The following is a 57,671-nucleotide window of genomic DNA, read 5'->3' as shown; positions in this document are numbered from 1 at the left end:
CGATCTTTTTGATCTCCCCAATATTGCCCCAGGCATGTTCGGTGCCTTCGATGTCGATTCCGCGGTGGAGTTCTATGACATCAGGCATGGCTTTGAGCTGCTTTAAGACAGAAATCGGATCGGGCTGGTTAAGAGTGTCCATGACCGCATAGATGCCTGTCTTGTGAGCTTCTTCAATGAGCTTGTCAATGGTACTGATCGGAGCAAGGGCTGAGACCACAATGGCGTCGCCTGCAGCGTCTGCAACCATCCTTGCTTCAAGGTTTCCGGTATCCAGGGTCTTTAAGTCAGCAACAATGAAGGCATCGGGCCTGACCTGCCTGATCCTGGAAATCACATCCACGCCGTAACGCTTGATAAGGGGTGTGCCTGCTTCGATAATGACGTGGTCGCTGTTCGGGATCTGGGAGATAGCCGAAAGCACGAATTCGAGGTTCGGATTGTCAAAAGCAACCTGCAGGTATGGTGGGTCCCAGAGCCTGGTGACCTTGAAGCCCATGATTGCGTGGGTGGACTTGTTGCTTTCCTCAAGAACCGTGTCGATGTCCGGGAAGCCTTCAAGAGCGCGCCTGATTGCGAGTTTTGTTGCGCCGTAGTTGTATCTGTAAATCTTATTGTAGTCCTGGGCTTCGGGGTGGATAAAGACGCTTGCTACAACGACAAGGTCCTCAACCTGGTCCTTCGGGATCACGCCTTCTTCTACGGAGTCTGCTACTGCCTTTGCAACCGCTGACTGGGCAGGGCCGAAAATTTTTGCTGCCTGGTCCAGGTTCTTTACGGTAACCTTCGGGATGATAAGGGTTGAAGGTTTAGGCGGCAGATTTGGCCTTATAACGGAAAGGAGCGGGGTGTGTCCTGCGGAAAGTTGGGTCAGGCCGTTTGCAAAAGCCTGCCCTACAGGGCCTCCCTTGTCTCCTATCATCAAATCAACATGGGCGAGCTCTGAGCCCTGCCCCATTAATGCTTCTCCTATCTGAAACATATTTGACCTCGTAAATGCGATGAAAGTAATATTAAGTGTTATTAAGTTTTTGATAATTAGCTGCTTGAAAGCGAATTTGTCTTTAATGAGGGTAGTATAACCCTTTTGCCTGCTAAACGCCAGCCTGATATAAATAATCTTGGATATCCCAAACAGTTTTTTGACAGCTCACAGGTTCTCCGCTCTTTGATTCCATAATTACGGAATTTCAAGAAACTCCCCGTTTAAAGGAGAATTTTCGGACACATATCTTTCAGGACGCAGAGTTCGCATTTTGGGGAAATCGGCCGGCAGATATTCTGCCCTAGTTTTACAAGCAAGAGATTTATATGTTTCCAGTATTTCTGCGGAAAAATTTTTATTAACTCAAGCTCCGTCTCTTCGGGAGTTTTAGTTTCAACCAGCCCGAGCCTGTTGGAAATCCTGTGAACGTGCGTGTCAACTGCAAGGGCATCTTTAAAGAAGGCATGGGCGAGTACGCAGTTGGCGGTCTTTCGGCCAACTCCCGGCAGCTTGAGGAGGGCTTCCATCTCATCCGGAACCCGGCCATCGTATTCCTCAAGCAGAATCCCGGAAATCTCTTTTATCCTCCCGGCTTTGACCCTGTAAAAACCCACATCTTTTATGAGCGCTTCAATTTCTTCAACATCAGCCTCGACCATTTCCTCAGGAGTTGAGAACCTCTCAAAAAGCTTCCTTGCTGCAGGATAGGTTACATCGTCCCGGGTCCTGTGGGACATGACAGTGGAAATCAACACAAAAAAGGGATCTCTTGAGCCATCAGTATAGCCCTCAGGGTAAAGTTCGAAAAGTCTCCGCATGAGTTCATCAAGGTCCATGTCCAGAGTTAGTAATCTCTTAATATAAAATACCAAATTAAAGCCACAACTCAAGAACCAAACAAAAAAGACCGGATAGGAAAATTTCAAAAGAAAAACAGAAAATGTTTTGAGAAAAATGAAGTGTTTTAGAAACAAAAAACGTTCGAAAAAAAATGTCTGAGGAAAAAGGACTGTTTGAGAAAAAGAAATATTAAAAAGCCAAGATCCAGATTCGAACTGGAATGGAATCGCTCTGCAGGCGATTGCGTAGCCGCTCCGCCATCTTGGCAAAGGTGGATTTTCTTAAAGCACTTTATTGGATATATACTTTTAGGTCAAATCGAATATTAAAAGAGGAAAAGCCAAGATCCGGATTCGAACCGGAATGGAATCGCTCTGCAGGCGATTGCGTAGCCGCTCCGCCATCTTGGCATTTTTGAGCACGTCTTAGTCGTGTAGATGCAATTAAAGGAATTTCTAATATATAAATATTTAGCTTGAAGCAACAGTTCCGAAAGAATTTGACAATCAAAACATAAAAAAATATAATGTGTTATCTCCCGGAAAGAGATAACCGAACCGGATAAAACCGGGTTAGAAAATAGCGCTGAAAATACTTGACACAAAAAACATTGCCGCAATTACAGTCAGCAAAATAATCACTACAAGAGGCAGGAGTACAGCTATCGCCGATTTCACCATGCTTACATCATGGACAAACATGCCGCCCACAATATAGAGATATATCTCATACAGCCCGAAGATCCAGCCTATAAAAGGAATCCAGTACACTACCATAACAGCGGTTGCATATGACATGAACCTGACAGTACCCTCGTATGTTCCGGACCCTCCAAGCACTTTATAAATAATAAAGAGTATCGCAGCTCCGATAAAGATAGAGATAATCCCTGCAATAGGTGCCACAATCGCAGTCCCGATTGCAGTGGCAAAACCAAATTCTCTGAAACCACTATACCCATACATGCCTCCCATTATTCCACGGCCAAAAAGTCCACTTAAAAGCCCGTATATGAGATAGGTGAGTGCTGCAAAAGTAAGCGGATCATTATATCCTCCGGTCGTTGGCATTTTTCTGAAAAAATCAGACGGCCTTTGTATAACTTCTTTCCAGGTTTCAATATAATCCATTATTATCCCCTTTTAAAATATGTATGAACCGTATTTAAAGAGATATGTAAGGAATAAATTGAAAGTATAAAAGTTAAAATCCGAGGTTCCGTTAAGATGGCAACCCTGTCTTACAGCAAGCGCCCGGCTTCAATTATTAAGTATGGCCGCGCCCTTCGGGACTTGGCCCAGCTGATGAATAAGAAAAAACGGCAATTCAAAAAAGTTGAGCGTGACCCCAGATTTTACGGAAATAACTAGCTAGCGATGGTCCCGTATTAATCGGTTGGTATTATCTGGATATCCTAAACTGGAATCTTTTTTTCGATTCTACTCCTCACAGGGTGGAATTTCTCTCATCTGCAACGCAAAAAAGCAACAGATGAATTCATACTTTCCCCAGGATAAACTGAGTTCGGAATTATCATCCATATCTGAAGAACACTTTTCTCCACAAGAAAACCCCATTTAAATTCGCGGATAAATATCATCACCTCCGCCAGCTTGTCTGACGGCCCTGCAACAAAAGGAAAATTAGAAAATAGGTGGAAAATTAGAAAATAGGTTCAGAAGAAAACGTATCAAAAATATCGGAAATTCGCAAAAAAACAACAGTAAAAAAACAACAGTAAAAAACAAAAATCATCAGAAAAACACCATCAAAAAGCAATTTTAAAAAGCAATTTTAAAAAGCAATTTTAAAAAGCAATTCAAAAACTCAATTCTAAAATAGTAAGTAGTATAGGGTGAATTTGGCAGCGATCCAGAGTTCCCGAAGGCTCGCACACTTCAGTACAGTAAGGAACGCGGGCAGGCTTATCTGCTGTGTTCGGGATGGGTACAGGAGTTGCCCTGCCGCTATGGCCGCCAAACTCGACCTATAAATAGGATATGGGAAAAGTCATGTATAGATGTGCTGCATACCGGATTTCGCCTGGACCTGAATTAAGTGAAAGGAACGAATGGTTAGTTAACGCGGACTGAACACCTCGTTGCCTTGGTGCTTACATCCCGTTTCTATCAAACCGGTCTTTTACCGGAATCCTTAGAGAGGTCTCTTTTTAGGTCAGAGTTCGAGCTTAGATGCATTCAGCTCTTATTCCTGAGCGCGTAGCTGCCCGGCGATGCCCTGTCGGACAACCGGTACACCAGTGGCGCCGCTGCTTGGTTCCTCTCGTACTAAAAGCAGCTTACCCGCAGACCTCTGGCACCTCTAGTAGATAGTAACCGACCTGTCTCACGACGGTCTAAACCCAGCTCACGATCTCCTTTAATAGGCGAACAACCTCACCCTTGGCCGCTGCTGCACGGCCAGGATGGAAAGAACCGACATCGAGGTAGCAAGCTGCCGGGTCGATATGTACTCTTGCCGGCAACGACTCAATTATCCCCGGGGTAACTTTTCTGTCATTTTTGGCCCCCACCAAGGAGGCTCAAAAGTTCGCTAGAGCCGACTTTCGTCTCGTCATCCACTGCTATGCTGAATAACGTCAGGCTGACTTATGCTCTTGCACTCTTCAGCGAGTTTCCGACCCGCTTGAGTCAACCATTGCGCGCCCTTGATATCTTTTCAAGGGCGTCCCGCCCCAGGCAAACTGCCCACCTATCGGGGTCCTCTTCTCAGAGTTAGGGTCGCGGTTCCAGAAGGGTAGTGTCCCAAGGACGGCTCCACGAATGCTGGCGCACCCGCTTCGATGCCTCCTACCTACACTGTACATCCAGAACCACAACCCAACGACAGGCTGCAGTAAAGCTCCACGGGGTCTTCACTTCCCCCTAGAGGTCTCTAGACTGTGCACTAGAATGTAAGCTTCACCGGACTCCAGTTAGGGACAGTAGGGCTCTCATTGATCCATTCATGCAAGTCGCCAATTAAGCGACAAGGTACTACGCTACCTTAAGAGGGTCATAGTTACCCCCGCTGTTTACAGGCCCTTCTTCCCGTTGAACCGGGGTTTCAGGTACCTGCACTGAGCAGGATTCAGAGATTGTACTAGCCCTTACGGGTTTGCAATCTCCTATGTTGGTATTAGACAGTTAGAGCCCCCTGGTCACTGCGACCTGCTGTCTTCACAGCAGGCACTCCTTATCCCGAAGTTACGGAGCTAATTTGCCGAATTCCCTTAACTGAATTACTCCGAAACGCCTTAGCCTTTTCAGCTAGGGGCACCTGTGTCAGTTCTAGGTACGGACATTTAGCTGTCCTTTTCACGGGTCCCGGGGTGCAGCCGACTTTAGCCATTACAGATTCGCCCGATTCTCGCCATTACGGCTCTCCACGGGGTTCGCTGCTTAGACGGCGCGACGACGCCGCTCGGCCTGCCCTGAGACGTCAGACTAAGCGCTAAATGGTACAGGAATATTAACCTGTTTCCCTTTCGGCGTACTCGAATTACGGTACGTCTTAGGACCGACTAACCCTCGGCTGACGAACATTGCCGAGGAAACCTGGCCCCTTCGGCGGCAGGGAGTCTCACCCTGCTATGCTGCTACTATTACCAGGATTTTCGTTTGTGAACGGTCCACAGGACTTCACAGCCCTGCTTCGGCCCGAACACAACGCCTTCCTACGAGATTACCTTGCGGTACTCCGTGGTGTCGGTGGTCGACTTGAGCCCCGTCAATTTTCGGGGCCCCAAACCTCGACTGGTGAGCTGTTACGCACTCTTTAAAGGGTAGCTGCTTCTAAGCTAACCTTCCCAGCTGTCTGGGGCTTGGGACGCCCTTTAGTATTAACACTTAGTCGACACTTGGGGACCTTAACCACGGGCTGGGTTGTCTCCCTTACGGACTACAAGCTTACCCCAGCAGTCCGGACTCCGACTTTCTAAGATGACGGGGGGTTTGGAGTTTGACAAGCGAGCGAGGGGTTTCCCCCCCGGAATCGCCAATCAGTGCTCTACTCCACCGACGATCTCCAGTCAGGTCATGCTGCGACATGTTTCGGAAGGAACCAGCGGATGCCGGGTTAGATTAGCATTTCACTACGAGACGCAGGTCACACGAATGATTTGCAGATCAATACCGTTTGCGGTCCTCCACGTAGCTTTCGCCACGCTTCAACCTGCCCACGCCTAGATCACCCGGCTTCGGGTCGTACCCTGGTGACTCCACGCACTTGTATACGTCGTGCCTCGCCCGAAGGCTGCGCACATGTTGCTTTCGCTTCGGCTGCCCAGGTAAAAGGTTAGCCATCGCCACCAAGATACACTCCCTGGCCCGTTCTTCAAAACGTAAGATACGACACTGGCAGTGACATTCGTACTAAATCCTCGCGGATGATTCCTTCATGTCAGAGATCCTTTCATGCCGTATCGTTCCATCACTATCAGGTTTCAGGCACTTTGCACCTCCCTTCTCGGGGTACTTTTCAGCGTTCGGTCACCCTACTATTTCGCTATCGGTCTCAAGGAGTATTTAGTTTTGGAGGTTGGTGCCCCCCAAATTCCCGCACGATATCCAACGCACGGTACTCAGGGACATGTTCCGGTCCATTGGCGTACATCTAAGTGACTGTCACACTCTATGGTCTGCCGTTCCAGGCAAGTTCGATTTGGCCGCCAGACGTTTGAACAGCCCTACAACACCACATGTCCCCGAAGGGATTCGGTTTGAACTGTGCCGTGTTCACTCGCCGTTACTTACGGCATCTCAATTGATTTCTTTTCCTGCTCCTACTGAGATGTTTCAATTCGGAGCGTTCCCGATCATGAATGATCACTACGGAGAGGTCCCATTCGGAAATCCCGGGTTCATTGGTTCCATGCACCTACCCCGGGCTTATCGCAGCTTGGCACGTCCTTCATCAGCTCTTGAGCCGAGCCATCCACCTGATAGCATAATTCCTAATTACCTAACCAGGTCCAGTAAGCGTCCAGTATACAGCACCTATACACGACTTCATATGCCTGCGGTTCCGCGCAGGCTATCCATCCTTCCCCGAAAAACTACTTTCCGGGTGCACTTGACGATTATAAAATTAATGGGGTGAGGATTTGTTCGGTTTATCGGCATCTGGGTGATAGTGTTTTTTCGGCTTAGGAGGTGATCCAGCCGCAGATTCCCCTACGGCTACCTTGTTACGACTTAACCCCCCTTGCAAAATTCAGGTTCGAACACGGCACTGAGTCCGTGCCCTCACCCATACCTCACTCGGGTGGTTTGACGGGCGGTGTGTGCAAGGAGCAGGGACGTATTCACCGCGCTATATTGAAACGCGATTACTACGGATTCCAGCTTCACGAGGGCGAGTTACAGCCCTCGATCCGAACTACGGATGGGTTTGTGAGATTACCAACCCCTTTCGGGGAAGGGACCCATTGTCCCATTCATTGTAGCCCGCGTGTAGCCCGGGAAATTCGGGGCATACTGACCTACCGTGGCCCGCACCTTCCTCCGATTTAACACCGGCGGTCCCCACAGAGTACCCATCGTCCCGGAGGACATGCTGGTAACAGTGGGCACGGGTCTCGCTCGTTGCCTGACTTAACAGGATGCTTCACAGTACGAACTGGCGACGGCCATGCACCTCCTCTCAGCGATTCAGGCAAGGTCTTCAGCCTGGCCTACATATTGCTGTCGTCCCCGGTGAGTTGTCCGGCGTTGAGTCCAATTAAACCGCAGGCTCCACCCGTTGTTGTGCTCCCCCGCCAATTCCTTTAAGTTTCAGCCTTGCGGCCGTACTTCCCAGGTGGCTCGCTTCACGGCTTCCCTGCGGCACCAGACACGGTCGCGCCATGCCTGACACCTAGCGAGCATCGTTTACGGCTGGGACTACCCGGGTATCTAATCCGGTTCGTGCCCCCAGCTTTCGTCCCTCACCGTCGAACCCGTTCTGGTAAGACGCCTTCGCCACAGGTGGTCCCACAGGGATTACAAGATTTCACTCCTACCCCTGTAGTACCTCTTACCTCTCCCGGTTCCAAGTCTGGCAGTATCCCCCGAAAGCCTAATAGTTGAGCTATCAGATTTCCCGGAGGACTGACCAAACCGGCTACGGACCCTTTAGACCCAATAATCACGATCACCACTCGGGCCGCCGGTGTTACCGCGGCGGCTGGCACCGGTCTTGCCCGGCCCTTGCTAACAGGTGTATTTTACACACCCGGACAGCCAGCATATGATGCTGGCACTCGGTGTCCCCTTATCACGGTTTCCCGCATTGTAAAGTTTTCGCGCCTGCTGCGCCCCGTAGGGCCTGGATTCATGTCTCAGAATCCATCTCCGGGCTCTTGCTCTCACAACCCGTACCCGTTGTCGGCTAGTAGGTACATTACACCCACTACTACCTGATAGGCCGCAGACCCATCCTTGGGCAGACGAATCCGTTTGACGCATAAAGCATTCCAGCACATATGCGTTATCCGGTATTATCCCCAGTTTCCCGGGGTTATCCCGGACCCAAGGGCAGGTTATCCACGTGTTACTGAGCAGTACGCCATGTTCACGAAGAACATATGACTCGCATGGCTTAGGCGAACACCGATAGCAGTAACCTCTGGCAGGATCAACCAGAATTGTTAATGTATCGCACACTTAAAATTAAAGGTCTTGGTCGCAGAAACTTGCACTAACAACATCAATTCAGTTAGTTCATTTCGCGATAGATATGTTTGAAAAACATCTATCACCCAGAATTAACCGAACCGACAAATCCTCGTCAGACAGGAAAGAACTCCTGACTCCATTAAAAGATGAAAGAGATTTTGTAATTAAACCCACACAACCGCATTGTGTGAGGGACAGATAGAAGGCAGTTCTTGTATATAAACCTTCTTATTGTTCCCCCTCGCTTTTGTGCCTTGTGAGAGGTATATACATCGTATTTCCCATATATATACTTGTTCCTTCAAAGAAGGTCGAAAAACTTTGAGAAATGGAGATCAAATGACCAAAAGATTTCAAAAGAGTTGTGCTTTTGAATTCCCGTCTTCGTCCATTTTTAGGATTGATTGTTTAAAAAACAACCATACCAGGCATCATAATCCGTTTTTCAGCTTCGTTTTTAGATACCTGTTCCGTTTTTTGAACTCTGTTTTTCAATTTCCGTTTTTCACCTTCGGGATGTCTTGTGACACCCGAGAAGCAACCCTAACATAGCATATCTACTATAAATAGTTTTCTATCAAAAACTTAAAAAAATAAAATTTCAGCTAAACATTTAAAAATATGCATGATGTTTATATACCAGAAGTGTACATCCATGTAGGTGATTACTATGGATGTACACACTGAAAGAAGGGATCGATTTTTACATCGAACCCATGCAGAATAAAAAAGTAACTGTTTTTGACACAACACTGCGTGACGGAGAACAAACCCCTGGAGTATCCCTGACTTCTTCCCAGAAGCTGGAAATTGCTCGTCAACTCGACAAACTCGGGGTAGACATAATAGAAGCCGGATTTCCCATATCTTCGGAAGGAGATAAAGAATCCGTAAAATCGATTTCTAATGCTGGGCTTGATACCACTGTATGTGGGCTTGCTCGTGTGCTGAAAAAAGATATCGATGCCTGTTTTGAAAGTGATGTTGGCCTTGTGCACACCTTCGTCCCGACCTCGGATGTACAGCGAATCTATACCATCAAAAAGAGCCAGGAAGAAGTCATTCAACTGGCTGTGGAAGCTGTCCAGTACATCAAAGATCACGGACTAAAGTGTATGTTTTCTGCAATGGATGCCACCAGAACTGACCCTGCATACCTCATAGAGGTTTTCAAGGCGGTCCAGGAGGCAGGATGCGACATCATTAACGTGCCGGACACTGTCGGCGTCATGGTTCCATCTGCAATGTACAGACAGATAAAAGACATTGCAGCTGAAATAACGATTCCGATAGACGTACACTGCCACAATGATTTCGGGCTTGCAGTAGCAAACAGCCTTATGGCTGTTGAAGCCGGGGCATCTCAGGTACAGGTCACTATTAACGGCATAGGAGAAAGAGCAGGAAATGCTGACCTTGCCCAGACAGTGATGAGCCTGACATCAATCTACGGTGTAAAAACCAATATCCGGACAGAATACCTCGTAGAAACCTCGAAAATGATCGAAAACTACACCGGAATCAGGCTCCCGCCAAACACGCCTGTAGTCGGGCAAAACGCCTTTTCCCACGAGTCGGGAATCCACAGTCAGGGAGTGCTTGAAAAATCCGATACCTTCGAGCCAGGTATTATGACCCCGGAAATGGTCGGGCACAGACGGCGCATTGTCCTTGGAAAACATACAGGCAAGCATGCAGTCAAACAGTCTCTTGAGTCTGCTGGCATAAAAACCAGTGAAAATCAGCTCGATGAGATTGTGCTCAGAGTTAAAGAAATCGCAAACAAAGGTAAACAGATAACAGACGCCGATCTTTATGCAGTTGCCTCTGCAGTACTCGGAAAAGCAAGTTCTGATGAAGAACTGATTAAACTCAAAGAAGTATCCGTCATGACAGGAAACATCCTCACACCTACGGCTGTGGTCAAGGCAGATATTGAAGGCAAAGAAACAATTGCAGCAAAAACCGGAGTAGGTCCTGTGGATGCTGCCCTTAAAGCCGTAAGGGATATCCTGGGCGAGAGCAATCATTTCAGGCTCCAGGAATTCAGGATTGATGCTATCACGGGAGGAGCTGACGCCCTTGCCGATGTGTACATAGGTCTTGAAAACGAAAAGGGCAGGATTGTAACAGCACGTTCCGCAAACCCGGACATAGTCATGGCTTCCGTGGAAGCCCTCATAAACGCTATGAACCTGCTGTATAAGAAAGAAAAAAGCTAAAAAGGCAAGAAAAGAGCTGAAGAACCGGAAAATAATACCGGAACCGGCACTCGAAGCCTGAAGGATAAGGCAGATACCTGTTAATTTTCGGGTTTGTATTCCTCAAGCATGTATAAAGTAAAATAAAATGAAATGGAATACAAACCCATGCCTTATCCAATCATTGATTCTCACTGTCACCTTGATTTTCCCAAATTCAACCCCGATCGAGAAGAGGCTATCCTCCGCGCCCGGAAAGCAGGAGTTGTAGGAATGATAAACTCCGGAATTTCCATTAAAGGCAATCGCATGAGTCTTGAACTTGCGGAAAAGCACAAGGACATCCATGCTGCTCTGGGCCTGAGCCCCGACATCGGGAGAGGAGGAACCGATGATGCCATCAACTCAATCCTTGCCCAGGTCGAAGTCAATGCCGAAAAGGCAGTGGCGATCGGAGAAGCCGGCCTGGACTTCCAGGACTGCAAAACAAGTGAAGAACGAGAACGGCAGACAGCTTCGTTCAAAAAAGTAATCGAACTTTCAAAAGATCTGGAAAAACCCCTTGTGGTGCATGCCCGGATGGCTGAAGCCGAGGTCCTGGAGCTTGTCAGAAATGTGGATACCGTAATCTATCATTGCTATAGCGGTTCCCCTGAGACCATGAGGGAAATCGTGGACACAGGCTACTACATTTCCCTGGCAACCCTTGTCTGTTTTTCCGAACATCACCAGGACCTTGTAGCTGAAGTGCCCCCTGAGAACCTGCTTCTTGAAACCGACAGTCCTTTCCTCTCCCCCCGCAAAGGCAGAAACGAGCCTGCATATATAGTGGATTCTATCCCGGTTGTAGCGCAACTTAAAGAAATGGAACCTGCAGAAATTGCGAGAATTGTCACTGAAAACGCACGCAGGGTTTTCGAAATATGAAGTTTTAAAATAGTTATAGAAAAAAGAAGGGAAAAAAGCAAAAAGGAAAGGAAAGGAAAAGCAGAAAAAAAGCAGAAGAGGAAGAAATATGGAAGTCCGGTACATCTGCCCCACAGCCTACGATTCCAGTGTTTACCTTGTAAACGGGAAAGTCCTGATCGATGCAGGAATGAGCAGCGACCTGATCATCAGGGAACTTGAAAAATCTATCAAGCTTACTGACCTTGAACTGATCATCCTGACCCACTGCCACTATGACCACACTGCCGCAGCTGCAGAAATTGCGGAGAAGAGTGGAGCAAAAGTTGGAATCCACAGGGCAGACCTTGAAGGCGTAAACGACGAGTACCTCAGTGTTTCCGTACTCTTCGGAGACCGCGCCCCGGCTGTCAAACCAACGGTCATCTATGAGGAAGGAGACAAAATTCCCATCGGAAACGGGGAATTTCTCGAAGTCATCCACACCCCGGGACACTCAAAAGGGAGCATCTGCCTCTATGAGCCCGTCTCAAAAAGCCTCTTTTCGGGAGACACCGTCTTTCCGGGAGGTGGTTTCGGAAGGATGGACTTTGAAGGCTCAGAACCTGAAAAAATGCTTGGTTCCGTAGAAAAACTCACAAAACTCGATGTAAAGAACCTGTACTCAGGACATGGAGCTCCTAATGACAGAGACGGGAATAAACAGATCATGGCTTCTTATACAATGCTGAAGATGATGATGGGAGTCTGAAGGCAGCAAATAAGAAAAAGAGCTTAAAAGACTGGAAGTCCGGAAACAGATTATGGTAAAAGATACAGCAGCCCCGACAGAAAATCGAAAATTTACCAGGGAAAAAAAAGAGGAAAAAACAGGTAGAGAAAAGGATAAAAAACCGGATATGGAAAGGACTGGCAGGAAAAATGGTTTTTTTGTCCCAAAAAAAGCAGAAACAGGAAAAAAAACAGAATCGAGGCCTGAAACTAAACCCGGAAAGAAGGAAAAAAAGCAGAAAAAAAGCTTATCTTCATCTCTCCACGCATCAAAATTTCTCCCGATGAGCCCTGAAGAAGTAAAGGCTCGCGGCTGGAAAGAACCTGACATCATCCTGGTTACCGGAGATGCCTATGTGGACCATTCCAGTTTCGGGACTGCAATAATAGGAAGGGTCCTTGAGGATGCCGGCTTCAGAGTGGGAATAATTGCCCAGCCCAGATGGGATAACCCTGAGGATTTCAAGAAACTCGGGAGGCCCAGACTCTTTTTTTCCGTAAGCGCAGGAAACACCGATTCAATGGTCAGCAACCTGACTCCGGGCCTTAAACCACGGAAAAAGGATGCATATTCTCCCGGAAACAAAACAGGACTTCGTCCGAACCGCGCCGTGATTATCTATTCCAACAGGATAAAAGAAGCTTTCCCCAATGTGCCGATAGTGCTCGGAGGAATCGAAGCTTCCCTAAGGCGCTTTGCTCATTATGATTATCTTTCGGATAAAGTCAGGCAGGCAATTCTTGCCGATGCCCCCGCAGACCTGATTGTCTACGGTATGGGCGAACTCCAGATTGTAGAAATTGCAAAACGGCTTCAGGCAGGAGAGGACATTCGGAAGATCAGAGACATCCCCGGCACGGTCTGGAAAATGGAAGTTAAAGCCTGGAAAGAACTCAAAGAAAAGAGCAAAGGGACAACTGAAGCTGTGGTTCGGGATACAGCTCTGGAAGCAGCCGAATTTTTCAAGGAATATATCGAAATTCCTTCTTTTTCCGAAGTTTCTCAGGACAAAGCAGCTTTTGCGAAAGCTTTCCGCACATACTTCCCGGAACAGAACCCCATCACCGGAAAAGGGATTGTCCAACCTCACCCGAAAACCGTTATTGTGCAGAACAGGCCCATGCGTCCCCTGACAGAAGCGGAACTTGACCACGTCTATGAGCTGCCTTATACGGGGGAAACCCACCCCTCCTATACCGAGCCCATCCCTGCCCTTGAGATGGTAAAGTTCTCCCTGACAACGCATAGGGGCTGTTTCGGAGGCTGTTCTTTTTGCGCCATCACCCAGCACCAGGGGCGTATGATCTCAAGCCGCAGCCCCGAGTCCGTCCTGCGGGAAGCAAAGAAGCTTACGGAAAAGCCGGACTTCAAAGGCATAATCAACGGGGTCGGAGGTCCCACTGCCAATATGTACGGTATGGAGTGCAGGACCTGGGAAAAGAAAGGAGCCTGCCTGGATAAAGCCTGCCTCTACCCGCGTATCTGTCCCTCTCTTGATACCAGCCATAAAAAACTGCTCGAATTAATGCGGCGCCTGCGTGAGCTTCCCGGAGTCCGACAGGTCTTTACAGGCTACGGCGTGCGCTACGACCTTGCCCTTGAGGACGAGGAATACCTCGAAGAACTCTGCGCCCACCACATAAGCGGTCAGCTGCGGATTGCACCTGAACATTTCTCAAAGCGAGTAACCGATGCAATGTCCAAGCCGGGAAAGGAAGTTTATGAGAGATTTTCCGAAAAATTTGCCGCCTTTAACAAAAAATGCGGCAAGGAACAGTACATCGTAAACTACCTTATGTCGGGCCACCCGGGCTGTACCCTTGAAGATATGATCGAAATGGCGGAATATGTGCGGGACCACGGAGGCTACACCGAACAGGTACAGGACTTTACCCCAACCCCCATGACGGTATCAACCTGCACGTACTACACGGGGCTTGACCCGTTCACAGGCAAAAAAGTGTATGTTGCAAAAGACAAAAAAGAAAAAGCCATGCAAAGAGCCCTTATGCACTACAGGAACCCTGCAAACTATGAACTCGTATATGAAGCCCTGGAAAAAGCAGGAAGGTTTGACCTTGTGGGAAACGCTCATAAGTGCTTGATAAGGAGAAAAAGGAAACAACGAAAGTGAAGAACTTAGACATACCGACTTCAAATGAACAGGATCGGAAGGAACCAGATTTTCGGGGAAAATTAATGGTTTCCCTCAATACCCCTGGCATTCACGCAGGAAAGCTCTCAATTTTCCGCTTACCTGTCCGCAGTAGGTAGTTAAAGGCCTTTCCTTGATCTCAATTAGCAGGTTTGCTTCTCCATCCCAGCTAAAATGGGCAACTATGCCGTTGCCTTCAAGCGTTCCGGAGTCTCCGGGTGAAGTTTCGATCCCGTAGGCCTGAAGCTTTTGCTTCATGCAGGAAAAAACGTCCGGAGTCACGTTTCTAAATTTGATTCCCTGGCAGCCTTCAGTATCAATTTTTCTCTCACCCATCGCTTTCTCTCCTCCTGCCCGAAGAAACTTTATCCGGAGCTTTTAGGAACCATGGCACTCTTTCACAAAAGACTTTATCTTCCGGGCTACAGTATCACAGCTGACAATAAATGGTTTTTCCGTGATTGTAATCGTAAGATTGGACAGTCCGTCCCATTCAAAATCTGCTACAACCCCCGATCCCGAGAGTTCCCCTCTGTTTCCCGGCGGGACACTGATACCCGCTCCTTGAAGCTTTTTCTTCATGCAGTTGAATGTATCATGCGGAACATTATGAAACATTATCGGTTTACAACTCATAGATCCTATCCTCCCAACCCATCTTCAAGTTTATATCCGGATGAGACTTCAATAAGATGAGTCGTTTTTCAGAAATAAAAACGTGCTGTTGAAAGAAAAGAACCACTTATCGTTTTTCAGGGACTGGTTGGGCCGGATAAAACCAGCCTGTAGTGACAGTCAGCTGAGGAACAAACAACAGTTAAACCATAGCTAAAATCAACCTGGCTAAACAATGGAGAATTAAACTTATTCAAGCGCCATTGCCACAAGTTCTACAATATCGATTATCTCGATATCTCCGCCTGCATCCCTGAGGTTCCTCACGCAGAGGGGGCAAGAGGTTACGATATAGTCCACGCCTTCGGGTACGTCTTCGAGTCTGTTTCGGGCAAGTTCAAGGGAGATGTCGGGATAGCCTATCCTGACTCCGCCCCCACCGCCGCAGCAGCGGGAGTTTTCTTTGATGTTTTTCATCTCCTTGAGGGTGCAGATAGCCTGAATAACTTTTCTGGGGGCGTCGTAGACCTTGTTGTGCCTGCCCAAATGGCAGGGATCGTGGTAGGTGACTGTCAGGTCAATATGCTTGAGGTTTAACTCTTCAAGGTGCTCGGCAAGAAACTCGGGGAGACTGATAACCCTGAGCTCTTCGGGATAGTTATTCTTGAGAGTGGTGTAACAGCCGGCACAACCCGTGATGACGGTGTGAGCTCCCACTTTCCGGATCTGCTCAAGGTTGTGCTCCATGATCTTTTCCGCATCTTCCAGGAAACCCGTACGGAGGAGGGGGGAAGCACAGCACTGCTCGTCCGGCAGGAGGGTTACCCCAAAGCGCTGCAAAACCTCGAAGGTCTTTTTTGCAAATTCAGGATAACGATAGGAGTCAAAACAACCTACAAAGTAGACATAATCGGATTTCTCCGGGAGTTTTGCACGTTCCGAATCGGAAAGCCAATGCAATCGGCTTCTTGTTTCCCCGAAAGAGTTGCCGCTGGTCATAACTGCAGCTTTAAGCTTTTCCTGGGCTTCGGTTGTCACCCCGCATTTTACCAGCTGGGCGCGGGCAGCTTCCACCACTTCTGGAGGGTTTGCTCCGGCAGGGCATTTGGCAGCGCAGATCCCGCAGGTCGTGCAGGAAGCAAGGCTTGAGAGGACATCTTCGGACGGCGGCCTCCCTTCAAGCAGGCTCTTAATGATAAGCATTCTTCCGCGTGTATTTGCAGACTCCCAGCCGACCACATCAAAGACCGGGCAGACTGAGCGGCAGGTGCCGCACTGCACGCATTTATAAACTGAACGGCGGTCAACTCCAAAGGAGGATTCTTTGCTGTTTTTCTCGCCCACTTCCTTTCCATTCAATTCTTCTGATCTCCCGGTTTCCTTTTTTCCTTCGTTTTTCATAACTCTCACAGCCCCAGCTTTCCCGGGTTCAGGATGCCCTTCGGGTCAAGGGCTTTTTTGATCGCACGCATTACTTCAAGAGCAGGACCCCACTGGGCTTCCATATACTCAGCCCTGGCTGCACCTACGCCGTGCTCGGAACTGACCGTCCCTCCAAGTTCGATTGCAGTCCTGTGGACCATATCGGCAGCCCGGTTCAGGCGGTCCCACTCATCCTTATTCAGGACATCAATGAAAAGGGCAAGGTGCAGGTTTCCGTCTCCTATGTGCCCGTACTTCATAGCAGGGAGGTTGAATTTCTCGGAAATTTCCTGTGCTTTCCTGAGGAGTTCCGGGATTTTCTTTATAGGAACTCCCACATCTTCACCCACATAAATCCTTGTTTTCGTGGGGTCAAGACGGGAAACAGCAGCACCCACAAGCTTTCTGGCTGCCCAGATATCTGCCATTTCCTTTTCGCTTTCCGCAAGCTTTATGGAGAGAGCAAGGGAAGAGCAGACATCTATTATCTGTTCTGCAGCCTCACGCGCGGAGTTTTCCGTGCCGTCAACTTCGAAAAGGATTACATCACCTTCAGAGGGGAGCACAAGTTTCGGGTCGTAGCGCTTGAGCACCTGCAGAGAGACCCGGTCAAGGATCTCACAGGCTGAAGGGATGACCCCGTTTGAGAAGGTCTTTACAACTGCCTGCCCTGCGAGCTCCGCACTTTTAAAGGAAGCGATTACAAGTTTCCGGTTCTTCGGGAGAGGGGCAATCTTCAGGCTGGCTCTGGTGACGATTCCGAGCGTGCCTTCGGAGCCTATGATAAGCTGGGTCAGGTCGTAGCCTGCAGCTGATTTTAACATTTTCGAGCCTGTGTGGATGACAGTCCCGTCCGCAAGCACCACTTCCAGGTCGCGGACATAGTTTCTGGTTGTACCGTATTTGACACAGCGCATCCCGCTGGCATTATAAGCAATCATGCCCCCGATAGTGCACATGGCAGAACTGCCAGGGTTCGGGGGGAAGAAAAAGCCGTAAGGTTTTAAGGTGTCGTTAAGGTCGTCCTGGATTATCCCGGGCTCCACGACTACCTGGATATTGTCGATATCGACTTCAAGAATCCTGTTCATTCCCGACATGTCAAGCACGATGCCCCCACCAACAGGGACAGCTCCCCCGGCAAGGCCGGTGCCTGCGCCCCTTGCAGTCACAGGGATCTCATTTTCGTAAGCAAGCCTGACAATACGGCTGACCTCATCGGTGCTTTTAGGGCGTACCACGTAATCAGGCATCCCTTTCACCTGGGATGCGTCAGAAGAATAACAATAAAGTTCGGAAGGCGAGACCGAGAGCCGTCCGCCAACGATTTTTCGAAGCTCTTCAGTTATATCCATTATAGACCTCAAATCTGGGATTAGGATGCGAAAAATAGAAAGTTCTGTCCGGGCTGGACAGAGGTGAGAGATAATTTGCAGCAGATAATCAATATTAATAATATATAAGAATATACCATCCTCCTTCCTCCTGAGATCCATTTAAAAACCAGAAGAAAACTTACAGGCTTTTCAGAAAATACAGGCTTTTCAGAAAAAGCGCAGGGCAAACCTTTACATCCTGATAGACATAAGAGGACAAACATGACACAGTACTTTGAAATAGAAAACAGAGATGGAGCAGCACGTATAGGAAAACTCCTGCTCTTTCCCGAAATTCGCACTCCCTGTGCCCTGCATACGGCAGCACTCGGAGACCTTGAAAACCCGGGACCTGTTGTTGATGCGGGCAGCCTCTGGACTGCTGACCGGAAAGAAATCGAAGCACGCATAAAGGAAATACGTGAAAAAACCGGAAAGGGAACTCTCATTATTCTTCCTCATCAGACTTATCCGCCTGCCGTTCCAGCCAAATCCCCAGGAAAAGTTGAAACATTTACTGCAAACAGTGGTCAAAAAGTTGAAGCTGAAGGGCCCACAGGTTCCCTTCTCAGGGCAGAAGGCGAGGTTCGGAAGAGCGACCTTTACATAATGGAAGGGGCAGGAACTCTGGAAAATAACGCCCGGAGGTTTCTGGAAAACTTGATTGACCTGAAAAACCGCATTCCTCCGGATACTGCTCTCTATGCCCCAAAAATTGCCCTCCCTGAAAATGCAGCAATGCTCGCCTATGTCGGGATCGATGTAATGGATGATACAAGAGCAGAAATTGCAGCCTATTCTGACATCTACCTTACAGCTGCAGGCAGTTTTTATCTTGACTCCCTTGTAGAGTTTCCCTGCAGGTGCAGGGTATGTGCCGCCACCACGCCCGCCAAGCTCCGAGCTCTCCCTAAAGCTGACAGGGCAGCACTTCTTTCAGCCCATAACAGGGATGCCCTTGATGCCGAACTTGCTCTTATCGGGGAAAAAATCAGGGCAGGCAATCTACGGGAGTATGTGGAAGGGCAGTGCAGGGTCAGGCCCTGGCTTACAGCCCTGCTGCGCCTCGGGGATTTCGAATATTCCTATCTTGAAGAAAAAGTGCCCGCGTTCCGACAAAACCAGCTCCTTGCAGATACCTCCGAAGCCCTCTCAAGGATCGAAGTGGTCAGGTTTGCGCGCCGCATACAAGAAAGGTATACACCTCCTGACCTTGATGTCCTCCTGCTCCTGCCCTGTGCAGCCAGAAAACCCTATTCGACTTCCCAGTCCCACCAGAAGTTCATCCTTACCCTTGGCAAGTACCGGAAGTTTGTCCATGAGGTTATCATAACCTCCCCCCTGGGAATCGTGCCCAGAGAACTTGAACTTACCTATCCGGCATCCCATTACGATACTGCGGTTACGGGGCACTGGGACGAAGAAGAAAAAGCCTGGGTTTCCGGTTGCCTTGAAAGCTATCTCTCAAAACACAAATATAAGGCAGTGGTTGCCCATGTGGAAGGGGCATACAGGGAGATCTGTGAAAGAGTGGCTGAAAAGCTGGGGATTGATATAGTCTATACCGCAGGGGAAAGCCTCACGTCCTACGAGTCTCTTTCGAACCTGAAAAACACTGTTGAAGCTATCTGCACTTCCGAGGATTTCAGCAAGAAAAGACAGAATGCCGAAGAAGAGAAGAAGAATTTCGTAAAGGCGGTTGCTGGCTACCAGTTCGGAGGGGGCGCAGGACGTCTCTTTTCGAAAGAAGCAGGAAACCCTGTGGTTAAAGGCCGTTTCCCGAAGTACCAGCTCTTTGCCGGGAAAAAACAGCTTGCAACTTTAATCCCGCAGTACGGGATGCTCGCCCTCTCTCCCGAAGGAGCCGAACTGGTGCTAAAAAGTGAGAAATACTTGGTAAAGATTGACGACTTTGTCCCACGCGGTTCCATTCTCGCTCCGGGTGTGCTTGATGCGGACCCTGAGATAAGACCAAATGATGAGGTCATAGTTTTCGGGAAAAAAGCTCTCTGTGTGGGAAGGGCTGCAATGAGCGGGAGAGAAATGAAAGAATCAGGCAGGGGCGTAGCAGTTGATGTCCGACACGTTAAAAAACTTTAACCCTGAAGCATATGTAGGACAGAAAGCCATACAGGCTTCTTCGAGAGAGTTGTTCTTCCTTCGAAGGAGTAATAAAATGGCAGAGATATATGAGGTATTATGATAAGACGTTTCGCGCCTGAGGACTTCCAGAAAATAGTCGAAATTGAAGAGGAGGCTTTTTCGGAGCATAATTCCCTGGTGTATATGAACTTTTACGAAATGGTTGGAGACGGCTTCCTTGTTGCGGAAATGGAAGGAAAAGTGGTAGGTTATGTAGTAGGCTACCGTTCCGCGGAAAACGAAGGGCATATTTTTTCCGTTGGTGTAAAGAAAGAATATCGGGGGATGGGGATAGGCACGGAACTGATTCATGCCATATGTGACATTTTTATTGCAAACGGCCTTAAATACGCGAGACTGGAAGTAAGAAATAGTAACATTAGCGCACAAAAATTATACAGATCGATAGGATTCATACAGTGCTGGACTGAAAAAAAGTATTATTCAGATGGAGAAGACGGTATGGTTATGAAAATGCACCTGCACCCATACCGCCTTTTGGTCTCAAAACAAAAATACCTTGAACCCGTATCATCGGACAACAAATTCTTGACCACAATAAGGAGCCCTATCAGTTATTACCGATGAGCTTTATGACGGAATTGAGGGAATCTCTCATATGGGTAGATGCTTCCTCAAATATAGGGTCATCTCTTGACATGAGAGTAGCAAGCTCGCCTCCCAAAATAAAAATTGCGCGCTTGTGATCCGCCTTACTCCTGTGGATATGAACAGGACTTATCGATAAAGCCTTATAGTCGTCGAACTCGTGCGTTACACCGTGCCTCTCGAAGTATCTCTTCATTTGAGCCATATATGTGTGCAGTTGTATTAGTTCTTCCTTGTGCATAGCGAACAGACCTACAATTTTACAAGATCAATTTAATATTATCTTGAACCGAATAAAAGAATTACCCGAGGAAACTGGCTTCCTAGTAATTACTAATAAATTTTTCTATATAATGTATATGAAAAATAATGAAGAATTATAAGATAGAGTGTGAAATTTAGTACTATAGTGTGAAACCATGTCAAATCGTAGTGATCTCACTGGGGACATACATAGGTATCACACATAAAATAATGACAATGTGATAATTAGATTCTGATAAGGAGAATAACTACTTTAAAACAGAAATCAGGTATAAATAAACGGTTTTTTCAACAAAAAAGATAAAAAATAAAGAGAGAAGTAAAAAGACCTGCTCAGAGCATGGCGGAGGTCAAAACTTCCATATCTGTAGGAACTTTAGCAATATTTCCGATTTTTACTCCTATGAGATTTTTGATTGCATTGCTCGAAGCAATATCAACAAGCCTCTGAGTAATTACACCATCAAAAACCACGCTTTTCACATTATCCCTGTAAGTTTTTAACCTGCTTGCAAGGTCTCGGACTGCGATTTCCTCTATGACTTTGTCTTCAGAATCCAGGATCCTTGCAGTCAACGTCCCTTTAAGGGCATCCACGTGCGGCCTGAACCTTGCAGCTTCCGGAGAAACCGGAGCTACCGGAGTCTGTCTGGAAGGAGCAGGTGAAACCCTTACTGCCTCTCCCCCGGGGACCTTCACAGCTGAAACCCTCTCAGCCGAGGGTTTTCCCCTGGGAGCTCGGGCAGCTGGAACCGGCCTTGCCATAACCGGAGGCTTTGAGACAGCCTTTCTTGCTTCAACTTTTTCTGCCGCTTCAGGAGTTTTTTCCAGGGACCTTTCCGAAACTTTTTCATGAGCTTTCTCAGGGGATTTTTCAGGAACTGCTTCTTCTATTTCTTCAGGGGACTCCTCTTCGTAAGCTTCCGTCTTTGGAGATACCCTGTGAACTTTCACACGTTTGTGCAGCTTCTTTTCCGCGATTCTAGGAACAACTTCCGGAGCTCTCATCTTTCTTTTGGAAACGCGTTCCAGCCTGCAGGCACTATCTCCACTTTCTTTTTCCTGAATCCCGTACTTCTCAATAATCTGTTCCACCGGAACCTTCCGGCGCAAAGACCTGATTATTTCTTTCTGGACAAGGTCTTCCACACACTTACCATCGGGAGCACGGGCAACATAATCGAGATCTGCCACCTGGAGGAGTTCACGAATAATGAGTTCTCCACCCCTGTCTCCGTCCGTAAAAGCAGTTACTGTTTTCTTTTTAGTAAGTTCAGCAACCTCAGGAGGGATGTTTGTTCCACCCACGCAGATGGTATTCTTTATACCATAGCGAAGCAGGTTCAGGATATCAGCCCTGCCTTCGACAATAATGATGGCATCCGAGTTGAGCACGTTTGGCCCGCAGGGTATCCTTGACTTGCCATAATGAGTCAGTTCGTCGACCCTGACGGACTGCCGGACCTCGTCGGCTAGCTCTTGAGATTCGGGCACCGTCTCATCGAACATCTTCGTGAAGATGAGTTTTGCCCTCTCAATAATTTTTTTGCGCTTAACAGCCCTTACATCTTCTACCTGGAAAACCTCAATCTTGGCACTGCAGGGACCTACTCTGTCAATGGTTTCCAGAGACGCTGCGAGGATAGAGGTCTCGACCTTATCAAGGCTCGAAGGAACGAAGATATTGCCTTTGGTTTTTCCTCCCTTGGCAGTAACCATCACCTCTATCCTGCCAATCCTTCCGGTTTTCTGCAGATCACGCAGATCAAGATCTGCTCCGAGCAGCCCTTCAGTCTGACCAAAAATTGCGCCTACTATATCGGGACGCTCAATTACTCCATCAGCATTTATTTTAGAATGAATGATATATTTCGTGGTATCAGTATTTTGCATGTGAAATTCTCCCTGAACTAACATTATAATGATTTATCATGAACTATTGAGTATGGACGTTTTTCTTTGGGTGATTTATCCTATTTGGATGACTTTTCCTATTCATCGACGGAAAATAGCCCTTATACTATCGGACAATTCCGATGTACAATTCTTTTTCCGGCTACAAGGCTCAGAGTACTTTTCCGGCAGTACAACCTATCCTCTATTATTCTGGAAACGCGCTGGGAACCATAAAGGGCACCAGAAAATGCAAAAATAGTAGTAAAATCAGATTTAAAACCAGATCAGGGATAATACACCCTTGGGGTCAGAGTTCATAATTGAAGATTACTATGAACCGGAAAAAGGGATTCCGAAACTGCCTGTAACTGTCTTTTGTGCTTATGTCAGGAGAATTAAACTGGCGGAATACTTCCCGAACCTTTTTTAATGAAAGCTCTTTTTCAATGAAAGCTCTTATCGGCAAGAGCAGGATAAGCCCCTACCTATCTTTAAAGCTCTCAGGGATAGAGCGATTCCTGATTTTCGACCAGAATAAACGTCAATCCATAAAATCCATGGAAGCTTTTCTGTACCTGCCCGAAAATCTTTGCCTTAACATAAGCTTACTGGTGGATCTGGAATAACTTTCAGAACCCCAAGCCAAATAATGTGTTTATCATTCAATATGCCTGATAACTGAAGATTTTCAGAGATTTCCCAGAGATGGGATTAACCTGAGGCGTGAGCGGCAAGAGGGAGCCAGACGCCTTTTAATTGAACAAGTATCCCTTAAATGATAAGTGGTAAAGCAGTGAATGGAATGCATCAGGTTTATTGAAAGCATTTTTTGACTTTTGCATCTGGGTGATATAATGTATAAGGTTTATTTCTGGACTGATGGTATTAGCCCTGAATTGGTAATATGTATAATCTGAAATTTCTATTAAGTTTGCATACGTTTAGTTACGTGAAATTCTTTACGAATACAGTAGTGATGTGAATTGATGAAGTTATTAGTTTATGATATGACCTGACGAAACAGACCCCGTCCGCCTTAAAGCGACTTCGGCGAAACCGGAATCCTGCACATCATATGTCTTAAATTCATATATTTAATGGTTGCAGGCTTTAAGAACTTTTTGGTTATTTAAAAGGTTCGCTAAACCGGAATTATTTTAACCCAGTATCAATAAATTTAAGGATAGCGACCTTCTGGAAAGATTTTTAAATTTTAAATGAAAAACTAATTGGAAAAATTTAGAAAAGTATATATAAAACAAAGAACGTCTAAAAATTTGAACGAGCGAGATAAATACACTGTTTTATGTATTAACCCCCCCACTCCCAACTCGCTCGTTCACCCTTCACATGAAACCATTATCTGTTTCTCCTGTTTTTGGAAAATAGCTTCAAATGAGTATCTTCAGGAAGAAGAGGCTCCCTTAAAAAGAGATTCAAAACAAAATTCATTTTCAAGTTCGACCAAACTTAACGCACGGGGCACTGAACGTTTTCCCGGATCATCCGAAATTGCTCCGGGTGCTGAAATCTTTCCTCTCTTAAAAACCTATAATAGGCGCGAAACACCATTATAAAAAGCATGGGAAGCGATTTCGGTGTAAAAGATGCTGCAGGTAAAGTCATGCAAACCGTAGCTGAAGTTCAGGAAGAGGTCCCTGGGAAAGCCCCCACACAAGTCCGGACAGAGAAAGAGCTCACAAGGGTAGTGATTATAGGAGGAGGAGCCTGTGGGATGGCGGCTGCTACCAAGATCAGGAGGCAGAGTGACTTTAAAATAACTGTGCTTTCATCTGACTCCCACACAGCCTACAGCCACTGCGGAATTCCTTTTGTACTGGGCAGAGAAATTGAAAATTTTGAAAAACTGATCGTAAAACCTCCGGGTTTTTTCAGGGGAAAAAACATAGATGCGAAACTGAACGAAAAGGTAAGGTCGATAAACCTGGCCAGGAAGGTCGTCCTTACCGGAAGGAGAACCTATCCTTATGACAAACTGGTGATTGCTACGGGGAGCCTGCCCTTTATACCTCGCAAAAGCGAGGCAAATATCCTGCCTTACGGAAGCTTCACGCTCAGGAGCCTTGCTGACGGCAAACTCTTCGGAAAAGCCCTTGAAACCGCGCAAACAGTATGCATCGTAGGGGGAGGTATAATAGGAATTGAATGTGCCTCAGCCCTTACAAAGCGAGGGATTAAAACTATTCTTATTACCAGGAGTAAAGACCTGCTTTCCAGCCAATTTGATTCCGATATGGCTGCGATTGTCAGGGCGCACCTTGAAACTCTCGGTGTGGAGGTTATTACCGGAGAACCTCTATTTTTACCTGAAAATTTCTGGAAAGAAAAAACCGTATACGTAAAGGACAGACATTTTACTGCAGACCTTATGCTCCTGGCAACCGGGATAAAACCTGAAGTCTGTCTTGCCAGCGAGGCAGGGCTAGATATCGGAAAGGCAGGAGGAATAGTCGTAAATGAAATGCTTCAGGTAAAAGCAGGAGAGGAATTCCTGTCTAATGTATACGCAGGGGGCGAATGTGCGGAAGTTACTGACCTTCTAACCGGAGAAAGCAGGCTCAGCCAGCTGGGCACGACCGCGCGACGTATGGCAGACGTGATCGGAAATAACATTACAGGCAAATATTCTACTTTTGGGCCCCTTGCCGACCCCTGGGTAGCTGTTGCCGGAGACCTGCATTTCGGAGGAGTGGGGCTTACCCCCGAACAGGTGAAAAGACAGGGGATAAAAGTTATAAACGGATTTTCCCGCGGGCGCACAAGAGCTTCCTATTATCCGGATCGAAAGGATATCTATATAAAACTCTTTTTTAAAGACGGCGACCTTGCAGAAGCGCAGCTTGCAGGAGCGCAGCTCGCGGGAGGGGAAGGAATAAAGGAAAGGATCGATGCCCTTTCCCTTGCGATAAGAAAGAAAACAACAATCAAAGACCTTCTTAACCTTGAAACCTGCTATGCCCCTCCGGTTTCCATGCTTGTGGACCCCCTCATACCGGCTGTAAAAGCCGCAGTCAGAAATATGAGGGAGACGAAAACAGAGTAATAGGGTCAGGACAAGAGATTGGATGAAATATACAGATAAATCCCGGGAAGAAAAACGGATGAAATATGGGGAAAGGGAAATGACAGGGAGAGGGAAATGATAGAAATTGATGGTTCATATGGGGAAGGTGGGGGACAGGTAGTCAGGACAGCTGTTGCCCTTTCTGCAGTTACCGGGAAAGATGTAAAGGTTACGAACATAAGGAAAAACAGACCGAATCCCGGCCTGAAACAGCAGCATCTGAAAGCTCTCGAAACTGCAGCCAGGATCTGTGAGGCACGGGTTTCAGGGCTTTTTCCGGGTTCTTCAGAGTTATTTTTTGCTCCAGTGGAAATAAGGGGGGGAAAATATGAGGTTGATATCGGGACTGCAGGTAGCATAACCCTGCTTCTGCAGAGCCTTATGCCAGCCCTGCCTTTTGCAAAAGAAAAGGTCGAACTGACGATAAGGGGAGGGACTGATGTTGCCTGGTCCCCGACAATCGACTACCTGCAGCATGTAACCCTCAGGGCACTTGAACAACTCGGATATGCAGGCAGTGTAACCCTGAAAAAGCGTGGTTACTATCCCAGAGGAGGAGGAGGGGTCTCAGCTGTTTTTGAACCCTGCAAACTTCGGGGTTTTCATTTTCGGAAGGAAGGAGAAAACAGAAAATCCGAAAAAGCCCGAAGATGGGAGGAAACCCGGAAAAAAGGGAGCAACACAAACCGGGGGACAGAAATCCCGGGGATTTCCCATGCATCGAATCTGCCGGCACATGTGCCAGCCCGCCAGGCCGAAGCTGCCGAATACCTGCTTCTTGAAGCCGGATGTGGTTCACGGATCGAGATCCAGTCTTTCGAATTACCTTCCACAGGAAGCGGGATAACCCTCTGGTCCGGTTATTGCGGGGGAAGCGCCCTTGGAAAAAGAGGACTTCCTGCTGAAAAAGTTGGCAGACGAGCTGCAGAAGAAATCATCTCGGAACTAAGTTCAAAGGCCTCTGTAGATGTGCATCTGGCAGACCAGCTGATTCCTTATATGGCACTTGCAGGAAAAAGTTCTTACACAGTCCGGGAGCTGACCCTGCATGCGGCAACAAATATCTGGGTTACGGAACAGTTTCTGGGCGTGAAATTCAGGATAGAGGAAAAAGAAGGGCTTTTTGAAGTCTCAATAGACTGATAAGACTGCTAAAAACCAGTAAAAAGAAGTTATTCCTCGATTACATACAGGTACTCGGGAGGTATTTTTTCTGCAAGTACTATGTAATCCGTTGCTAGCCTTAGAGAAAATCCATCTTCCTGAGCTCTAAAGGCATCAACCTGCAGGATCACAGGACTTTCAGTATGGATCAGGGCAACTTCAGCTGCCTTTTCATATGAAGTACTGAGATGAACGTAGCGCTGTTTGATAGGGAAAATTCCGTTTTCAAGCAGGACATCGACTTCTTCCGGGCTTGCCCCGTAGTATACGTATGGAGCATCGCTCTCCTCATAGTCAAGCTCAATGTTAACAGAATGTCCGTAACGTGCCCTTATCATGGACCCTCTGATCTGATATCGTCCTTTTTCATCGGACTCCACAAGGGCGTAAAGGTACTCTTTTCTCATCCAGTTATAACGTTTCTTCATAACGTCACAGAAGGCGTTAAGGTCCACCCAGCCATATTCATCCATTTTGACCCCTGCGGATTCAGGAAAGTGCCGAAGAGTACCTGATACAAACCTGCCGAGCTTTTCTTCCCTGCTGTCATCCAGCACGTATCTGCCGGGGCGTTCACACTGCTGACAGCTGCCTCCTCTAAAATAGCCGTGCTCAGTGCATTTTCGAATCATATATCACATAATGAAACTTTACCATAAATAAGGTTTTGTTTTAATTATCTTCATTTCTTAAACCAGTTATTATGGAAAATTTTAAGCCTTTAAAATTCGGATTTCTCTTTTTCAGTTAATTCCTCTTCCTTTCAGTTATCATCTGAGGAAGCGATTACGTCTGCAGCCCTTCCCAGAGTTTTGTAGAGCAGGAAGCCTGAAATAGAAAAAATGGCAGCTCCGAGCATTGTTGCCCTGAACCCGAAAAACTGGGAGAGGACTCCTCCGAGAACAGATCCCGCAACCCCTGCAGCCCCGATCATTGAGTTGATCAAACCGGCTGCCGTAGCTTTATCAGGGTTCAGCTCCACAACCCTGCGGGTTGAGCCCACATAAAGGAAAGACCAGGAACAAGCAACTACAAACATCCCGGGGATGACGTAAAGATAGGAGGAAGCAAAGACATAACTGATAAGGCCGACAACGGAGAGCAGGTAACCTGCCTGGATCAACTTTTCGTTTTCAAACGGGTCAAGCCTGCGCATTATCAGAAACTGGACTGCAGGGTTTATCGCATAAATAACCCCGATCCAGAAATCACCTGCTCCGAGCTCCCGGAGGTAAAGTGGAAAAATGGCCCAGACCCCGACGGCTCCGGTATGCCGCAGGAAGAGAGAAAAATAGGTCCCTGAATTCTTCAGCAGGGTATTCAGGGAAAAGTAAGAAACTTTCAGCTGCGGCTTTTCGATATCTTCTAACCTGAAAGTCTGCAGGAAACAGAAGGCATAAACAAGGGCAGAAAGCCCAAAAAGCAGGTCCATTCTTACCCCTATCATCCCTGCAAGAAGAAAACCTGCCATCCAACCGAGAGAGCCCAGCGAAATAAACTTTCCGAGGCTCTGCTTCTGATAATGGACATAGGCTATCAGGGCTCCCGGGTGAATCCCAACACTGAAGCCGGCCAGAGCTCTTGCAAGCATAAGGGTAGAAGGATCGGTGGCAAAAACCTGAAGAAAAAAAGCGGCCGTAGCAAATCCAAAACCTCCCAGAATCACCGTGTGCAGGTAGTGAAGGTCAGCAAGCCTCCCAAAAATAAAGGAAGAAAGAAGAGTTGTGGCTGAATAGATCCCCACTATAAGCCCGATTTCAATATAAGAGGCACCAAGAGAAGCGGCAAAAACGGGAATGAAAAGCAATGAGAGAACATTAGCCATATTTGAAAGGAACTGGACGTTATTTATTCTCATCAAGCGGATTCACACTATAAGAGCACCGGCATAACTTATTATGTTTTCCCAGAGTGGTATCAGATAAAAACCGATAATTCTGAGCACCCATTCACGATATTCATTCACGATATTCATTCACGATATTCATTCACGATATTCATTCACGATATTCATTCACGATATTCATTCACGATATTCATTCACAATCCTTCCATATATACACCCAAGACACTCACTCTCAGGGCACTACTTCATCAGATAAATAAACCCAATCCGACTGAATACTTTCACCCTGCATACATTAGCCTTTAGTAAGACACTTTACATACCGTATCAAGGGCTCTTTAAAAAATAACCAAAAAGGAATGACTTACCAAATAATATTTAATTTTCGGGGATATTCTTATTATGCATTAATGAAAGGACTTATAGAATCTTATGGTTTCTCACATGAAATTGAAAGGTATTTTGGCTTAAGTTTGAAAACATCCGGTCTGACATCAATTGACATAAGGCCTGAATTTTCACCTCAACTTTCACCTGAAATATGGCAGATTTCCAAGATGAATTCCCAAAACCAGATTTACCAGACTATATAAATTTCCAGAAAACTTCACATCTTAAAATAAAACTCACATTATGCCATTAACTGCCTTTCGGAAAAACTGACATTTAAGGCATATTATACGCACTGTAGAACAGCGCCACCAAACATTGAAGGCTAAGTATCAACAATTCAAGGAGCAATTCAAGGCAAGGGAGCAACATGACCGATATTGACACTATTTATAAAAAGCTCAGCCATGTCATCAGTAGAGAGGATTTCCTGAAGCGCATAGAGGAAAAGGTCGAGAACATGGGAGGGCTTTGTGACGAGGCGATGGCTGCCATGCTGGTCGCCAATGAGCTAGGATTCTCGGACGCGGGAAGGGACAATGTAAAAATAGAAAACATTACCCCTGAGAGCGGGCCTGTTAATTTTATAGCAAGAGTTGTTTCAGTTTTTGATGTCAAAGAGTTTACCCGGAACGATGGGACTATAGGCAGAGTTGGAAACCTGATCGTCGGAGACGAAACCGGAAAACTGAAGTTAACCCTTTGGGACAACATGGCAGATTTGATTAAGGCCGGAAAGGTAAAGATAGGACAGACAGTCCAGATAAGCGGATATGCAAAGCAGGGCTATTCCGGAGTGGAAGTTAACATCGGCAATAATGGCGTCCTGACCGAAAGTGAAGAGGAAGTTGATGTTGCTGCAAGCAGCCAGAAGATAAAGGACATAAAAGACGGGATGGGAGAACTCAACCTTACAGGCAAGGTACTTGAAGTTTCTGAAATCAGAACTTTCCAGCGAAAAGACGGAAGCGGTGGGAAAGTCGGAAACCTGCTTATCGGAGACGAAACAGGAACGCTCAGGGTAACGCTCTGGGACGAAAAAACCGATTTTTTAAACCAGCTCGAGTATGGGGACACTGTTGAACTGATCAATGCTTACGCCCGTGAAAATGCCTTTACGCAAAAGGTTGAATTGCAGATCGGAAATCGGAGCATAATCCGGAAAAGCGAAAAGCAAGTAGAATATGAAGAAGTGTTTACCCCTGTTGCAGATATAAAGGCTGACATGAATAATATCAATATTTCAGGAAGGGTACTTGACATCTCGGAAGTCCGAACTTTCGAGAAAAAAGATGGATCTGCCGGCAGGGTGGCAAATATCCTTCTGGGCGATTCCACAGGCAAAATCAGGCTTACAATCTGGGACGAAAAAACCGAGATTCTTGACGAGATTGATTTCGATGATACCGTGGAAGTCCTCAATGCCTATTCCCGGGAAAACACATTCAGCCAGCAGGTTGAACTCAGCCTTGGCGCCAGAGGGATAATTCAGAAAAGTGAAAAAAAGGTCGAGTACAGGGAGAAATTTACTGACATCGCCGACATTATTCCGGGAGAGAATTATTCCGTCCAGGGAAAAGTTTCCGAAATCGGAGAACTGAGAGAGTTTGAAAGGGAAGACGGAACCGAAAATGTGGTCTCAAACCTCCAGCTTGAGGACGAAACAGGAAGTATCCGGCTGACGCTCTGGGGAGAACAGGCTTATGTAATAGAGGATCTGGATATTGACTCCGAAATTCAGATTATTGACGCTTATGCCAGATACGGGTTGAATGAAGAAATAGAACTTAGCGTTGGGAACAGGAGCAGGGTGATTATTCTATGATCGTCCCCTATTTCTCCCTATTTTTACCTGTTTAAATCCATTTTACCTGCTTTTATCCTTTTTTTATCAATTTTATTCATTTTTTGCTGAACGACTATTGGTTTTTATCAATTTTATCAATTTTTTGCTGAATGAATATCAGCTTTCAGCTGGTTTTATCTGTTTTTGCTGAATGATTACCGGTTTCCATCTGGTTTTTTCTTTTAGGTTTTTTTCTGGATTTTACTGAATTTTACCTTAATCTTTATTTTACCTTTTATCCGGTTTTTGTATTTTCACCTACAACCTAAGTTCTATATTTTTTACTTTTGACATATACTATTAGCAATTTTAAATTCGGAAAACTTTGTGTAAAAAAATTAGCGAGTGGGTTCCAGTGGAAATAAAGGGGTCTGGAAAAATTCCTGTGAGAAAAATAAATATCGTTATAAATATAATTTTGAATGTTTTATTATGTTTTAATTTAGTATCTAAGAGAAATTTCTTCTCTGCTACGTCTCCCTTATATTTTTTCAAGAATTCTCAATGTTTTTCATTCTGAGCAAAAATCTCCAGTGGAAATGGAGGGGGTGTGAAAAAAATTCCTGCCGGACTTCCGTAAATATATCTGGGGGAAAACTAAAATTTCAACTCCAAAAAAAGTCTTTTGCGCCTGTTTTGCGTAAACCATTATGCTTGCGAAAAAAAAGAAATGCCGTTATCATTATGTACTATAGACTCGTATATATGTGCTATAAAAAGGTCTTAGAAGTGCGGGAAATACCTTAGAGGAAAAAGAGCTTAGAGGAAAAAGAGCCGGAAGAAATATTAAAACGGAAGGCTTACCGGAAAGCCGACTTTTCAGGGTTTGATTCCAGAACCTTATAGAAAGGAAAAGTTAAAAAAGATCTGGAAGACGTTTCCACAAGAAATTAAGAGCCCGAAGAGATTTTAATAGTGACTTTGACGGGTTTTGGGATGCTGGAAGAATAAAGGGGGAACTGCAGTCAATGGCTGATGAACCTGAGAGGGAAGCAGGTACTGATATTCACAACAAGGAAATTGGGAGAGAGGTCTCGGTTGCTGAAGTGATGAATAAAACAGTCATCACAATGGATGTTAACACAGATATCCCTGCCATTGCAAGGGAAATGACCCAAAACAATGTTGGAAGCGTAATTATTACACAAAACGAAAAAGCCATAGGGATTATTACCGAAAGGGACCTTGTGAAGGGTATTGTTGCAGAGAACAGAAAACCAGGGGAAGTAAATGCAAGCAAAATCCTTTCCACCCCGTTGCTAACTTTAGAGCCCGGGACAAGTATAGTAAAAGCTTCCGAAATCATGTTAAAAGCCAATATTAAAAGGCTGCCAGTCCTTGAAAACAGCACAATTATAGGAATTATATCTCACACAGACATCCTGATGATTACACCTGGACTCAGCACCATTCTCAAAGACCTTATTGATATGAACCGGGAGGCTCTCCTCTCCACTCCTGTAATTGAAGAAGTCGAAGGAGACTTCATTACAGGAATATGCGAGTCCTGTCTCTATCATTCAATAGACCTCAAATTAGTTAACGGCAGGTATTTATGCGAAAATTGCCGGCATGAGGAAGGAGAAGACTATGAATGAATTGCTAAGATCCAACTTAGAACCGCCTGGTTTTTGAGGTCTTTTGTCCCCAGACACAGAGATTTGAGGTTGCCTTCGAAGAGTTGATTGTCTGTCAAAGAAAAATAAAAACGGAGTCATATAAAAACTAAATTATAGCTAAATTATGGATATCGACTCTGATTTAACAGGCTTTAACTAACAAACTTTAACTAATGAAGCTGTGATTTCAGAGTATTGTGATTTCAAAGCTTTGATTATATTGTAATTAATAGACTCTGATTATTCCGTGATTAATGGACTCTGATTATTCCGTGATTAATGGACTCTGATTAATGAGACTTCAACATCAGGACAACAGTAACTGGAATAAAGTAAACAAAAAAGAGAGGAAAAGTAACAATGAATGTCAGCGAGATAATGTCAGAAGGGCCTGTAAGTATCAAAGAGGGGGATTTCGTAACTCACGCCCGCCAGCTGATGCGTGATTACTTGTTCAGAGCTCTTGTTGTTGTTGATGAGGGAAACCGGCTTGTGGGAATGCTGAACGATCAGGATATTATGAGAGTTACGTCCACGCGCTCAAATGTCACGGTGGGTGGATATGCCAGGCAATCCCCAACAGTCACTCCGGACATGGATGTCGTAAAAGCTGCAAAATTGATAGTGCAATCGAAACAGAACAGAGTTCCGGTTGTCAAATCAACAACAGACCACACGGTTGTAGGAGTCCTGAGCGACGTTGATATTCTCCGGAATGCGGAACTCCCCAGAAGTGCTTCAAAAACGATAGACACGGTTATGACAAAAAAAGTCAAAACCTGTTCACCGGATGAAAGGATCTCCAGAGTCTGGAATTACATGATAGAAACAGATTATACCGGGATTCCAGTCGTTTCAAAGAAAGGTGATCCCATCGGGATGATAACAAGAAGGGATATAATCAAAGCAGGAATTTTGAGAATGTCCGTAGAAGACGAAAGAGCCACAAGGCCAAACGAAAGTCCCAAGGTTGAAAAGATTATGTCAACTCCTGCATACACGCTTTCGGAGAACGATTCCGTTAAGAGTGCGATTGAAATGATTATCAAGCATGATATAGGAAGAGTTACCGTAGTAGATGAGCAGGGAAAAATCTCCGGAATCGCTGACAGGCAGGATCTGATGGGTGCCTTTGTCAAAGGGTGGGCGGAGTAAGTCCCGGGAGGCAGAACCGGGTATCTAAATGTCTCTGATGACATTTAACCCTTTTAAGAGAGAAGTTTCTTCCAGTGGAAAAGCAAAACCGGTCAAGGAACTTATCACAAATTACATGAAAGGCAATTGATAGGTTCCTGCTCAAAAAGATTTTAACGATTAAAGATTATAATTAATAACGATAACAGAATAACAAACAAAAGTAAGTGTTCAGAAAGATTCGAGAGAAGATTGCTTTAGGTTTTGTTTGTTTCCAGTAGCAACCGTGAGTCTGCTAAAATATGAATTGCAGACCCGGGAAGAAAATTCTGCAAAATGCAGTAGAGGAAAAACTGATGATAAAAAAAGCAATTAACTGCAACTCGATTCGGTGATCCTATTGAACAAAAATACGACATTTGTACCAGTCGAAAAAATGAATGTTCAGCCACAATTGAACAAATCAGGTAAAAAGGCACAACAGAAAGACCCACACTCGGTCAGCAGCATGGGCACAATGAGAATAGGCCCCAGTTTCAAGTCCCGCATTTCGGAACATGAGGGAAAAATTCTTGCCCTGGCAACAAGGGATGTAGTAACTCTCCCTCCCACCGCAACCATCATGGAAGCGGTCAGAATTATGACTGAAAGGAGGTTCAGGCGTATCCCTATCACAGATGCTGGCACAGGGAGACTGGAAGGAGTCGTGACTTCTGTTGATATTATAGATTTCCTGGGAGGGGGCAGCAGAAACCTCCTTGTCGAAAACCGCTTTAAAGGCAACCTTCTGGCTGCAATAAACGAAGAAGTACGCCAGATTATGCAAACTGATGTTGCTTACATCAATGACCAGGCAGACTTCAAGGATGCTGTTACAACAATGCTTGAAAAGAGGACCGGAGGCCTGCCAATCATAAATGATGAAATGCAGGTCGTCGCAATCTTTACCGAAAGAAATGCCGTGGAACTGATGGGTGGGATTGTGACAAACAAAACCGTTGATGAATATATGACCAAAAATGTCACAATGGTAACAACAGATACGCCCATCGGACAGGCAGCAAAAGTAATGGTGCAGAACAGGTTCCGAAGACTTCCTGTAGTAAAAGACGGAATTTTTGCAGGAATAGTCACTGCCTCGGATATCGTCCATTTTCTTGGAAGAGGAGATGCATTTAGCAAACTCACAACAGGAAACATTCACGAGGCCCTGGACCAGCCTGTAGGCTCCATTGTTTCACAAGAACTGATCTGGACCAGCCCTGGCACAGATATGGGACAAGCTATGGAAATCATGCTCGAGAAAAAAATAGGCTCACTTCCGGTCCTGGAAGACGGAATGCTCCGCGGGATTATTACAGAGAGCGACTTCCTGAGAGGGTTTGACCTTTAAACAGGAGTTTTAAACGAGAATAAGACTTCTGCTAAACCGAGAAATAGAACTAAACAAGCCAGATGAAGTCCGGAATAGATCTGGAAAAAATCCGAGCTTGGTTTAAAGAGTTTGGGAAGGGAGGTAGACTTCTTGGCTGGACAGACCAGGATAGACCCTGGATTTTTCTGAAATCTCAGAGCGTAGCTGACCTCAAAATACTATCTGAAAGCCACTTTCTAACTGCCCAGCCACTTTCTAACGCCCTATACTCCCCAATCAGTCTGTACTTCTATCTGGCCTGGCAGGAAATAGGCCGAAGTTATGCAAAATATCGAGATTTACAGCTAAATTGTAAAGTTTATGTTTGATTCAAAAACTATAATTGTTAATACTTATATATTGTAGAAGTGAAGGAGGTATTCCATGAATGTGGCGGACATCATGAGCTCACCTGTGTACGCTATAAACACAGATGAACCCGTGTCACGTGCAAGAAAACTGATGTTAAGACACAGAATCAGTACGTTGCTTGTCCTTAATGAGGGCAAAATGGTGGGGATCGTTACGAAATCAGATATCAGCAACCGCCTGGCTCAGACCGAACCTCTCTGGAGGAGAAGGCCGATCGACCAGATCCCGATCAAGTTGCTGATGACAGAATCCGTAATCACCATTTATCCCGAAGCCTCCATTTCCCAGGCAGCCGCCTTAATGCTTGAGAACGGAGTGCATGACATTCCGGTGGTAAAAAACGATATTGTAGGTATTGTCACCAGGACAGATATCGTGCGCTATGTTGCCGAACACGCGGATGAAATAAATACAAAAATCCCCAGACTGATGACCGACGATGTCGTTTCTGTTCACAGACACCACACAATCAACCATGTGATAGACGAAATGAACAAAAACGAGATCGAAAGAGTGATCGTAAAAGACGACGCGGGAAAACCTGTGGGAGTTATTTCAAAGAGGAACCTTGCCTTAAACCTCTTAACTGACAATGAAGGCAAACTTTCAACAAAAAGCATCAAGATGACCAGGAAATCTTCGCCTGCAGGTCAGAAAACTTACAGATACGTAAAAGAAGTGCCTTTGACAGCGGAAGACATAATGATTACTCCAATAATATCCATTGATGTAAACGAAAAAATTAGCATTGCTGCAAAAAAATTGATCGAGGAAGAGATAACTGCCCTGCCTGTCAGCGATGGCGAAGAAATCGTAGGAATCCTGAGCAGGACAGACATTATGAAATCCGTGCTCTAAAATGCGGACTTAGAAATGAAATCCAGTAAAAGATGAGGAAAATGTCTTTAAAAAGGTAAGAAGTAATTCACTATATGCCTTTAAAAAAGCAATAAATAATCAAACATGACATAAATAAGTTCACAACGGCACGTATTTACGGAGGTATATACGGCAAAAAAAGAACAGAAAGGGACAGCTGTAAGCAAATGAAGGATGTGAAACAGGAATTTAGAAAAACGGATTCTAAAAGTCTGTAAAAACGAAAGTTGAAAAGAATTGAAACTAAAACTCTGGATACGCATGAGGTGAAATGCATGCAAGCTAAAGACATAATGGTACAACCACACAAGATTGATAAGTCAGACACCATATCTCACGCCCTTGATCTAATGGAAAAAAAAGATACAAAACGCCTGCTGGTAGTGCATGATAACCAGGTTCTCGGTGTACTTACCATGAGAGGTCTGACAGAACAGCTCGGAACCCGCAGGAAACAGAGCAAACCCGCATCCTCTTTGCATGTTGCAACAGCCGTATCCGATAACTTTGTAAAGGTCTTGCCAGATACCGACACTAAAGACGTTCTCACCCTTATGAAAAAAAGTGGAGGCGTGATCATTGTCACTAACAACGGAAACGCAATGGGCTGGGTGACCCCACAGGAATTTATGGAAACAAACCATTTCACAGGCTTTGCCGGAGAGGTAATGGAAAAAAACCCGATCATTGTCAACCCCTCAGACCGCGTTAGTCACGCCAGACGCCTGATCCTTGATAATAATGTGGGTAGGCTGCCTGTAGTTGAGAATGGAAAGCTTGTAGGAATCATTGCAGAAGAAGATATTGCTTCTGCAATGCGCTCTTTCAGGGATCTGGTAGCTGACAACCAGCAAGACTCCAGAATCAAAAACCTGCTTGTTGGAGACATTATGACCCGTAGCGTGGTCAGCGTATATACCAACACTCCTCTTTCAGATGCGGTTACTACCATGCTGGAACAAAATTTGGGAGGTGTTCCTGTCCTCAATCTGGAGGAAGAACTGGTTGGTTTCCTCGCACGCAGGAATATTATAAACACAATCGAGGAATAAACTTCAGAGAGAAGAGAGGGAAAAGCCTGACTCTTAAGGGACAGGCCTTCCTGATCTTTTAATCTTTCCTTTTTTACTCGTTTTCATCAACTTATTAACTCGTTTTCATCAACTTATTAACTCGTTTTCATCAACTTATTATTATCTCACTTTTGCGATCAGTTTCCTTTTGCCTGTTACTACTCAGCAGTTGTTTCAAGCAATTATTTCTGGCAGTTATTTCTGACAGTTATTTCTGGCAGTTATTTTTATTTAGAAAGACTTGTCTCCGCCAATAAGGCCGCCAAGGATATCGCTTCCACCAATGCCGGTCTGTTCTCCTCTATTCTGATTGGAAGTTGAAGCTGCATAGATTCTGTCAGCGAGGCGTGAGAAAGGCAGGCTCTGCATATACACGGTTCCCGGGCCTGTTAGGGTTGCAAGGACAATTCCTTCGCCTCCGAAGAGGGCATTTTTGAAGTCCTTGGACCAGGTTATGTCGTAATTTACAGTTTCGGTAAAAGCTGCCACACAGCCTGTGTCAACATGGTATGTCTCACCCGGAGCCAGATCCTTTCTTACAACCGTGCCTCCGATATGGACAAAGGCAAAGCCGTTCCCCCGCAACCTCTGAAGAATGAAACCCTCACCACCGAAAAGCCCTGTTCCGATTTTGCGGGTAAAAGCCACTTCCACATCCACACCGCGGGCAGCGCAGAGAAAAGCATCCTTCTGGCAGAGGATACTACCTCCGAATTTTGAAAGATCAAGGGGGATAATCTTTCCCGGATAAGGAGCCGCAAAGGCCACATGCCCTTTTCCGGAACCTTTGTGGATAAAGTTTGTAATAAAAAAACTTTCCCCGGTCAGGGCTCTTTTCAATCCCTTTTTCAGACCTCCGAGGAGTCCGCCCCCCTCACTGCCCATACTTGTCTGCATCTGGATTCCGGGTCCCATATATGCCATGGCTCCGGCTTCTGCCTGAACAGCCTCACCTGGATCAAGCTCAATTTCAACGATTTGCATATCGTTCCCAATAATCTCGTAGTCGATATCGTCAGCCATTTTGTAGCCTCGTAACTTAATTGAAATTCAAGTACAGAAGAAATTAGTAGCCACATACTTAAAAAGATATTTGATATATTGGCTTATTCTTTAGAAGCAAACCGATTTTTGTGAATGGATATTTTGTAAATAGGTATGTCCTAAAGCCAGGAAAGAAATGCTAACTTATTTCATGCCTGAACACAGATAAACAGTATGCACAAAGAGGAGAATGGGGAAATAGACCCTGACTTTATAAACCGGCTGGCGGGTTTCCTGGGCTTTGAGGAAGAGAGAGTCCGGCACCTTTTTGAAAAGAAGTACCTTGCCCGGAACTGGGGCAAACATGAGCATATGCTCCGTTTCGATAAGGAAATTTCCCATATAGAGCACGGGACCGTACTTTATGAAAAAGGCAGCTCTTTTGAAATTATCATGGGCTTCCCGAAGATTCGGAGAGCCATGGTCCTTGACCCCACGCTTAAAAAACACTTCAACGGCCTCAGTAAACTGACTGTAGAAGAAAAAATGAACGGGTACAATGTCCGGGTAGCGCAGGTCGACGGAGAGATCCTTGCAATCACCCGGAGCGGATATATCTGCCCCTACACAACAGAAAGGGCAAATGCAAAACTTAACCTAGAGTTCTTTGACGCTTTTCCGGAACTTGTTCTCTACGGTGAAATGGTAGGCCCTGACAACCCATATGTCCCGAAGACAATCTATGACGTCGAGTCCGTGGAGTTTTTCATCTTCGATATCCGGGAGAAAAACACAGGCAAACCCCTACCAACGGCAAAAAGGCGGGAGACGATGGAAAAATATGGCTTTTTCCAGGTACGATCCTTTGGGGAAATTCCCCTGGAAACAGCCCCCGAAGAAATCGCAAACATCATCCGGGAACTGGGGAAAACCGAGCATGAAGGCGTGGTCATCAAAGACCCGGAAATGGTCCTGCCCTCTCTTAAGTACACCTCCTCCCAGAGCAACTGCTCCGACCTCAGGCACGCCTTCAAGTTTTACAACGAAGCCGGAAGGGATTATATGCTCTCCCGCATAGTCCGGGAAGGTTTTCAGACTGTGGAATGGGACGAAGACGAAACCGAGTTCAAGAAACGCTGTATACAGCTTGGAGAAAGCATCCTGAACCCTCTAAGAGAATCAATAAGAAGTGTAAAGGACGGAGAAAGACTCTACGAAGAGGTCAGGATCAGGGTAAGGGACCTGAAAACCGCGACAGAATTTGAGAATTACCTCAAAAGACTTGGGGTAGATACAATCTTTGAAGCCCCACAACCGGCAGGAAACGAGTATCTGGTAAACATCAAGAAAATCAATAAAAGCACCAATGATAAAACTCAGGCGATCTGGGAAGGAGAACTCTGGTGACTGGATTTACCTGGTAATAAAAACAGTTTCCGGTTATTTTTGATTTACTTCTTTTTTCTGCTTTTTCTTTCTTGATCGATTTTCTTTTTCGTGATTGATATTCTTTTTCTTAATCAGTTTTCTTTCTTAAACATTTTTTTGTTCATGATTTAGCAATATGTTTTATTTTCTGTAAAATCACAAATCTCAAGAAGTTACAAGGTAGAAAATTCTATTATGCCTGGAACAAAGCCATCCGCCAGCACTATGTAGTCTGTGAACTCACTTTAACCGCCCATCCCTACGGTTATAAGTCCCTTGTAGAATGTAACCAGAAAACCCTTGAAGCCCTTGAAAAATTTATTGACTTCATGCGTTACCATCTCCCGGATCACGTAGAATACATATCCGTCCTAGAATTCCAGAAAAACGGCAGAATTAACTTTCATGTTACCTTTTTCGGTATCAATTGGCTAATGAATAAATCAGCCATTCAATACGCATGGAAAGGTTACGGAGGCGGGGAAATTCTTGATATTCACACCATCAGGCGTAGAGGCTCTTCATAGCATTGGTCCCGCAGTAGACCCGAAGAAGCAACAGGGGTTGCGCCTTACGACCATCTCAGAAAGTACCTTGAAAAAAGCATGAGTCCAGAAGAGGGTTTCATGTTATGGGCCATAGGTTGCCGGAATTGGACCTGCTCTCGATCTCTCCTATCAAAAAAAGAAGAACCGTCGTGGAACAACTTTATGCTATCTGTCTCTGACAAACCTCTTCGTTTTTTCTTTGACTTTCAAACGCATAAGTCTTATAGTTATCGATGTACTTCAAAGCATCAAAACTCTTTATCTCATAATTCTCTACGAATTCTTTCATAACTAATATGGTTCTGTTTAGCTCCCCGTTTATTATTTCGGGTAAAGGTGATAGATTTTCTTCCATATTTTTTACGTCAACCTTCTCGAAATCGCTGAATTTGACAATTTTTTTTTCAAGAGCTAATGAAATTACCGGACTACTGTAATCTCTTTCAATTATCTCCTTTTTCCAGGTATTTACTGCATTATTCAGCATTGCCACAACGTCCGCCATTCTAAAAAGGGCTATCGCTTTTCCAAGCTCTGAGGCATCAAAGCTTTCAGAAGCCATCAAATCAAGTATGGAAAGAACCTCCACCATTGTAGAAGGACCCTTGTTCCGGACAACAATATAGTAAGGGTATGCAACCTTATTCCTATTCACTAGATATGAAAACTCCATTGATCCGGCAACATTACGCATTGCCAGGAAAAATTCGCCCCTGAATTCATTGTATCTTGGAAGGGATATTACATGGGTTCCAAGTAAATCAGAAAAAATATCAAGAGTTATTTTTGCATAAGTATTGTTGCCGGCTGCAGGCTGTAACGGTATATAATCTCCAGATGTAACTCTATCTGCATTGTAGAGCATACTCAACATCTCATAACTGAATTTATCACCCCCATTCATCTTTATTAGAAACTCGTTATCACATGCATCATCGATAGCGGTATCTACTAGAGCTAAGCAAGCCTTTAAGTCAGCAAGCCTGTAAACATCAGATGGACTCACACAGGAAAGATACAGTCGTTTGTAACTATCATATAGCCATTTAAAAAGACTAGGCTTTCTATGAGGACTTGCAACTTTTCTGTAGCTTGAAAAATAGCCTTCCCACAAAGTGTTATGTTCAGATGTTTCCACAATTACCACCACTTTTATAGACAGATTATACATCAAATATCATCATGTGTACAATAAGACAAGGGGTCTCCAAATCTCAGGCTGATACCTGATTCTTAGCATCTTAATTTTCATTAGCTAACCTCACTTTCATCTAGTTCTTAGAACTCATAAACCATATCTCAAATTTCGTTCCTGACACTTTTTTAAGTTCTATGTCACCTCCAATTTGATCAACAAGAGTACTTACCAACTGTAAACCTAGTGAACCAGTATTCTTGAAGTCAATAGAATCAGGAAAACCAATTCCGTTGTCTTCGACAATTAATGAAAAATCCCTATGACAGCAGGAGTTATTTTGCATATCATTCTCAGCAATTCTACTGATTAAAACCTTATTTTTTTCATTAACTTCTTGGTGAAGTTTTATGCAAATTTCACCATTCATTCCGTCTGGAAATGCATATTTTAGAGAATTAGAAACAAGTTCGTTGATGATAATACCTAAAGGAATGGCAATGTCCATTTCAAAAAAGAAATCATCGACATCCAGGTGCAAGCTTATGTCGGAGTTTCCCACCTTATATGAATTGAAAAGATCATTTGTTAATTTCTTAAGATAAGAGGCAAAATTAATTGTTTCCATATCCTTAGAGTTATATAACTCTTCATGAATGATAGACATCGATATAATTCGATTATGACTTTCTTGGAATGCTTCAGTAATTTTTTTTTGATCAAGAGTACCAGACAGTAATTTATCGCATTCTAAGTCCAGAAGGCTCGAGATTATCTGCAGATTATTTTTAATTCTGTGATGTATTTCCTTTTTTCGGAGCTTTTCGGCTTGTTCAATGGTTTCCATTGAAATTTTTCTCTCGGTGATATCCTGAATAAAGCCCTGATAAAGTCTTTTTTCCTGATTTATGTTGTTTACAACCTGAATAGACTCAAAAAGCCAAACTATGTTCCCATCCCTGTTCTGGATCCTGTATTCTTGTTCAACTAGAGATTTAGATGTAGTTTTCAGTTTTATTCTATTTTCAAAGAAATGACTTTTATCTTCAGGTCTCACCAGCTGTAACAACCTAATTTTTCCAGAAAGAAATTCGTCGCTTCTGTAACCTGTAATTTCCTCTGTGGCTCCGTGTAGCAACTCCAACTCAAAATTGTTATCCAGCTGAAATCCAATTCCTCGAAAATTCTGCAAATATTTAACTATTTGTTCTTTGTTCATTTTGAGTTGTTCTTCACTTACCTCAAGTTTTTCCCTGGTATGCTTGTTTTCTGTGACATTTTTAAATAAACCAATGCCCCTATATACGCGATTGTTTTCATCTTTCAGGAAAATCGAGTTGTCTTCCACATAAATATAACTTCCATCTTTTCTCTTAAACCTGAATTTTTGCCCGAACTTTTCCCCGGTCTTTAGAGAATTTTCCAATGCATTCCATACTCTTTCTTGTTCTTCAGGATGTATGAGTTCTTTGCATGCCCCCAGATCAAAGTTACTAAATTCCTCTTGAGTGTAACCGGTAAACTCCTCGATAGCTCCTGACCACTCAATCTTACCCGTAATTGCATCACCGTCAAATATTAATTGTCCTGTCTGCTCGGCTATGAAAAAGAATCTTTCTGCAATTTTCTCAAAATTTTCCTTATAACAATTCTTTTCCATGTATTTCCTCCTAATAGGGTCAGATACATCATAGGATGCAAATTATGTATTATTCATCCAGATATCTATATATATTAATTATAACTCAATTCTATTTAATAAGTCTATTTCTATATATTGTAAAGATGTCTTTTTTTCCAAATTTTATTTTATAATAAGAAAAAATATAATTTTTTTCGTTTTCAATTCCAAGTTAAATACCAGCTGGATAAAATACCATCACCTGGCTAAAATATCCTCAATCAGTTTATATCAAAGATTCTGAAGCCATAAATTTTTATGTGAAAGATGTAAGAATCCTAACCCCTAAAGAATATGAAGCATTAAAGGCCGCTATTCCAAAAGATCAGCATAAAACCATACTCTCGATATACTCCTTATTACAGGAATACGATACGCAGAGCTTTTGAGGCTCTATGATAATCCACCTTGGTATAATGAAAAAAGAAATATAATCCACCTGCCGGAGGAAGCACAGAAGAAGCACAAAAGGAGGCAGCTTGAAAGAACTATTCACCCTTTGCCTTCCATGTTCAATTATATGCTTAAAGACTTCTGGCAGGCCCGGAAACCTCCCTTAGAAAGTACCTGGAATAAGAACCTTCAGAGATGGGCTATATCTGCAGGCATAAATCCTTATGGTCTTTCTGTAAAGTCAAGTAGAAAAACATTGGAGTCCTAGTTAATTGCTGCCGGGGTTGTTGAGTCAACTGTATGCTTGCGGCAGGGTCACGATTCCTTAACCTCTATGCGTCATTATCAGGGGCTTGCCTTTTCAGAGGATGAATTAAGAGACATTAAAAAACAAGGTATTGGTAGTTAATTATAGTTATATATTATGAAAACCTACATTTCTGCATGAACTGCCCAAGATGCAAAAATTCCAATCACACAAAAAACGGTATAGTTTGTGGACGTCAACGCTACAAATGCCACGATTGTGGATATAACTATTCAGTCGAGCTAAAATCAACTGCTAGTTCTCCTCTAGTTAAGAGACAGGCTTTGCAACTTTATCTTGAGGGATTAGGATTTCGCTCAATAGGACGATTTTTAGGGGTAAGTCATGTTTCTGTCCAAAAATGGATAAAGAAATTTGGTCAGGAGATAGAGGAGCTAAAAAGCGAAAATGAGATATCTATTGTTGAACTGGATGAGATGCACACTTACATCGGTAACAAAAAAAATATTGCTGGATCTGGATTGCTGTTGATAGAGTTGGGAAAAAGTTCATCAACTGCTCTTTTGGTAGCAGAGGAACGAAAACTGGACAACTACTCTGGGAAAAATTAAAGAAGAAAGAGATTGGAGAAGTGATGACTGATCACTGGAGGGCATATGCAGAGTTTATTCCTGAAACCATTCATACTCAATCCAAAGCAGAAACGTATACAGTTGAAGGATATAATGGCATATTGAGGCACTTTCTGGCAAGGTTGAGACGAAAGACAAAGTGTTATACGAAGAGTCTTGAAATGCTAAAGTACTCTGTTCTTCTATTGATGAAACACAGAAATAAAGAGTTACCTCTATTTAATTAGCAATACCAAATAATGTACAATAATTTAAATAACATTAATTATTATGTTATTAAGTCTTAATTGTGTGAACAACCCTTCCCGCTTGAGAATGTGACTCGGGCGGTTAGTAACTCTTTTTCAGGTTTTAGCATTTATTAATAATTTATGCACAAATTTTAAATTTGATAATTATTTTATATTAAATGTCAAATGTATAATTGACAGTGATGAAAGCTCAAGGGTTGGAAGAACTAGTGGATGAACAACCTCCCTCATGAATAGCCATCCAGGAAAGGAAATCCCTTTCTCTTAATTCCAACCCATCCCTATCCTTTTTAAAACAAATCTTTTGAATCAGAAAAACAGATATTTTCTATCCAGAACAGATCCGGAAGAAGCTTTCAAAAATAGAAAGACTATATTTTTTTACTACCGGAAAACGGAAATTATTTTTCTCCAGCTGCAGATCCTCAATAACTAGACCTTCATGAATGTTCAATCAACAATCTTATATACATGACTTTGACAGTTACCTAAAAACTCTGGTAGTATGCGAATTCTCTGAACCACCTGGTACACCTTAGTTTGAAGAATTCAATTAATTCTGGACACAATATGCTTGAGCTTCGTCTAAAAGAGGCGGCACTTGTAGAATAGATTGTTCATGATAAGTCAATCATTTCTCAAATCAATCGGTATTGTAAACGTGAATGTGCTTCCCTTACCAACTTCACTTTCAACATGTATTTCCCCTAAATGCATTTCTACGTAATGTTTAGCAATTGCAAGGCCTAATCCAGTTCCGTCATGAGCACGGTTTGAAAACGAGCTGATCTGTTTAAATGGGTCAAATATAACTTTTTGATATTGCAGAGGAATGCCTATGCCGTTATCAGATACGGAAATCTGAACATTGCCATTCATTATTTTAGAATCAAACCACACTTTACCGCTTTTAGGTGTGAATTTGATTGCGTTACTAAGAAGATTATAAATGATCTGCTTGATCTTTAATTTATCAGCTTTTATTTCTAGCTTTTCGAATTCCACGTTGACTTCCAGATTAAGATTTTTCTCTTTGATCAGGGGGCCCATTAATACTATGATTTCATCTATTACTTCCTGGAGATCTATTATTTCAGGCGCATATTCCATGTTGCCTGATTCTATTTTTGAAATATCGAGTATATCATTGATCAATTCCAACAGATGATTACCACTTTTCAGGATATTGGAGACATAACACATTTGTTTTTCATTTAAATCTCCAAACATTTTCTCATTCAAGATCTGGGAAAAACCAATAACCGAATTGAGTGGTGTGCGAAGCTCATGGCTCATGTTTGCAATGAACTCCGATTTTACTTTATTTGATTCTTCAGCCAAGGCTTTAGCCTCAAGAAGAGCAAACTCAGCCTGTTTACTTTTAGTTATGTCTGTTAAGAACAGCGTAAGTCCAATAACATTTCCTTCGTCATCCTCAAGAGGACTGTACACATTCTTCTTCCATCGTCTTTCGAGTAAGAAATCACCGTATTCTTCAACAATAGTGAAGGCTTCGCCTGCAAGCACTTTGTCAAAATTAGCTTTTTCCTTTTCCACATCTACAGGATTATTGATGTAATTAAGCATGCTGACATCGATCTCTATCTTTGCACCCCATATATTTTTCATCGTCATCTGATGATTTTTATTAAAGGCGATGTACCGGTAATCTTTATCAAGAGCGAATATGACAACATCCTTGGGACTTTCAATAACTCCCTGCAGGAGCTTGTATGCCCGCCTGTATTTCTGTTCCGCTTTTTTCAGATTTTCTTCAGCCCTCTTTCTTTCAGTAATGTCCCTGCACACGCAAAAAGCTAGTTTCTGATCATCTAAAATAGCTCCGTTTGAGCTAACTTCGATATAGAGTAAAGTTCCATCCTTACGACGGTGGCGTGTCTCGAATTTAAGGCCAGACTCATCAGTACTATTTATGATTTTAATTAATTCTTCAGGTGTCCATTGGTTGTCCCAATCCCATATGTGTAACTGGAGAACTTCATCCATGGAATAGCCCAGCATATCAGCATATTTCTGGTTAGCCTCAACAACCTCACCTTTATCGTTAACAACAACTATGCCATCATTGGACTGTTCTATAAGAATACGCCTTCTGAAAATTTCCTCTGCAAACCTGTCTCCAGCTCTCTTTCTTTCGGAAATGTCTCTGCCAACACCCAACACTCCTATGAGTTTTCCACTGGAATCATACAAAGGACATTTAATTGTTTCCATGTATTCTTTATGTCCATCATCAGCATAGGTAATTAATTCCTCATTCATTAAAGGCTTGCCAGCTTCTAATACCTCGATATCCTTTAGTCTGAAAAAATCTGCAAGTTTCTTATCAACAAAATCATAATCGGTCCTTCCAACAATCTCCGCTTCTTTTGCACCAAAGTAACGCTCAAATTTGGTATTGCACCTGAGATATACTCCCTCGACATCCTTTAGCCAAACCATATCGGGAATAGTATTTACCAATGTACGCAGCTGTCCCTCACTATTCATTAGTGCAATTTCTGCATTCTTACGTTTAGTTATGTCAATTGTTGTTGCCATAACCCTTTCTACACCGTTGATGGTCACAAGGCTCAATCGGACGTGTTGCCAGAAATATTCATTGTTTGCATTCATACTAAGCCATTCGAATTCTTGTGTCCCTTCAATGGCAGCTTTATGAATCAAACTGAGTGCATCATTAAAGGAATAAGGTGTGTTCAGGCAGAGATTTTTTGCATTTAACTGCTCGAATGAAGAATAACCATACATTTCACAGGTTTTAGGATTGGCATCGATAATCTCACCGCTTTCCTTGTCAATTATGATTATCGAAACAGGTGCTTGTGTGAAAAGCATCCTATATTGCTCCTCTCTATCAAGAATAGTTTTTTCTGCTTGCTTGCGTTCAGTTATGTCTTGAAATATAGCAACAAAACAATCGTTGTCTATCTTATACGAACTAACACTATAATATTTATTTAATTGTTTGATGGATGTTTCGAAATTAACAGGAACGCCAGTTAGCACAACATTTCCATATGTTTCTATTAAGGATGTTTCTTCAATACCCGGAAGAATTTCAGTAACACGTTTTCCAATGATATCGGTTACTTTCAGTCCAGTATTTTTCTCAAACGCTTCATTTGCTTCTAGAAAGACATAGTCTGTCGGATTTCCAACCTCGTCAAAAATTATTCTGTGGACAGCTATCCCACTGATTGCGTTTTCAAAGAGGCCATGATATTTTTTCTATATACATACTAAATCTTTTTCAGCATATTCATCTATAAGAAGGGATTCCTCTTCCACTTTTTTTGTTTCAGTTATGTCACGGACTATGAAGCAAAGCAGTGTTTTTTCTTCGGTGTTAATTGGAATAGCACAAATCTCAACATCATGGATCTCATGGTTCCGCAGTTGATGTTTAAAAGTAAAGTGATGTTTAATCCCTTTTTTAGCTTCAGAGAGCTTTGCTTTCATTTTTATTTCAGACAATATATCTATTTGACTTATTTTCTTTTGCCTAAGTTCTTCACATGACCAACCATAATAATTAGAAGCAGCATTGTTAGCATTAATGATATACAGGCTCTCAGGATCAATAAGCAACATAACAGCATAATCATTATTGAATAGTTGCGTATAGTCTACCATTTTATCATCCAGAATGCATTTGGAAGACCTAGGATTCTCTTTCATTATATCCTAGTTTTTGATATTTTTCATAGCCAACTATTGTTGGTTTACTTGAATTCTAGAATCTGACTTAAATATTTTGTGCCAGTTTTCTGCTAGTTTAACGTTTACATAATGTAACTATTATATTAATTCAGTGTATAATAATATATGATTGATCCATTATAAATTATTTTGGGCTCTTCGCTGTTTCAAGGGGCTAACTTAAATCCATCTAGTAAATATCGAAAGAACATATATAAAATTTAGACGCACTTGCAATTGAAAATCACATTCAAGCTCGATACTCCCCTTTTTGGCTTAACCACTTTATAACTACACAAATATTCCCAACCCACCGGAAATAGCGAAGAGCCGAATTCTGTTATCACTAATAATATAATTTACTAGGGATGCCAATGTTAATTTTGCATTTCTTCTGCACTTCTCAGATAATGAATTAATACAGACAGTCCTTAGAATAAAACAACCGTTAAAAAAGAAAAACAACTCAAATTACCTTATATTGATTGAAATCTGCTACCGCAATATCCGGAGGCGTGACTGTACTCGCTCTCACGCTTCCGCAACAACAAACACAACTGCCATTAAGAATCGATTTCTGCAATAACTTCTATCCTTCCAGTTCTGCGAGATATGGTTTCTGCTGCTATGCCTGCTGCCTATCCCAGGTTCGGACTGGGAAATAACTTTTTAAGATCATAGTGATGAGGCGAGCCAGGGGGGAACTGAAAGAACAGGAAGCGGTTTTACTTTCCCAATCCCCTGCATAGTGGGAATTTCAATATCGAAACTTTTGTAAAAACTTCTAACTCCGGTCATCTTAGACCGTACTGAAAGATCTGATAGTTTCTGATCTTGTAAATGCTTTCGAATTCCGATAAGATAATACTTGATTTGCCTTTGTCTCATCAATCTGCCTGACATTATTTCGTCTTACAATTAGGTTAACATTTATACTGGTGTTTTTTCCGTCCAATATGTATAATTTTACATTTCCAGAAGGTAAAGCTTTTTAGTATTAATAGCAGGATTAAGGGTGTTAATTCAGTTTATGATTAAAGGGTTGCTTACTAGCTCACTTACTTTCAATTTAAAACTCTTAGTAAGTCTATATACTACTTTAGTCGTCAGATTCAGAAATATTAAGAGTTAAAGTCCAATTAATCTTTAAATTCAACTAACATTGCATTCAAAGCGAACTCAACAATCCGGAAGTACTCTCACAAATATCATAGATTTAGAAACATTAATTCAGAAAAGGGGACTCACAATGGTAAACGTTGCAATTATAGGGACAGAAAAAAGCGGAAGGACCTCCCTTGCCGCAAACCTCGGGAGAAAAGGAACGTCTTCCGACATAACCATGTACAATAACGATAAGGAAAGCCGTAAAATGGTTTTTGTGGATGCGCACAGCTATCCGAAAACCCTGAAATCCCTGATTACGGCCCTGAATATTTCCGACCTGGCAGTCCTGTGCATCCCTCCCCAGGGCCTGGACGCCCATACCGGAGAATGCATCATTGCCCTGGACCTGCTCGGGTTTAAACATGGAATTATTGCCCTTACAAAGTCGGACAGCACCCATATGTATGCAGTTGACGAACTGAAGGCAAAAATAAAGGTAATCACTGCAGGAACTATACTCCAGGACTGGGAATGTATCGCCCTGAACACAAACAAAAGCGCAAAGAATCCCTTTGAAGGCGTAGACGACCTTAAAGCCAGTATAAATGAGATGGCAGAGAAAATAGAAGCCGAACAGGCAGAACTCAACAGCCTGCCGGCAAGGATCTTTATAGACCACGCTTTCAATGTGACAGGCAAAGGTTGTGTCGTACTCGGGGTTGTCAAGCAGGGCATCTCAAAGGACAAGGATAAAACCAAAATTTTCCCGCTTGACAGGGATATCGAAATCCGCTCTATCCAGAGCCATGATATTGATATTGACAGCGCCCCGACAGGCACAAGAGTTGGCATGCGCCTGAAAAATGTACAGGCAAAAGACATAGAGAGAGGCTTCATCATTTCCGATAAGGAAATCGTAACTACTGACTATACCCTGGAATGTACCATCTCAAAGTTCACGAAAAAGATAGAACCTGCAAGTGTCCTCCACCTTTTTGTCGGTTTGCAGTCCGAACCCGTGCGCGTTGAAAAAATCCTGTTTGACGGAAATGAAGTAAAAGAAGCAAAACCGGGAACCACCTGCTTGCTGGAACTTTCGGGAAACAAAAAGGTTGCCTACAGTAAAGAAGACCGTTTCCTGCTCGCAAACCTTGACCTGACCCAGCGCTTTGCAGGTTACGGTTTTTCAAAATAAGATAAAAAGAGCTCGGATTAAAAATCGAATTAAAAAACGGATTGAAAATCGGACTAATGTCGGATCGAAAAACAGATTAAAAGATCGGAAAAAAGATCGGACTAAAAAGGATGTGTGAAGAAGGGAAAACATGTCTCAGGAAACAGATCGGACTCTTTATGGCAGGGTCTTCCACAGGAATGTCTGCTGGCAGCGCTCATACGAAAGAGTGGAGGGTGAAGAGCTCATAATGGCACTTTACGGCAGCTTAAGAAACGAGCTTTACAATAACCGGCGTTTCGATCTTCAAAATCGGTCTGAATTCCTTGGGACTACAAAAATCGATGGATATACCCTCTATTCCCTTGGCCCCTACCCTGCTGTTTATCCTTCGGCAAACGGTGCCGTGGTCGCAGAGGTGCGCAGGTTTTCAGGAAAAAAGCAGCTTGAAGTTGCAAAATCCATTGATTATATGGAGCTTTTTGGCGGGTACCACAGGGAATATGTGGACCTGGAACTCCCGGAGAAAAAACTCAAGGGAATTATTTACGTGTATGACGAAAAGCCCGAAACTGAGGTAATTGATCATGGGGACTGGACCAGATACCTCAAAGAAAAAGAACTGCCTGATGACAGCTGAATAAAATAAGATAAATACTGTCTGATAAGATAAATACTGTCTGCGTGAGGAGTTCCCAACACACCGAAACTTTATTAACAGGGAATCCTAAAAATGTTCGGTGATGAACAACAACTGAACCATTCTTTTTTATTGAAAGATGTTAACGTTTAATCGTAGATATAGAGTCACGGTTAATCGCAAATATAGCGTCTGAAGGCTGATTGTAGATATAGAGTTTGACGGTTAATCATAGATATTGGGTCTAACGGTTAATCGCAGATATGAGAGTCTGTGAAGTTGGAAAGGAGGGCTCATTAATGAATTTTACAGATATTATTGAATTTGCAAAAAAACCGCAAATCTATACAGAAGGGAATGCTGTTATGTGGACAGATGACCACATTTCAAAGCAGTTGTTGGATGTTCACCTAAACCCGGATATCGACCTTGCAAGCCGGAGAAGAACGAGTATAAAGAGTACTGTGGACTGGATTTTAAATTCGGTCAATCTGGAAAAAATGAACATTCTTGATCTGGGATGCGGGCCCGGATTGTATGCCGAGCTCATGGCGGAGAGAGGACATAAAGTAACAGGTGTCGATTTCTCTAAGAATTCAATCGAATATGCCAGAAGTGAAGCCATAAAGAAAAATCTGGATATAGAATACTTAAACCTGAATTACCTTGAATTGCGTGAAGAAAATAAATATAATCTTGTAATGATGGTTTTTACTGACTTTGGTGTCCTAATACCAGAGGCAAGAAAGAAATTGTTGCATAATGTTTACAGGGCTTTGAAACCTGGCGGAACTTTCATTTTTGATGTTCTGAGCGATAAAGACATTGAAACGAAAGTTGCTGAGAAATCCTGGGAAGTGGAAGAGCGTGGCTTCTGGAAAGACAGATCACACCTGATTCTTTCAGAGTCCTTTTACTATCCGAAAGACAAAGTAATATTGTATCAGCACATAGTGATCGATAATTCTGACAATTTTGATGTATATCGTTTTTGGACTCACTTCTTTAAGTCTGATGATCTAAAAAAAATACTGGGACAGGAAGGCTTTGAAAAAATCGAGTGTTATGACGATGTTTTGCCGGATATCGATCTCTGGAATGGAAATAATGTTATCTTTTGCAAGGCAACTAAAAAGTAATTTCAACAGGTTCTTCGGGTGAAACAATTATTTTGAAAAAGCAGAGCCTTGAGTACTCACAGCTTCCTCAAGAATTCAAGGCTTTTGATCCCTTCTTCAACCGAAGACATTTCGGTAACAAAGATTCCCTTATAGTTTGAGAGCTTCCCCATAACGTGCTTCCAATCTATGTTACCCTCTCCGAGGGGAAGATGCTCATCTTTTTTACCCATGTTATCGTGGATATGCACATGGGAAATTCTGTCATTCAGCTGGTCCAGAAACTCGTCTATAAGCCCAACAGTATTGGCATGCCCTACATCGAAGGTAAAGCCCACGTTATGGCTCCCGATAGCATCGAGCATTTCCTGCATTTCGTCAGGGTATTTGCCAAAAATCTTCGGAAAATCGGGCATATTCTCAACAGCTATAATGATCCCGAAATCTGCGGCAAAGTCGCATAATTCCCGGATAGAAGCAAGATTTGTCATGTAGGCTTGATCTGGCACCTGCGCTCCGTAAGGAGAGAGATAGCCGGGATGTACCACAGCAAGGCTGACATAATTAGAGGCAAGGGTAAGATAGTTCTTCATCTGCCTGAGGACTTCTGCACGGATTGAGTCGTTCAGGCCTGCGAGGTTCATATCAGAAAAAGGCAGGTGCAGGGTCAGTTCCAGATTGGTGGTTTCATAAATATTCTTCAGGTTCTGAACAGTTTTGCTGCTCAGGCACTGGGATCCTTCCTGTACGATCTCCCAGCCCGTATATCCGTGGTCTTCGAGTGTGTATGCCCACTTAAAAGGGTCTTCAACGACCGCACGCGATGAAAAACTGATTCTAGGCAGCTGCATGATGACAATTCACCCCTGTTAATTTTCTTTGTTATTCGCCTTTGTTATTCGCCTTTGTTATTCGCCTTTGTTATTCGCCTTTGTTATTCGCCTTTGAATTCACTTTCGCTAATGCATCTTTGCTAATTAACCCATCTAGTAGTTTTTGTTAATTAGTCCCGTGTAGGTCATCAATTTTGATTGGTCCCTTTTAAATCATCCTGATTTACATAAATTTGGGACGGGAACTAAATTATACTTAACTAGAATTTGCAATTAACTGGACTCCTCTGGATTCCGGGATTTCAATCTCTTTCAACATAGTCCATTTCCACTTCAACAACCGGTACCCCTTCTTCGGTGAGAGGCAAAAGCCACTCAAAGAGTCTTTCCATCTCTTCAGGAGAGTCTGCCCTGATTACAACTTCGATGGAACCCAGAGGCTCTTCTTCAGCTGGAGCGCTGGGAATTCCTACAAAAGCTGCCTGTTTGTTCAGTAAAAAACGAACTAAAAGCCCTTCACCAGATAATCCTTTACTGAAAACCTTGTTGCGAATACTGTCTATAATCGTTTCCCTGCGAATAAGCCCGTGCAGGGTAAACAGGAGATCAAGTCCTCCCTCGCCTGTAAGCCAAAAAGCAGGAAAAACTCCTTTTTCGGATTCTACTGCATCAAAAGGATCTTTTTGGAGTTTTATGCCTGTGAAGAGAACCGAAATTGCTTTGGTGACCTTTTCAGGGTCTTCCGTAGGATAGACAGCTGCTGAAACCTTTACATTTATCATAGATTTACTCCACTATAAGCTCAAATGGGATTGTTCCGGAAAGTTTCGGTTTTTCGGGTTTGTTTTTGAACACCAACCCGTCAGATTTACCTGTCAGATTTGTTTGAACAACTGAGTTATTTACCTTTAAAAGTAACCTGTCAGATTTCTTCTTAAGATATTATTTTTCTGGGCTTGATTTCAAATAGTTATTCAAAACATCACTAACATCTTTTCTGAAGGTCTCAAGAGCGAAGTTGTTTTCGATTTCCACATTGGAAGCTTCGATAGCTTCCCCCATACCCCAGCTGAGTTCTCGTTCGTCTCTCTGGCGGAGCCCATCGATACTGTCCATATCATCGCTTCTGCCCCTTTTTTGGACTCTGGAAAAGCGAACCTCAAGGGGGGCGTAAATCGAAATCAGAACAAAACCTTTTCCGAATTCCTGCCTGAAGCACTCCACTTCGGCAATCCCGCGCACACCATCAACAACTACAAGTTCCGAACCTGTTTCCCTGATCTGAGAAACGCAGCGTCTGGCAACGGCATTCATGCCCTCACATTTGCGAAGGTCCGTTGCAACCATTCCGGTATTGGAATCATTAGGCTCGAGCCCACGCTTCAGTACTTCCTTCCTGATCACGTCACCCATAATAATAACAGGAATGCCCATCTCAGCAGCAATCCGGGAAGCTTCGGATTTTCCCGAAGCTGGCATGCCTACAAAAGCTATTATCTTCATCAAAAATTACCTTTTAAACCTGAGTCCTTGGATTTAAATTATAAGCCTGAACGGATTTGAATTACAAATCTGAGTTTATTTGAATTGTAAACCTGAGATATAAACCTGAGATATAAATTTGAGTAGAAAACTCAAAAATCTCGGTAGAAACCTCAATAGAAACTCGATATTATAATATTGTAAATTTGAATTATTAATTCTGGTAGAAATTTGAATAATATGAAACCTGAATATATTGATCTATACCTAGATGTGAGTTGATCAATGTTTGCATGTGAACCGAGCTATTCTGACACATGAATTATGATATGCTCCTAGACAAACCACAGGATCGTATATATTATTTCCTGAAAATGTGGCTATCCTGAAAGATTGGAGGAAAAGCAGAAAGGCCGGACCAGAAAGATAATCCGGACTTTATGAGAACATCTTGTTGAAAACGGAAGTTTTGAAGTCTACCAGAGGTTTGAGCCTGTAATCTTCAAGAAGTACTTTGCGAGTATTTTCCACAGGCACACTTAAAGAAATTTCTTTTGTCCTGCCGTAACGGCCCTTGCTGACTACTACGGCATTTACTATACCCAGCATGTCAAGCTCTGACATCAGGTCGGTGACCCTGCGCTGGGTAAGAATATCCACGTCAATATGATAACAGAGCTGGCGGTAGACGTTATACATCTCCCCGGTTGTGACATTCTTTCCTTCTCTTCCCCGGCTCCTGAGCAGGATAATGCTGTAGAGTACAAGCTTGGACTGGGTGGGAAGAGTCCTTACAACTTCTACAACACGGTCAATTTCGATCTTTTCCTGTGCGCGCCTGACGTGTTCTTCAAGAACCTGGGGCTGGTTTTCTCTCTCTGCAATTTCTCCCGAAACGCGCAGGAGGTCAAGAGCCCGGCGGGCATCGCCGTGTTCCTGAGCTGCAAAAGCTGCACAGAGCGGAATTACCATTTCACCCAGTACTCCGTCGTTATAAGCCATTTTTGCCCTTTGCTTCAGGATATCGCTGATCTGTTCGGCATCATAGGGTGGAAAGATCAGTTCTTCCTCTCCCAGAGAACTTTTGACTCTGGGATCCAGAAATTCCGTGAATTTGAGATCGTTAGAAACCCCGATCATGCTGACCTTGGCTTTCCTAAGGTCTGTATTGATCCTTGACAGATTATAGAGGACATCGTCGCCTTTCTTTATCAGCTTGTCAATTTCGTCGAGAATTATGATGATAACCTGATCTCTTGCATCGATTGCTTCCTTGAATTTCATGAAGACCTGGTCCGTGGGCCACCCGGTCATAGGGACCTCTTCTTCGAAATGCCTGGCAAGGTTTGCAAGAAGCCTGTACTGAGTATCGATTACCTCGCAGTTAATATAAACAACAGAACAGAAAATTGATTTATCTTCACTTACCCTTTCAAGTTCCTTTCCCACATATCTGGTAACTGCAGTTTTTCCTGTCCCTGTTTTTCCATAAATCAGGACATTCGAAGGGGTCTCTCCCCTGAGAGCAGAAACCAGAATAGTTGCAAGACTGTTTATCTGTTCATTCCTGTGTAATAACAGGTCCGGTGTATAAGAAGGACGAAGAACCTCTTTGTTTTTGAAAATTGACTTTCCGTCAAGTAATTTTTCGAATAAGCCGTCTAATGATTGAGCTTTTATCATGAATGACCCTCTTCGTATAAAAGTTATAAAAACACAGATGTAACGGATTGAACGAATTTATATGGACAATTATATGTACGGTAAATACACAGACAGAGTGTGTAAAGTTAAGAGCAAGTCAAATGTTAAGAGCAAGTCAAATGTTAAGAGCAAGTCAAATAAATTTAATGAGCTTGCATGCGTTTTTCCTTATTAATCTTAAATTTTCAACCTTAATTTTCAGTTTCGTTTTTAACTTAATTTTACAATTCTTCTTTGACCCTTGATATTTGACCCTTAATTTTTTTAGTTTTAAGTCCTAATTTTCAGTCCCAATTATTATGCCAAGTTTAAATGCTTGAAAGGCCTGCCTGAAGTATCATATCATCAATTTTCCATTGGTCCGATAATCGAGGAAATTATAAATGTTTAATTCAGATTTTGAAAGAGTTTTAGAACATTTTCATTATTCCGAAGTTATATTTCGGAAATTTAGAACATCCAGACATGGAAAAGATATATGGGAAGGTGTAATTGTTAATTTTCAAATTGTCTTTCACTATTGATTCTCGATAATTCTGGAAACCTAGTTTGTTATTTCGTATAATTTTGATAGGTCAAACCTTATTAATGAGAATTCCACGAAGGAAGATGGATAGATAAATGCATGTTTCTTAAAGGTAATGCCTGAAATTGCCTGAAATTTTTATTCCCAACGGAAAGGGGATAAACTGAAGAGCTGGTTGCGCACTTTAAGGTATCTCTTAAACCCTGATAAATCTATATTAAATCTGTATTCGGAATGCTCTTTAGCTAAAATTTTCGATAATAATTGTATATAAACATATGATATCAGGACATATTTGCAGTAGATGCAATGGAAGTACACGGTATTAATAGTTATGGTGAGGACCCCTTTATTTCCATTGGAGTTGTGTTTAAACATAAATA

The 57,671-nt window shown here is 43.6% G+C and carries 45 protein-coding genes, 2 tRNA genes and 3 rRNA genes (1 of these 50 running past the window's edge); 25 read left to right on the top strand and 25 right to left on the bottom strand.

What is annotated here, in order from left to right; all coding sequences use genetic code 11:
* The 8 genes from MSSIT_RS00250 to MSSIT_RS00220 all read right to left on the bottom strand — a co-directional run.
* A protein-coding gene (locus tag MSSIT_RS00250; RefSeq protein WP_048168998.1) for a bifunctional 5,6,7,8-tetrahydromethanopterin hydro-lyase/3-hexulose-6-phosphate synthase crosses the window boundary here: on the bottom strand, positions 1 to 982 show its 5' portion. The gene continues 197 nt to the left of window position 1, outside the view; 982 of the gene's 1,179 nt are visible here — the first part of the coding sequence; it begins with the start codon at positions 980 to 982; its stop codon lies beyond the left edge, outside the window.
* A gap of 224 nt (positions 983 to 1,206) precedes the next feature.
* A complete protein-coding gene (locus MSSIT_RS00245; RefSeq protein WP_048168996.1) occupies positions 1,207 to 1,821 on the bottom strand; it encodes an endonuclease III domain-containing protein in 615 nt (204 codons plus the stop codon).
* Positions 1,822 to 2,020: 199 nt separating this feature from the next.
* A tRNA-Cys gene (locus tag MSSIT_RS22685) sits at positions 2,021 to 2,092 on the bottom strand.
* Between the two features lie 71 nt (positions 2,093 to 2,163).
* Positions 2,164 to 2,235 (bottom strand) — tRNA-Cys (locus MSSIT_RS00240).
* A 162-nt stretch (positions 2,236 to 2,397) separates the two neighbouring features.
* Positions 2,398 to 2,955 (bottom strand): YIP1 family protein, encoded by a 558-nt coding sequence (locus tag MSSIT_RS00235; protein ID WP_048168994.1) that lies wholly within the window; start codon positions 2,953 to 2,955, stop codon positions 2,398 to 2,400.
* Positions 2,956 to 3,684: 729 nt separating this feature from the next.
* Positions 3,685 to 3,806: ribosomal RNA gene (rrf, locus tag MSSIT_RS00230) — 5S ribosomal RNA — on the bottom strand.
* Positions 3,807 to 3,880: 74 nt separating this feature from the next.
* Positions 3,881 to 6,785, bottom strand: a 23S ribosomal RNA gene (locus MSSIT_RS00225).
* 188 nt (positions 6,786 to 6,973) lie between these two features.
* A 16S ribosomal RNA gene (locus tag MSSIT_RS00220) occupies positions 6,974 to 8,451 on the bottom strand.
* Together the 16S, 23S and 5S rRNA genes form the textbook arrangement of a ribosomal RNA operon.
* 704 nt (positions 8,452 to 9,155) lie before the next feature.
* Between MSSIT_RS00220 and MSSIT_RS00215 the strand changes: the two genes are divergently transcribed.
* The 4 genes from MSSIT_RS00215 to MSSIT_RS00200 all read left to right on the top strand — a co-directional run bounded on the left by MSSIT_RS00215 (position 9,156) and on the right by MSSIT_RS00200 (position 14,494).
* Positions 9,156 to 10,703, top strand: coding sequence for a 2-isopropylmalate synthase (locus tag MSSIT_RS00215; RefSeq protein ID WP_048168992.1), 1,548 nt, complete (start codon positions 9,156 to 9,158; stop codon positions 10,701 to 10,703).
* Positions 10,704 to 10,850: 147 nt separating this feature from the next.
* Positions 10,851 to 11,609, top strand: coding sequence for a TatD family hydrolase (locus MSSIT_RS00210; RefSeq protein WP_231590204.1), 759 nt, complete (start codon positions 10,851 to 10,853; stop codon positions 11,607 to 11,609).
* Positions 11,610 to 11,697: 88 nt separating this feature from the next.
* Complete coding sequence (locus MSSIT_RS00205) at positions 11,698 to 12,339, top strand: MBL fold metallo-hydrolase (RefSeq protein ID WP_048168988.1); 642 nt, start codon at positions 11,698 to 11,700, stop codon at positions 12,337 to 12,339.
* A 304-nt stretch (positions 12,340 to 12,643) separates the two neighbouring features.
* Entirely contained in the window at positions 12,644 to 14,494 is a 1,851-nt protein-coding gene (locus MSSIT_RS00200) for a YgiQ family radical SAM protein (protein ID WP_048174389.1), read from the top strand.
* Between the two features lie 75 nt (positions 14,495 to 14,569).
* Here the strand turns inward: MSSIT_RS00200 and MSSIT_RS00195 are convergent, their stop codons facing one another.
* From MSSIT_RS00195 to MSSIT_RS00180, 4 genes are all read right to left on the bottom strand, one after another.
* On the bottom strand, positions 14,570 to 14,851 hold the full coding sequence (locus MSSIT_RS00195; RefSeq protein ID WP_048168986.1) for a hypothetical protein: 282 nt from the start codon (positions 14,849 to 14,851) through the stop codon (positions 14,570 to 14,572).
* A gap of 42 nt (positions 14,852 to 14,893) precedes the next feature.
* Positions 14,894 to 15,151: a hypothetical protein gene (locus MSSIT_RS00190; protein ID WP_048168984.1), complete on the bottom strand. Its 258-nt coding sequence runs from the start codon at positions 15,149 to 15,151 to the stop codon at positions 14,894 to 14,896.
* Between the two features lie 228 nt (positions 15,152 to 15,379).
* Entirely contained in the window at positions 15,380 to 16,531 is a 1,152-nt protein-coding gene (locus MSSIT_RS00185; RefSeq protein WP_048168982.1) for a (Fe-S)-binding protein, read from the bottom strand.
* A 5-nt stretch (positions 16,532 to 16,536) separates the two neighbouring features.
* Positions 16,537 to 17,907 (bottom strand): FAD-binding oxidoreductase, encoded by a 1,371-nt coding sequence (locus MSSIT_RS00180; protein ID WP_048168976.1) that lies wholly within the window; start codon positions 17,905 to 17,907, stop codon positions 16,537 to 16,539.
* Positions 17,908 to 18,150: 243 nt separating this feature from the next.
* Here MSSIT_RS00180 and arcS point away from each other — a divergent pair, with 243 nt between their 5' ends.
* Complete coding sequence (gene arcS / locus MSSIT_RS00175; RefSeq protein WP_048168974.1) at positions 18,151 to 20,028, top strand: archaeosine synthase subunit alpha; 1,878 nt, start codon at positions 18,151 to 18,153, stop codon at positions 20,026 to 20,028.
* A gap of 99 nt (positions 20,029 to 20,127) precedes the next feature.
* On the top strand, positions 20,128 to 20,658 hold the full coding sequence (gene rimI, locus MSSIT_RS00170; RefSeq protein ID WP_048168972.1) for a ribosomal protein S18-alanine N-acetyltransferase: 531 nt from the start codon (positions 20,128 to 20,130) through the stop codon (positions 20,656 to 20,658).
* On the opposite strand, the gene MSSIT_RS00165 is transcribed toward rimI, so the two are convergent.
* On the bottom strand, positions 20,642 to 20,920 hold the full coding sequence (locus MSSIT_RS00165; protein ID WP_011024502.1) for a UPF0058 family protein: 279 nt from the start codon (positions 20,918 to 20,920) through the stop codon (positions 20,642 to 20,644). The genes rimI and MSSIT_RS00165 overlap by 17 nt on opposite strands.
* Before the next feature lie 356 nt (positions 20,921 to 21,276).
* The gene (gene dnaG, locus MSSIT_RS00160) at positions 21,277 to 22,836 is read right to left on the bottom strand and encodes a DNA primase DnaG (RefSeq protein ID WP_048168971.1); all 1,560 of its coding nucleotides are present in this window, start codon (positions 22,834 to 22,836) and stop codon (positions 21,277 to 21,279) included.
* Positions 22,837 to 23,285: 449 nt separating this feature from the next.
* Between dnaG and MSSIT_RS00155 the strand changes: the two genes are divergently transcribed.
* The 4 genes from MSSIT_RS00155 (at position 23,286) to rtcA (ending at position 27,067) form a co-directional block, all read left to right on the top strand.
* Entirely contained in the window at positions 23,286 to 23,465 is a 180-nt protein-coding gene (locus tag MSSIT_RS00155; RefSeq protein WP_048168969.1) for a hypothetical protein, read from the top strand.
* A 603-nt stretch (positions 23,466 to 24,068) separates the two neighbouring features.
* Entirely contained in the window at positions 24,069 to 24,416 is a 348-nt protein-coding gene (locus tag MSSIT_RS23855; RefSeq protein WP_148704647.1) for a hypothetical protein, read from the top strand.
* A 5-nt stretch (positions 24,417 to 24,421) separates the two neighbouring features.
* Positions 24,422 to 25,903, top strand: coding sequence for an FAD-dependent oxidoreductase (locus tag MSSIT_RS00150; RefSeq protein ID WP_048168968.1), 1,482 nt, complete (start codon positions 24,422 to 24,424; stop codon positions 25,901 to 25,903).
* Between the two features lie 96 nt (positions 25,904 to 25,999).
* Positions 26,000 to 27,067: an RNA 3'-terminal phosphate cyclase gene (gene rtcA / locus MSSIT_RS00145; protein WP_048168967.1), complete on the top strand. Its 1,068-nt coding sequence runs from the start codon at positions 26,000 to 26,002 to the stop codon at positions 27,065 to 27,067.
* 29 nt (positions 27,068 to 27,096) lie between these two features.
* Here rtcA and MSSIT_RS00140 read toward each other — a convergent pair whose 3' ends face one another.
* Together MSSIT_RS00140 and MSSIT_RS00135 are read right to left on the bottom strand one after the other, a co-directional pair.
* Complete coding sequence (locus MSSIT_RS00140; RefSeq protein WP_048168966.1) at positions 27,097 to 27,720, bottom strand: RNA 2'-phosphotransferase; 624 nt, start codon at positions 27,718 to 27,720, stop codon at positions 27,097 to 27,099.
* A gap of 131 nt (positions 27,721 to 27,851) precedes the next feature.
* A complete protein-coding gene (locus tag MSSIT_RS00135) occupies positions 27,852 to 28,946 on the bottom strand; it encodes an MFS transporter (RefSeq protein ID WP_048168964.1) in 1,095 nt (364 codons plus the stop codon).
* 398 nt (positions 28,947 to 29,344) lie between these two features.
* Between MSSIT_RS00135 and MSSIT_RS24405 the strand changes: the two genes are divergently transcribed.
* The 8 genes from MSSIT_RS24405 (at position 29,345) to MSSIT_RS00095 (ending at position 37,640) form a co-directional block, all read left to right on the top strand.
* Positions 29,345 to 29,527 (top strand): hypothetical protein, encoded by a 183-nt coding sequence (locus MSSIT_RS24405; protein ID WP_048178823.1) that lies wholly within the window; start codon positions 29,345 to 29,347, stop codon positions 29,525 to 29,527.
* Positions 29,528 to 29,694: 167 nt separating this feature from the next.
* The gene (locus tag MSSIT_RS00130; RefSeq protein ID WP_048168962.1) at positions 29,695 to 31,149 is read left to right on the top strand and encodes an OB-fold nucleic acid binding domain-containing protein; all 1,455 of its coding nucleotides are present in this window, start codon (positions 29,695 to 29,697) and stop codon (positions 31,147 to 31,149) included.
* A 989-nt stretch (positions 31,150 to 32,138) separates the two neighbouring features.
* Positions 32,139 to 32,768, top strand: a complete 630-nt coding sequence (locus MSSIT_RS00120; protein ID WP_048168958.1) for a CBS domain-containing protein — start codon at positions 32,139 to 32,141, stop codon at positions 32,766 to 32,768.
* Between the two features lie 381 nt (positions 32,769 to 33,149).
* Positions 33,150 to 33,944 carry a CBS domain-containing protein gene (locus tag MSSIT_RS00115; protein WP_048168956.1) on the top strand — a complete coding sequence of 265 codons (795 nt, stop codon included), beginning with the start codon at positions 33,150 to 33,152 and terminating at the stop codon, positions 33,942 to 33,944.
* 370 nt (positions 33,945 to 34,314) lie between these two features.
* Positions 34,315 to 35,316 (top strand): CBS domain-containing protein, encoded by a 1,002-nt coding sequence (locus MSSIT_RS00110; protein WP_048168954.1) that lies wholly within the window; start codon positions 34,315 to 34,317, stop codon positions 35,314 to 35,316.
* A gap of 62 nt (positions 35,317 to 35,378) precedes the next feature.
* On the top strand, positions 35,379 to 35,666 hold the full coding sequence (locus MSSIT_RS00105) for a hypothetical protein (RefSeq protein ID WP_048168952.1): 288 nt from the start codon (positions 35,379 to 35,381) through the stop codon (positions 35,664 to 35,666).
* Between the two features lie 55 nt (positions 35,667 to 35,721).
* Complete coding sequence (locus tag MSSIT_RS00100; RefSeq protein WP_048168950.1) at positions 35,722 to 36,567, top strand: CBS domain-containing protein; 846 nt, start codon at positions 35,722 to 35,724, stop codon at positions 36,565 to 36,567.
* Positions 36,568 to 36,863: 296 nt separating this feature from the next.
* Positions 36,864 to 37,640, top strand: coding sequence for a CBS domain-containing protein (locus MSSIT_RS00095; RefSeq protein WP_187151835.1), 777 nt, complete (start codon positions 36,864 to 36,866; stop codon positions 37,638 to 37,640).
* A 252-nt stretch (positions 37,641 to 37,892) separates the two neighbouring features.
* On the opposite strand, the gene MSSIT_RS00090 is transcribed toward MSSIT_RS00095, so the two are convergent.
* Positions 37,893 to 38,684 carry a TIGR00266 family protein gene (locus MSSIT_RS00090; protein ID WP_082088827.1) on the bottom strand — a complete coding sequence of 264 codons (792 nt, stop codon included), beginning with the start codon at positions 38,682 to 38,684 and terminating at the stop codon, positions 37,893 to 37,895.
* Between the two features lie 195 nt (positions 38,685 to 38,879).
* Here MSSIT_RS00090 and MSSIT_RS00085 point away from each other — a divergent pair, with 195 nt between their 5' ends.
* Complete coding sequence (locus MSSIT_RS00085) at positions 38,880 to 40,052, top strand: RNA ligase (RefSeq protein ID WP_048168948.1); 1,173 nt, start codon at positions 38,880 to 38,882, stop codon at positions 40,050 to 40,052.
* A 155-nt stretch (positions 40,053 to 40,207) separates the two neighbouring features.
* Positions 40,208 to 40,600, top strand: a complete 393-nt coding sequence (locus MSSIT_RS25810) for a rolling circle replication-associated protein (protein WP_449288715.1) — start codon at positions 40,208 to 40,210, stop codon at positions 40,598 to 40,600.
* A 181-nt stretch (positions 40,601 to 40,781) separates the two neighbouring features.
* On the opposite strand, the gene MSSIT_RS00075 is transcribed toward MSSIT_RS25810, so the two are convergent.
* A complete protein-coding gene (locus tag MSSIT_RS00075) occupies positions 40,782 to 41,759 on the bottom strand; it encodes a hypothetical protein (protein WP_148704644.1) in 978 nt (325 codons plus the stop codon).
* 133 nt (positions 41,760 to 41,892) lie between these two features.
* On the bottom strand, positions 41,893 to 43,416 hold the full coding sequence (locus tag MSSIT_RS00070; RefSeq protein WP_048168942.1) for a PAS domain-containing protein: 1,524 nt from the start codon (positions 43,414 to 43,416) through the stop codon (positions 41,893 to 41,895).
* A 406-nt stretch (positions 43,417 to 43,822) separates the two neighbouring features.
* Between MSSIT_RS00070 and MSSIT_RS24400 the strand changes: the two genes are divergently transcribed.
* Together MSSIT_RS24400 and MSSIT_RS21520 are read left to right on the top strand one after the other, a co-directional pair.
* Positions 43,823 to 44,098: a hypothetical protein gene (locus tag MSSIT_RS24400; RefSeq protein WP_052721456.1), complete on the top strand. Its 276-nt coding sequence runs from the start codon at positions 43,823 to 43,825 to the stop codon at positions 44,096 to 44,098.
* A gap of 176 nt (positions 44,099 to 44,274) precedes the next feature.
* Positions 44,275 to 44,957 (top strand): IS1 family transposase gene (locus MSSIT_RS21520; protein ID WP_148704643.1). Its coding sequence is split into 2 segments (ribosomal slippage): positions 44,275 to 44,595 and positions 44,598 to 44,957, totalling 681 coding nucleotides; the frame shifts between segments, so codons are not numbered across the junction.
* 651 nt (positions 44,958 to 45,608) lie between these two features.
* Here MSSIT_RS21520 and MSSIT_RS20985 read toward each other — a convergent pair.
* The gene (locus MSSIT_RS20985; protein ID WP_261789161.1) at positions 45,609 to 48,176 is read right to left on the bottom strand and encodes a PAS domain-containing sensor histidine kinase; all 2,568 of its coding nucleotides are present in this window, start codon (positions 48,174 to 48,176) and stop codon (positions 45,609 to 45,611) included.
* 57 nt (positions 48,177 to 48,233) lie between these two features.
* The gene (locus MSSIT_RS00045) at positions 48,234 to 48,638 is read right to left on the bottom strand and encodes a PAS domain S-box protein (protein WP_048168937.1); all 405 of its coding nucleotides are present in this window, start codon (positions 48,636 to 48,638) and stop codon (positions 48,234 to 48,236) included.
* A 1,315-nt stretch (positions 48,639 to 49,953) separates the two neighbouring features.
* Here MSSIT_RS00045 and MSSIT_RS00035 point away from each other — a divergent pair.
* The 3 genes from MSSIT_RS00035 to MSSIT_RS00025 all read left to right on the top strand — a co-directional run bounded on the left by MSSIT_RS00035 (position 49,954) and on the right by MSSIT_RS00025 (position 52,764).
* Positions 49,954 to 51,006 (top strand): elongation factor Tu, encoded by a 1,053-nt coding sequence (locus MSSIT_RS00035; protein ID WP_048168933.1) that lies wholly within the window; start codon positions 49,954 to 49,956, stop codon positions 51,004 to 51,006.
* Between the two features lie 130 nt (positions 51,007 to 51,136).
* Positions 51,137 to 51,625 carry a gamma-glutamylcyclotransferase family protein gene (locus tag MSSIT_RS00030; protein ID WP_048168931.1) on the top strand — a complete coding sequence of 163 codons (489 nt, stop codon included), beginning with the start codon at positions 51,137 to 51,139 and terminating at the stop codon, positions 51,623 to 51,625.
* Between the two features lie 263 nt (positions 51,626 to 51,888).
* Positions 51,889 to 52,764, top strand: coding sequence for a class I SAM-dependent methyltransferase (locus tag MSSIT_RS00025; protein WP_082088825.1), 876 nt, complete (start codon positions 51,889 to 51,891; stop codon positions 52,762 to 52,764).
* Between the two features lie 56 nt (positions 52,765 to 52,820).
* Here the strand turns inward: MSSIT_RS00025 and MSSIT_RS00020 are convergent, their stop codons facing one another.
* From MSSIT_RS00020 to MSSIT_RS00005, 4 genes are all read right to left on the bottom strand, one after another.
* A complete protein-coding gene (locus MSSIT_RS00020; protein ID WP_048168925.1) occupies positions 52,821 to 53,594 on the bottom strand; it encodes a sugar phosphate isomerase/epimerase family protein in 774 nt (257 codons plus the stop codon).
* Positions 53,595 to 53,878: 284 nt separating this feature from the next.
* Entirely contained in the window at positions 53,879 to 54,358 is a 480-nt protein-coding gene (locus MSSIT_RS00015) for an RNA-binding domain-containing protein (RefSeq protein ID WP_048168921.1), read from the bottom strand.
* Positions 54,359 to 54,518: 160 nt separating this feature from the next.
* Positions 54,519 to 55,079 (bottom strand): dephospho-CoA kinase, encoded by a 561-nt coding sequence (locus tag MSSIT_RS00010; protein ID WP_048168917.1) that lies wholly within the window; start codon positions 55,077 to 55,079, stop codon positions 54,519 to 54,521.
* 417 nt (positions 55,080 to 55,496) lie between these two features.
* Positions 55,497 to 56,741, bottom strand: coding sequence for an ORC1-type DNA replication protein (locus MSSIT_RS00005; RefSeq protein WP_048168916.1), 1,245 nt, complete (start codon positions 56,739 to 56,741; stop codon positions 55,497 to 55,499).
* Positions 56,742 to 57,671: the final 930 nt, after the last annotated feature.

The sequence above is a fragment of the Methanosarcina siciliae T4/M genome, assembly GCF_000970085.1.
Lineage (GTDB): Archaea > Halobacteriota > Methanosarcinia > Methanosarcinales > Methanosarcinaceae > Methanosarcina > Methanosarcina siciliae.
This window is presented reverse-complemented; position numbering and strand designations above follow the sequence as displayed.

What these genes read in the sequence shown, in the direction of transcription:
- MSSIT_RS00030 (WP_048168931.1), top strand. Translation starts at nt 51,137, where the DNA reads ATGTCTCAGGAAACAGATCGGACTCTTTATGGCAGGGTCTTCCACAGG.
- MSSIT_RS00070 (WP_048168942.1), bottom strand. Translation starts at nt 43,416, where the DNA reads ATGGAAAAGAATTGTTATAAGGAAAATTTTGAGAAAATTGCAGAAAGA.
- MSSIT_RS00005 (WP_048168916.1), bottom strand. Translation starts at nt 56,741, where the DNA reads ATGATAAAAGCTCAATCATTAGACGGCTTATTCGAAAAATTACTTGAC.
- MSSIT_RS00015 (WP_048168921.1), bottom strand. Translation starts at nt 54,358, where the DNA reads ATGATAAATGTAAAGGTTTCAGCAGCTGTCTATCCTACGGAAGACCCT.
- MSSIT_RS00130 (WP_048168962.1), top strand. Translation starts at nt 29,695, where the DNA reads ATGACCGATATTGACACTATTTATAAAAAGCTCAGCCATGTCATCAGT.
- MSSIT_RS00190 (WP_048168984.1), bottom strand. Translation starts at nt 15,151, where the DNA reads ATGAGTTGTAAACCGATAATGTTTCATAATGTTCCGCATGATACATTC.
- MSSIT_RS00155 (WP_048168969.1), top strand. Translation starts at nt 23,286, where the DNA reads ATGAAAGCTCTTATCGGCAAGAGCAGGATAAGCCCCTACCTATCTTTA.
- arcS (WP_048168974.1), top strand. Translation starts at nt 18,151, where the DNA reads ATGACACAGTACTTTGAAATAGAAAACAGAGATGGAGCAGCACGTATA.
- MSSIT_RS00200 (WP_048174389.1), top strand. Translation starts at nt 12,644, where the DNA reads ATGAGCCCTGAAGAAGTAAAGGCTCGCGGCTGGAAAGAACCTGACATC.
- MSSIT_RS00195 (WP_048168986.1), bottom strand. Translation starts at nt 14,851, where the DNA reads ATGGGTGAGAGAAAAATTGATACTGAAGGCTGCCAGGGAATCAAATTT.
- MSSIT_RS00135 (WP_048168964.1), bottom strand. Translation starts at nt 28,946, where the DNA reads ATGAGAATAAATAACGTCCAGTTCCTTTCAAATATGGCTAATGTTCTC.
- MSSIT_RS00025 (WP_082088825.1), top strand. Translation starts at nt 51,889, where the DNA reads ATGAGAGTCTGTGAAGTTGGAAAGGAGGGCTCATTAATGAATTTTACA.
- MSSIT_RS00165 (WP_011024502.1), bottom strand. Translation starts at nt 20,920, where the DNA reads ATGCACAAGGAAGAACTAATACAACTGCACACATATATGGCTCAAATG.
- rimI (WP_048168972.1), top strand. Translation starts at nt 20,128, where the DNA reads ATGATAAGACGTTTCGCGCCTGAGGACTTCCAGAAAATAGTCGAAATT.
- MSSIT_RS00180 (WP_048168976.1), bottom strand. Translation starts at nt 17,907, where the DNA reads ATGGATATAACTGAAGAGCTTCGAAAAATCGTTGGCGGACGGCTCTCG.
- MSSIT_RS00205 (WP_048168988.1), top strand. Translation starts at nt 11,698, where the DNA reads ATGGAAGTCCGGTACATCTGCCCCACAGCCTACGATTCCAGTGTTTAC.
- MSSIT_RS24405 (WP_048178823.1), top strand. Translation starts at nt 29,345, where the DNA reads ATGAAAGGACTTATAGAATCTTATGGTTTCTCACATGAAATTGAAAGG.
- MSSIT_RS00235 (WP_048168994.1), bottom strand. Translation starts at nt 2,955, where the DNA reads ATGGATTATATTGAAACCTGGAAAGAAGTTATACAAAGGCCGTCTGAT.
- MSSIT_RS00035 (WP_048168933.1), top strand. Translation starts at nt 49,954, where the DNA reads ATGGTAAACGTTGCAATTATAGGGACAGAAAAAAGCGGAAGGACCTCC.
- MSSIT_RS00085 (WP_048168948.1), top strand. Translation starts at nt 38,880, where the DNA reads ATGCACAAAGAGGAGAATGGGGAAATAGACCCTGACTTTATAAACCGG.
- MSSIT_RS00090 (WP_082088827.1), bottom strand. Translation starts at nt 38,684, where the DNA reads ATGGCTGACGATATCGACTACGAGATTATTGGGAACGATATGCAAATC.
- MSSIT_RS00185 (WP_048168982.1), bottom strand. Translation starts at nt 16,531, where the DNA reads ATGAAAAACGAAGGAAAAAAGGAAACCGGGAGATCAGAAGAATTGAAT.
- MSSIT_RS00120 (WP_048168958.1), top strand. Translation starts at nt 32,139, where the DNA reads ATGGCTGATGAACCTGAGAGGGAAGCAGGTACTGATATTCACAACAAG.
- MSSIT_RS00150 (WP_048168968.1), top strand. Translation starts at nt 24,422, where the DNA reads ATGGGAAGCGATTTCGGTGTAAAAGATGCTGCAGGTAAAGTCATGCAA.
- MSSIT_RS00245 (WP_048168996.1), bottom strand. Translation starts at nt 1,821, where the DNA reads ATGGACCTTGATGAACTCATGCGGAGACTTTTCGAACTTTACCCTGAG.
- dnaG (WP_048168971.1), bottom strand. Translation starts at nt 22,836, where the DNA reads ATGCAAAATACTGATACCACGAAATATATCATTCATTCTAAAATAAAT.
- MSSIT_RS00095 (WP_187151835.1), top strand. Translation starts at nt 36,864, where the DNA reads ATGCAAGCTAAAGACATAATGGTACAACCACACAAGATTGATAAGTCA.
- MSSIT_RS00115 (WP_048168956.1), top strand. Translation starts at nt 33,150, where the DNA reads ATGAATGTCAGCGAGATAATGTCAGAAGGGCCTGTAAGTATCAAAGAG.
- MSSIT_RS00100 (WP_048168950.1), top strand. Translation starts at nt 35,722, where the DNA reads ATGAATGTGGCGGACATCATGAGCTCACCTGTGTACGCTATAAACACA.
- MSSIT_RS00140 (WP_048168966.1), bottom strand. Translation starts at nt 27,720, where the DNA reads ATGATTCGAAAATGCACTGAGCACGGCTATTTTAGAGGAGGCAGCTGT.
- MSSIT_RS00215 (WP_048168992.1), top strand. Translation starts at nt 9,156, where the DNA reads ATGTACACACTGAAAGAAGGGATCGATTTTTACATCGAACCCATGCAG.
- MSSIT_RS00105 (WP_048168952.1), top strand. Translation starts at nt 35,379, where the DNA reads ATGAAGTCCGGAATAGATCTGGAAAAAATCCGAGCTTGGTTTAAAGAG.
- MSSIT_RS00020 (WP_048168925.1), bottom strand. Translation starts at nt 53,594, where the DNA reads ATGCAGCTGCCTAGAATCAGTTTTTCATCGCGTGCGGTCGTTGAAGAC.
- MSSIT_RS00045 (WP_048168937.1), bottom strand. Translation starts at nt 48,638, where the DNA reads ATGGTAGACTATACGCAACTATTCAATAATGATTATGCTGTTATGTTG.
- MSSIT_RS00010 (WP_048168917.1), bottom strand. Translation starts at nt 55,079, where the DNA reads ATGAAGATAATAGCTTTTGTAGGCATGCCAGCTTCGGGAAAATCCGAA.
- rtcA (WP_048168967.1), top strand. Translation starts at nt 26,000, where the DNA reads ATGATAGAAATTGATGGTTCATATGGGGAAGGTGGGGGACAGGTAGTC.
- MSSIT_RS00210 (WP_231590204.1), top strand. Translation starts at nt 10,851, where the DNA reads ATGCCTTATCCAATCATTGATTCTCACTGTCACCTTGATTTTCCCAAA.